Here is a 57,479-nt window from a genome sequence, read left to right as displayed (position 1 = left end):
CGTTTGCGCCGGAATTCAGCGTGACGCCGAACGGGTTGTACGGGTTCGTCACATCGACCGAGATGGTGTCGAGCAGGTTGCCGTTACCGGCGTCGGGGCCGATCACCACCGGCAGCGGCGCCGCCTGGTTGTCCGACGTGCGGCGGTTGTAGATCATCTTGGTGCTGAAATGGACGTTGTTGCCTAGGTCGCCGGTGAAGGTGATGAACGCGCCGATCCGCTCATTGGGCGTCAGCAGGTAGTTATAGGGCCGGAAGTTGAACCGGTCCGCGACGGTGAAATCCTTGAAGTCGCTGTTCGCGCCGGTGGGATTGGCAGGATCGAAGCGTGGCCGGGTCAGTGGGTTGCTCTTCAGCGTCAGATTCAGCGACTGGCCGTTCAGCGGATTGTTGAGGACGAAGCGGCCGTTGGGCGTGGTCGAGCTGCAGCTGGAGGTACACGCCGTCGCACCCGGATCGGGGAAGGCATAGTGCGCGCGGTCGCCGGCGAAGACGCTGCCCTGCTTGATGTAGTTCGCGCCCGCGACGAACGAGACGCGGTCATCGCGGTGACCCCAGCTCAGCTGGTAGTTCTGGGTGACGCCGTCGCCCTTGTCATAAGCACCCACCTGCGCGCTGCCGACGAACCCGTTCTGCCGCTTCTTGGTGATGATGTTGACGACCCCGGCGATCGCGTCGGACCCGTAGATGGTCGACGCGCCGTCGCGCAGCACCTCGATCCGCTCGACCATGGCGTCGGGAATCGCGTTGATGTCGACCGCACCGGGGACGCCGCTGGCGGAGGAGCCGTTGATGAAGCGCTGCCCGTCCAGCAGCACCAGCGTGCGGCGGCTGCCCAGGTAGCGCAGGTCGATCTCGGCCGAGCCCGCGCCGACGCCGCCGCCGTCGGGCGGGTTGCCGTTGTTACCGCTGCGGTTAAAACGGGAGTTCAGGCCGCCGGCACTGCCGGGCAGCCGCTGCAGCACGTCGGCCACCGAGGACAGGCCGGTACGCGCGATGTCGGCGGCATCGACCGTCGTCAGCGGCGCGGCCTGAGCCAGCGGATCGCGACGGATGCGCGAGCCGGTCACGACGATGTCGTCGCCCGGCGCATTTGCCTCGCCACCCTGCTCCGCGGGCGAGGCGGGCGTGTCGGCCGTCTGCGCGGTCGCCTGCGTCGCACAGGCAAGGCTCAGCAAGGCCACGCCGGCATGCAGTAGACGTCGACGTGCCGTGATCGATGAACGCATGGAATTCCCCTTTTCTAAGGTGCGTAAACGCACTGATTTTCCGCCTGCAGGTGCAGCGCCGCATCGTGGCGACGCCGTCAGTATGTTCCGGTAGTGACCTTCAGCAGCCGCGGCGCGGCGCCGAAATTGAAGCCGTAATCCGTCTCGTCCCCGTTCAGCCAACGGGTCGCGTGCCATTCGCCGGCACGATAGTCTCCCTCCTCCACGCGCAGTAGCTGGCCGTGCGAACCGTCGGCCGCGACCCGTTTCAGCTCGACCCGGGCATCGATCCCGCCGACCAGCCAGCTATTGGCCGCCAGCCGCACGACGAAGGCGCGGCCCGACTGTTTGGGCGAGTTCGCCAGGATCGCGGGCGTGTCGCCCCAGGGCGGCGGTCCGAACGCCAGCGCCGCCTGCCACCCCTCGCCCAGATCCAGCACCTGCTTGGCGCGACCCGGCGCCTCGGCCGCGGCGAACAGCCGCCGGTCGAACGCGGCCTGCGCGACGATGTCGCGGATCGGATCGAGCAGCGTGAAATTGGCGCGGTGCGCCGCGACCGCCGCTTCGCCCGCCGGCGTCATCGGATCGTCGTCGATCCCGAATACCGAAAAGCCGATGCCGCCGCGTGCCAGCACGTAGAACAGGTAAGGCGCGGTCTTCGCGTCGAACCCGGTTTCCGACACCCAGGACGGATTGTCGGGCCGCGCATAGCGGTCGAGTACGCGGGCATATTCGTCGGCATCGTCGGTGTAGATGTCGGTGCCGATGAAATCGACCGATGGCGACGCCGCGCGCCACAGGTCGAACATCGTCCACACCGCGCCGCCGCTGGGATAGTCGATCCCGGGATATTTCTTGTCCTTGTAGCGCAGCCAGGTGTTCACATAGACGGGCAGCGGGTTGACCGCCTTGCCCGCCGCGGCGATCGCCTCGATATAGCTGGCGGTCGTCCAAGCGCCGAACGCCTCCTCCGCATCGGGGCCGAACACCGTGCGCCAGTCGCCCGGCCGGCGGCCCAGCTTCGCGACGATCGCGGCGGGCACCGGCCCGGCAAAGGCCCGCTCCGCGGCCGCGCCGTGATCGCGGATTGATCCGATCGCGCCCGGCTCGTTTTCCACCTGCACCGCGATGACGGTGTGGCGATCGCCATCGACCTCCTTCAGATGGCGCATCAGCCGCAGATAGGCGTCCCGGTCCGCCTCCAGGTTGGCTGGCGCGTGCGGCGACATGACGTCGATCGGCTCGCCCCGCGCATCGATCATCCGGGGGAAGGTGGCGGTGTCGGCCTTCATCCAGGTCGGCACGTAATGCATCTGGCCGTTCTTCCAGGTGCCGAACCATAGCAGGATCAGCCGCTTGCCGCTGGCCCGCGCGCGCGCGATCAGCGCATCGACGTTGCGGGTGTCGAACCGGCCGCGGGCAGGCTCGAACTGCTCCCAATAGACCGGTGCCTCGATCGTGTTCGGCGCGAGCGCCTCCGCCGCCGGCCAGGCGCGGGGCAGGACGTCTGGCCAGGCACTGGAATTGTGCAGCTGCGCCGCCAGGATCAGGAACGGCTTGCCGTCCACGCGCATCATGTAGCGGCCGTCGTGCTGCTCCAGCCGGGGCATCTCCTCGGCCATCGCCGGGAGCGGCGCGCCGAGCAGCAGTGCGGCGAGCAACGCCACCCGCTTCATCGCGGCGCCGCCAGCATCTCGTCCTCGATCAGCGCGACCGGGATGATGCCCGGCCGGGTCATCGCCTGCAGCGCCTCGGCCGCATCGAACGGCCGGCCCTCTGCCTGCGCGCGGTCGGACAGGCGCGCCAGCAGATGGTCGAACTGCAGCTTGCCGGTGACGTAGCTGCTGCCATAGCCCGGCTGGCGCAGGTAGAGCAGCTGTTCGAAGCCGACCAAGTCGCTTTTCGCCTCGGCCCAGCCCCTTGGCGTCCAGCGTTCGTGAAAAGCCCCCGCCTCGGCCAGCGTCATCTGGTTGGCCTGGACGTGCAGCGACGCGAGTCCGCGGGCGGCGCGGTTGGCCAGCATGATCCACACCAGCTCGCGGCCGCGGGGCAGATCGTCGTACAGCCCGGCCTGCATCGCGATCTCCTCGACCGCGGTCGCGAAGCCTTCGGACCGTTCCATCCAGATGTTGAACAGCAGCGGGCCCTGTCGGATCGGGTCGGGATTGGGGTCGTGCTTCAGCCGCGCAAGGTCGATCCAGTGGTAGAAATGGCTGTACAGCGGCAACGGATCGCGTGCCGTCACCTGCGAGAAGAAGTTGCGCTGCGCGGGCGGCGTATAGGGCACCGTCTGCGCCGCGATCGCGGCATGGTTATACGGGCGATCGGGCACCATCCCGATCCGCACCAGGAAGTCCGAGAAGCGCCGCGCCCGCTCCACGGACAGCCGGCGATAGGCGGCGGGATCGTTGACCGGGTCCAGCGGTGGCAGGTCGCGGTTGCGCACCTCCTCCAGCCGCAGCGAGGCGTGTGCCCGGTCCAGCTCGCGCTGCAACAGCGTCTCCTGCGCCTGCCAGTCATAGGGCAGCAGATGGACGTTGCGCATCGCCCAGTCATAGTCCGCCTTGCCGACACCCGACGGCCCCGTCTTGCTCGGCGCTTCCGCGGCGACCCAGGCGGCAAAGGCGTCGGTCGCCGCGCGCGCGGCGCGCACCGCCGGGATCAGGGTGGCGCCCGATGCGCCGGCGAGGGTGCCGGTCTTCGTGCCCTCCAGCGTCCGCATCGCCAGCGTGCCCGCCTCCAGCTGGGCGAGGTTATCGCTCTGCTCGTGCAGCGCGCGACCGGCATAGGCCCACAGGTCGCGCGCGTTGCCGTCCTTCAGCGTCTGCCGCGCCTGGGCGAGCATCGGCGGCACCGTCCGCAACAGTGCGCCCAGCCGGCCGGCATCCGCGGGCGACAGGGGATAGTCGAAGCGGAACAGGTCGATGACGGGTGCATTCGGCCCTTCATGGCCGGGCACGTCGCTCTGCTCGGCCCAGATGTTCGCGTAGAAGCCGGGGTCTCGCGCCCATGGGCGGAGCACCCGCAGCTCGAACTCCATCCCGGCCATCTCCGCCGCGATCAGCTGCGCGTCGATCCGCTCGGCTTTGCTCCACCCGGTGCGATCGAGCGCGGCGAGCCGCTTCTGCCATCGCTTCAGGGCCGACAATCGCTGCCCGACAGCGGCGGGACCGTAATCCGGCACGGTCGCGTCAGGGGGAACGGCGAACTGGCGCCACTGGGCAAACAGCTGTGAAAGCGGCGAGGTCGAAGCGGCAACCACCTCAGAGCTGGCGATCGCGCCGGGAAGCGGCACCGATACGACGAGAGCAACGATGCCGAGCGTCCCCCGAAACTGCATGGCACGTCCCCCCTCGCCCCGCTTATACGGTATACATATGGGATGCTAACGTTTGTCAATCACTGGTTCGACAAACCAGCGACGCGGCATGCGCCGTGGAGGCAAACAGGCGAGCGCGCGGATCAGTCGGCCAAGACTCGCGGCAGCGAGCAAACTGAGCGCGGCGCGAGGCATCGTGCCCGTGGCAGAACGAACCCCGACGCTTGATCGGCCGTGCCGAAGGCGGCGTGAATACCAGGCGTCACGCCGTCGCGGGTCAGCGACCTTGGCAACCGGGGCAGCCTTCAGGAACGGGCCGCGCCAAGCGCCGGGTCGCTGACGACCTCAGCAATATCGGTATGTCACCGGAGCCTGCCGCCGCCGCATCGCCGCCGCGATCAGCGCAAACCCGCCGAACATAAGGATCCAGGTCGTGGGTTCCGGTACCGCTGCGACCGACACTCTGCTGGTGTAATTCAGAAGATCGATCCGATCGGTCACTGCAACGCCATAGTTCAGGCCGATTCCCGGTTGTACGCCATTGCTCCACAGGTTTACGGCGTACCCGTTGGCGATGGTGAACGTCACACCGTAGATATCGAACAACCCTCCGGAAAAGGGATAGTCTGTCGACGTCTGCGGCGATCCGTCCGGATAGAACAGGTTGTCGTAGGAGAGGCCCGGTGCAGGCGGAGCGCCGGGAACGTCGCTTTGTACGCCGTTCGCGATCAAGAGCCGGCTGAAGCTGTTTGGTGCGCGCTTGTTGCCCTCGTCAGGCGTGGCGAAGTTGACGGGTACAAGGCCGGTCACCGCCGCATTCGTTATGCTCAGACGGGCGTTCGAGAATGAGCCCGTTATGCCGGTAATCACATAGGATCCCACCGGGTCGACGGGGTTCGGCGAGGTGCCGGGAAGGGTGCCCGCGTTTGCGTTTACTTCATAGATGATGCTCAAATTACCCGACACGCCCGGGCCGCTGAGAGTGAAGTCGAAGACACTGGCCTGCGCCGTGATCGGGACCGCGAGCATGGCAAACGCTGCTGCTTGAAGGATCATTCTCATGATAGATCTCCCTCTCTGGTCGTCGCTCTTATCTTCTACAGTGCCTGATTATCCTAATCTGTGGAAGCGCAATAGCTGATGCTGCCGCCGCGCAGGATTGGTCGCCATCACGATGCTGTCCGTGGCGGCACGAAATAGCTTCGCGGCACCGAAGCCCGCTGCGACCGGCCGGCTTCTCGTCGCGTTGCCAAGCGCGAAATCGCGGGCTATGTTGCATTCGGATGCAAAAGGAGGACGAGGGTGCGCCATCTGAAACGGGGCTTGGCCCAGGACGCGCGGGTCGAGCATAACCGCACGGTGCGCGACACGGTGGAAGGCATTCTTGCCGATATCGAGGCGCGCGGCGACGATGCGGTGCGCGAGCTTTCGATCCGCTTCGATCGCTGGGACCGTGACAGCTATCGCCTGACCGATGCCGAGATCCAGGCCTGCATCGACCAGCTGAACCCGCAGGACCTGCGCGACATCGAGTTCGCGCAGACCCAGGTGCGCAACTTCGCGCAGATCCAGCGCGCCAGCATGACCGATGTCGAGGTGGAGACCTTGCCGGGCGTCGTGCTCGGCCACCGGAACATTCCGCTGAATGCCGCCGGCTGCTACGTTCCGGGCGGCAAGTATCCGCTGCTCGCCAGCGCGCACATGAGCGTCATCACCGCCAAGGTGGCTGGGGTGAAGCGGGTCGCGACGTGTGCGCCGCCGTTCAACGGCGCACCCGCCCCGGCGATCGTCGCGGCGCAGGCGATGGCGGGCGCCGACGAGATCTATTGCCTGGGTGGCATTCAGGCGGTGGCGGCGATTGGGCTGGGCACCCAGTCGATCGCGCCCGTCGACATCTTGGTCGGCCCGGGCAACGCGTTCGTCGCGGAGGCCAAGCGCCAGCTGTTCGGGCGCGTCGGCATCGACCTGTTCGCCGGCCCGACCGAGACGCTGGTGATCGCCGACGAGATCGGCGCGGACGGCGAACTCTGCGCCACCGACCTGCTCGGCCAGGCGGAACATGGCCCGGACAGCCCGGCGATCCTGCTGACCACCTCGGAGAAGCTGGCGCGCGACACGATGGCGGAGATCGACCGGCTGCTGACCATCCTGCCGACCGCCGACCATGCCCGCAAGGCGTGGGAGACGTACGGCGAGGTGATCGTCGCCGATTCCGACGAGGAGATGCTGCAGATCGCCGACGAGATCGCGTCGGAGCATGTTCAGGTCATGACCCGCGATCCCGATTATTTCCTCGCCAACATGACCAACTATGGCGCGCTGTTCCTGGGACCGCGCACCAACGTCGCTTACGGCGACAAGGTGATCGGGACCAACCACACGCTGCCGACCAAGAAGGCGGCGCGCTATACCGGCGGGCTGTGGGTCGGCAAGTTCCTGAAGACCTGTACCTATCAGCGGGTGACCAGCGATGCGGCCTCGGCGATGATCGGCGAATATTGCAGCCGGCTGTGCGCGCTCGAGGGGTTTGCCGGCCATGGCGAGCAGGCCAATGTCCGCGTGCGCCGCTATGGCGGGCGCAACGTGCCCTATGCCGGCCGCGCCGAGCCGGTGGTCGAACCGGCTTGACCCTCCCGCGCACACCCTCTTTCCGCCTCGACGGCCGGCGCGCGCTGGTGACCGGGGCAGGGCGCGGCATCGGCCTCGCCCTGGCCGCCGCGCTGGCGGAGGCGGGGGCCGAGGTCGTGCTCGCCGCGCGCTCGGAGGGCGAGATCGAGGCAGGCGCGGCGACGATCCGCGCGGATGGTGGCCGTGCGGCGGCGGCGGTACTCGACGTCGGCGACCCGGATGCGGTCGCCGCTTTCTTCGCCGGCTCCGCGCCGTTCGACATATTGGTCAACAATGCCGGCACCAATCGGCCCAAACCGATGCAGGACGTGACCGCCGCAGATTACGACGCGGTGCTCGACCTGAACGTCCGCGCCGCCTTCTTCGTGTCGCAGGCGTGCGTGCGGGCGATGCTGGCGGCGGGCATCGGCGGCTCGCTGATCCACATCGGTAGCCAGATGGGGCATGTCGGCGGGCCGAACCGCTCGCTCTACTGCGCGTCGAAATGGGCGCTGGAGGGGATGAGCAAGGCGTTCGCGCTTGATCTGGCGCCGCACGGTATCCGCTCCAACACCATCGCGCCGACCTTCATCGAGACACCGATGACCCGCCCCTTTTTCGAGGATGCCGCGTTCAAGGCGAGCGTGCTTGCCAAGATCAAGCTGGGCCGGCTGGGGCAGGTCGAGGACCTGATGGGCGCCGCCGTCTATCTCGCCTCCGACGCCGCGGCGATGGTGACGGGCACCAGCCTGATCGTCGATGGCGGCTGGACCGCCGATTGACCCCTTTGCAGAGAGACGCGCCATGACCGATCACATCCAGACCACCCATGTCGGCTCGCTCCCGCGCAGCGCCGAGGTGACCGAGCTGATTTTCGCGCACGAACGCGGCGAGCCGGTCGATGCCGCGCGGTTCGACGCGGTGCTGACCGAGGCGGTCGACGCCTGCGTCGCGCGGCAGGTCGCCTGCGGCATCGACCTGGTGTCCGACGGCGAGATGGCCAAGATCTCCTACGCCACCTACATCAAGGACCGCATCACCGGCTTCGACGGCGACAGCGAACGCACCCCGCCCGCCGACCTGGAGGCGTTTCCCTCCTTCCTGAAGCGGCAGGCGAGCAGTGGCGGGACGCCGACCTATCGCCGGCCCTGCTGCGTCGGTCCGATCGCGCCCAAGACGCTGGCGCCGCTGGACGAGGACCTGACCCGCTTCGATGCCGCGATCGCGGCGCATCGCCCGGCGGGCAGCTTCATGAACGCCGCCTCGCCCGGCGTGATCGCGCTGTTCCAGCCCGATCGCCACTACGGTTCGCAGGACGCGTATCTGGAGGCGCTGGCCGAGGCAATGCGCCCCGAGTACGAGGCGATCGTCGCCGCGGGCCATGTCCTGCAACTCGACAGCCCCGACCTGGGGCTGGGCCGGCACATGATGTACAAGGATCGCAGCGACGACGATTATCTGGTCCTGATCGCGCGCCATGTCGAGGTGCTGAACCACGCGCTGCGCAACGTACCGGCCGAGCGCGTCCGCATGCACGTCTGCTGGGGCAATTACGAAGGGCCGCACCACTGCGACATCGAGATGCGCACCATCCTGCCGGTGCTGATGACCGCCAAGCCGCAGGGTCTGCTGTTCGAAACCTCCAATCCACGCCATCAGCATGACTGGCAGGCGTTCCGCGATCTCGCCGCGCTGATCCCGGACGATCGCGTGCTGATCCCCGGCGTCATCGATTCCACCACCAACTTCGTCGAGCATCCCGAGGTCGTGGCGCAGCGGATCGAGCAGTTCGCCGCCATTGTCGGCCGCGAGCGGGTGATCGCCGGCACCGACTGCGGCTTCTCCACCTTCGCCGGCTTCGGCGCGGTCGATCCCGAGATCGTCTATGCCAAGCTCGCGACGCTGGCCGAGGGCGCGGCGCGCGCCAGCGAGCGGCTGTGGCGGGCGGCGTGAGCGGCGGGTTGAAGCAGCGGCTCGCCGCCGGCGAGACGATCGTCGGCACCTTCGTGAAGACGCCGTCGCCGATCGTGGTCGAGGTGCTGGCACTGACCGAACTCGACTGCCTGTGCCTCGATGCCGAGCATGCGCCGTTCGACCGGCTGGCGATCGACGGCTGCATCCTGGCGGCGCGGGCGGGGGGTACGGACGTGCTGGTCCGCATCCCGGCGGTGACCGCCGACAATGTGCTGAACGCGCTGGACTGCGGCGCGACCGGGATCGTCGCGCCGCATATCCGCTCAGGCGAAGAGGCGGCGGCACTGGTCGCGATGAGCCGTTATGGCCATGGCGGGCGAGGCTATGCCGGATCGTCGCGCGCGGCCGGGTACACGACGCGGACGATGGCGGCGCACCTCGCCGGCTCGGCAGAGCGAACGGTGGTCGTGGCGCAGATCGAGGATCCGGAGGCGATCGACGCGATCGACGCGATCGCTTCGGTGCCCGGCCTCGACGCGCTGTTCGTGGGCCGCGTCGACCTGACCGTCGCCTATGGTGCCGATACGCAGGATGACCCGCGCGTCGTCGCTGCGGTCGAGGCGGTGTGCGCGGCGGGGCAGCGCCACGGCGTACCGGTCGGTATGTTCCTGGCGCGTGCCGCCGACATCCCGCACTGGCGCGAGAAGGGGGCGACGCTGTTCCTGCTCGGCTCGGACCACGGCTTCATGCTGAGCGGCGCAGCGGCGCTGGTCGCGGCGGCGAAAGGCTAGACGCGGCGGCCCGGCAGCAGCGGGTCGGTATGCGTCTCGGGCAGCCATAGCCAGATCAGCGCGGCGGCGGTGAAGGCGGCAGCCGCCGTGCCCATCGTCACGCCCAGCCCGAACCGCGTCGCCAACGCGCCGGTGATGAGCGGTGCGAAGAACGACACCAGCCGCCCCCAGTTGAAGATCGACGCCGCGGTCGATTTCAGATGGGCGGGATAAAGCTCGGTCAGCCACGGGCCCCAGATGACGCTGGCCGACAGCATGAAGCCATAGGCGACGCCGATCGTGCCGAGCAGCACCGCGTCGGTTTCGACATGCAGGTAGAGCAGGATCGCCGCCGCCGCCGCCAAAAAGCCGAGTGCGTTGAAGCGCCGCCCGAACCGGTCGCCCGCCCAGCCCCAGACGAAACCGCCGACGATGTTGGCGCCGAACTGCCACGCGACCAGATGCCCCATCGCGGTCGGATCGAGCCCGCGCACGTCGCGCAGATAGGTCGACAGCCAGCCGCTATACGCCTGGTAACCGAAGAAATTCAGCCCGGTCAGCGCCGCCAGCAGCAGCGTGCGGGCGCGCACGCCGCTCGCGAACAGCTCCAGCACCGGCAGCCGCGCGGTCTTCTCGGTCACCCGCGCCCGTACATCCGCCGATTTCGGGATCAGGACGAAGGCGAGCCCCGCGAGCAGGATCGGCGGCAGTCCGCCGGCCAGTAGCAGCACACGCCAGTCGCCGTTCGCCCAGCCGCTCGCCAGCCCCAGCATGGTGATCGCGCTGGAGAAGATCGCGTTGATGAGGCTGGCCAGCCGCCCGCGCACCGTCGCGGAGAACAGCCCGACATAGATGCCGACGACGATCGGGAAGATGCCGCCCATGAATAGGCCCAGCACGACCCGCTGCGCCAGATAGGCCGGATAGCCGTTGACGAAGCTGCCCGCGATCAGCGTCGCGCCATAGCCGACCATGACCAGCGCCAGCATCGCGCGCCGGCCGAACCGGTCGGCCAGCTGCCCGATCACCACCGCGCCGACCAGCGCGCCGGCGCCTTGCGCGGAATAGCCGGAGCCGGCCTGGGTCAGCGTCAGCCCCAGCGTGTCGCGCATGAAGGGGCGCAGCACGTCGACGCTGTTCCACGCCCAGCTGTAGAAGAATTCCGCCACCATCAGAAAGGCGAAGGCGACCACCGCACGGGCGAAGGGCGGGCGCCCGGTCGCGTCCTCGTGCAGCGCCGACGGTTCGGCCAGCGTGTCGCGGGCGGCGTCCGCCACCGGGGGGATGGCGGACGACATCGACCTCAGTACCGCACGCCGACCCGCAGGCCATAGACGCGCGGCGGGCCATAGGATTGCTGGATGCGCTGGTTGTTGCCGACCGTCGAGCTGTAGAGCACCGCCTTCTTGGTCAGGTTGGTGCCGAACGCCTCGACATAGAGATTGGACGAGGCCGAGGTCCAGCGCAGGTTCGCGTCGAGCAGCGCATAGGCGTCCTGCTTGTCGATCCGGGTGTTATAGTCGGTCGAATAATAGGACGTCGAATACAGCACGTTCGCCGCCGGCGTGATCCGGGCGCCACCGGCCAGTTCCAGGTCGTAATAGACGCTGGCCGTGCCCTTGAACGTCGGCGACATCGGCACGTCCTTGCCCGCCAGATCGACGGTCAGCGCATTGCCGTTCGCCGCTGTGTAGAAGGGGTTGGGCCGGGTATAGGCGGTGAACTGCGCGTCCAGCAGCGCGCCGGTCAGGTCGACGTGCAGCCCCTCGAACGGCAGGGTGCGCAGCTCGACCTCCGCGCCGTAGCTGCGTGCCGCACCGGCACTGGCATAATAGGACAGGTTGGTCCGCTGATCGAGGATCGTGATCTGCAGATCCTTGTAGTCGTTGTAGAAGGCCGACAGGTTCAGGATCATGCGACCGCCCATCAGCGTGTTCTTGCTGCCGACTTCGTAAGCGGTGACCGTCTGCGGCGCATAGCTGAACGGGATGGCGGCGTTCGACGAGTTGTTGTTGATGCCGCCCGACGAGAAGCCGGTCGATACGGTGCCATAGAGCATCATCCGGCGGGTCGGCGTGAACTCGACGCCGCCCTTCCACGTCACCTTGTTGAAGCTCGGCTCGCCGGTCGCGCGCGCTGCGGTCTGGGTGTTGAAGTTGAACGTGCCGGCGGGCGCGGTGTAGTTGGTGATGAGATAGCCCTTGCTCTCGTCCGAGTAGCGGACGCCGCCGATGATCTTCAGCGTGTCGGGCACGATCGCCAGGCTGGCCTGGCCATAGGCGGCATAGGCCTTGGTATTGATGTCGGTCCGCGACTCCGTGCCGCGCGTCGTGCCGGTGGTGTAGACCTGCTGATAATATTCGGTGATCTTGTCGTGGAAGTAATAGCCCCCGACGATCCACTCGAACGGCGACGATCCGGCCGAGGCGAGCTGCACCTCCTGCGTGACCGAGGTAGTGTAGGTGTGCGCTGCCTGCAGCCCCGACGCGGCGAACCCGCCCGCGGTGCCGGTGGCCGGGAAGACGACGCTGGTCTGGTCGAGGTCGGCGCTGCGATAGGCCTGGAAATCGGTGTAGCCGGTGATCGAGCGCAGCGTCGCAAAGCCCAGGTCGAACGCGATCGAGCCGCTGCCATAGGCCTGCTTCAGCCGCTCGAACGGCTTGTAGTCCCACGAGTTGGTATAGGGATCGTCGGTCACCGACACGCCGATATCGACGCCGTTGACGAAGTTGGTGCCGTTGCGCGCGCTGGGATTGACCGCATAGGGCTGGCCGGTGATCGAGCGCAGCCCGGTCGCCGGATCGATCAGCGTGCCGCCGACGCGGTAGCCATAGGCGCCGCCGCCGGTGTTGTCCCGCTTCCAGTATCCGCCGCGCGCATCGATCTGGATCTGCGGCGTCAGCGTGATCGCGATCGCGCCGCGTACCGCGGTCTGATCCTCGTCGAGCAGGCGGAAACCGCTGGTCGAGCGGACATAGCCGTCATGCTCGCTGTGATAGGCGGCGACGCGCAACTGCACCGCGTCGCTGACCGGCACGTTCAGAAAGCCGTCGAACTGGCGCAGGTCGTAATTGCCGAGCGTGCCGTTCGCCCCCGCCTCGAACCGCTTAGACGGCGCGTTGGTGGTGACGCTCAGGTTGCCGCCAAAGGTGTTGCGGCCATAGAGCGTGCCCTGCGGCCCGCGCTGCACCTCGACCCGGGCGACATCGAACAGCGGAATGCTCTGCTGCTGGGTGCGGCTCTGGTAGATGCCATCGAGGTAGAAGCCGATGACGGGATCGCTTTGCGCGCTGACCAGCTGGGTACGGACGCCGCGGATCGCCGGGAACGAGTCCGACCCCTGCTGGCCCCAGGTCAGGCCGGGCGCCAGCAGCTGGAGCCGGCTGGCGTCGGTGATGCGGACGCGGTTCAGATCCTCGGCACTGACCGCGGTGACCGACAGGGGCACGTCCTGCAGCCGCTCGGTCCGGCGCTGCGCGGTGACGACGATGTCGCCAAGCCCGCCGGTGTCGCTCTCGGTCGGGGCGCTCGCCACCTTGTCGGCCGCGGCGGGGGACTGTTCGGCCGATCCTGCCGACGCATCGATCGGCGCCGTCTGCGCCATGGCAGGTGCCGCGAGCATCGCTGCCAGAATGGCCGTGGAAACGCCGACCGAAACCCGCTTGTTCATGCCCGACCCCTTATCGTTCGAGGCTGTTTCGCCCCTCAAACACCAAGAGCTATCGGCGGCCCGCCACACTGTCCAGCATTAATTGCATCCGAATGCACCTCACATGAGGCGAACTAGTAGGGAATTTTGGTTTTCCTGGAGAGGGATAACGGCACTCAAGGCGAACTTATTGGCGATGCGCCTGCGCGTGGACTGGTTGCGCAGTCGGATCAAAGGCGCGCCGACTGACCGGGGACGAAGGCGCCGACGAACGAGCGTCGTTCGGCGGGCAGGGTCGGGTCCTCGATCCGTTCCAGCAACATTTCCACCGCCGCGGCGGTCATCCGGCGGACCGGCTGGCGGATCGAGGTGACCTGATAGCTCATCCACCCGGCCGGTTCCGATCCGTCGAAGCCGACCACGGAGACATCCTCCGGCACCTTGAGCCCCAGATCGAAGCGGCAGCCGTCGATCGCCCCGATCGCCATTACGTCGCTGACGCAGACCACCGCGTCCGGCGGCGTCGCGGCGCCGGCCAGCGTCGCCACGGCCTCGCGCCCGCTGGCATAGCTGAAGTCGCCGCGGGTCACCGGCACGTCGTGGATGCCCGCTTCGGCCAGCCGGGCGAGCGTGGCCAGGCGACGCTCCTCACCCACGGCGCTGTCCTGCGGCCCGGCGACCACGGCGAAACGGCGATGCCCGGCCGCGAGCAGCCGGTCGACCAGGTCGCGTTCGCCCGCCGCCGAATCGCACCACACGCTGGGGGTCAGATGCTCGCCGGCCGTGCGGTTGTAGAGGACGATCGGAATGCCGTGCCGCCGGATGCCGGCGATCTGCTCGTCGTCCAGCCGGGCGGCCGAGATGATGCCGTCGACGTCGTGGCGCCACACCTGTTCCAGCAGCAGATCGATCTCGCTCTCGGCGGTCAGCGCGAAGAGCAGCACCCGAATGTCGCGATCGGTCAGCTGGCGACTCAGCTCTGCCAGCACCTCGGGATAATGGAGGTTGGTGAGGCGTGAGATGAATACCGCGACCAGGTTGGTCCGCCGGGTAATCAGCGCCTGGGCGAGCGCGTTGGGCCTGTAGCCCAGCTCGGTCGCCGCCTTCATCACCTTCTCGCGGGTGGCCGGCGCGATGCTACCGCCCGGCGCGAAGCAGCGGGACACCGCGGACTGGGACACCCCCGCCAGCTTCGCCACGTCGTAAGACGTCGCCCGCCGGACGCCGCCGAACGGGCGGGGCGCAGCGGCACCCTTGCCCGCGTCGCTCTTCTTGCCAGACTTCGCCACTTCGCCCCCGTGACATTTGCATTCGCATTCAATATGCGTCGGCCGACGCCACGTCGTGGCATCGCAAAGGAGGATTTGAATGACCGACGCGGCACCGAAGGGGTTCGAGCAGACCACCGCCTATGTCAAGGCGCCGGCCCGCGACTCGATCGGCGATCAGCAGGACGTCGCCGGGCTGGTCGAGAATATTCTCGCCGATGTCCGCGCCCGCGGCGACGCGGCGGTGCGCGATTACTCGGTGAAATTCGACCGCGCCGATGTCGATGTGTTCGAGGTATCCATGGCCGATCGCGAGGCCGCGGTCGCCGAGCTGGATCCGCAGACCCGCGCCGATACCGAGTTCGCGATCGACAATGTCCGCCGCTTCGCCGAGGCGCAGCTGGCCACCATCCTACCGCTGGAGGTCGAGCCGCTGCCCGGCCTGCATCTGGGCCACCGCGTCATCCCGATCGACCGGGTCGGCTGCTACGTGCCGGGCGGGCGCTTTCCGCTGCTCTCCGCGCCGATCATGACGATCGTGCCGGGCAAGGTCGCCGGCTGTCGTGAGGTCGTCGCCTGCCTGCCGCCCAACGCGCACCGCGCGATGATCGCCGGCTGTCATCTGTCGGGTGCCGACCGCATCTTTCGCATCGGCGGCGCGCAGGCGATCGCGGCGATGGCGTTCGGCACCGAGAGCGTGCCGCAGGTCAACAAGATCGTCGGCCCCGGCAACGCCTTCGTCAACGAGGCCAAGCGCCAGGTGTTCGGGCCGGTCGGCATCGACCAGCTGGCCGGTCCGTCGGAGATCTTCGTGCTGGCCGACGCCAGCGGCGACCCGCGCCTGATCGCGACCGATTTGCTGGCGCAGGCCGAGCATGACGTGCGCACCCGCGTCGGCCTCATCACCACCGACCGCGCCGTCGCCGAGCAGACCGCGGCCGAGGTGACGCGCCAGCTCGAGACGCTGGAAACCGCCGGCATCGCCGGGCAGAGCTGGGCCGATTACGGCGAGATCGTGCTGTGCGCGGACGAGGCGGCGATGATCGCCTATTCGGATCATGTCGCGGCCGAGCATCTCCAGGTCCATACCCGCGACGCGCACGGGCTGGCCGCCAGGCTGCGCAACTACGGCTCGCTGTTCATCGGCGAGAATGCGAGCGTGGTCTATTCCGACAAGACGGTCGGCACCAACCACACCCTGCCGACGATGGGCGCAGGCCGCTATACCGGCGGGCTGTGGGTCGGCAGCTATGTGAAGATCGCGACCCACCAGTGGCTCGACGACGAGGCGGTGCTGAAGGTCGGGCCGCCCGCCTCGCGCCAGAGCGCCAGCGAAGGGCTCGACGGGCACATGAAGGCAGCACAGGTCCGCGTCGACCGACTGCATCAGGCCGCTACCGCCTGAGGGAAGGGCAGGGGCGATCCGACCGGATCACCCCTGCCGCCTATCGGTCGGACGAGGTCACGAACGATGGGTCGATCTGCGCAGGCGTGGGGATCGCCTCGGTCGACCGGCCCGGCAGCGTCTCGCGCTGACTGAGCCAGATCACCGCCGCCAGCGTGAACGCCACCGCGGCCGACGCCATCGCGACCGTCAGGCCGTACTGCTCCGCCAGGAAGCCGGTAATCAGCGGCGCGAAGAAGCTGATGATCCGGCCCCAGTTGAAGATTGATGCCGCGGTCGAGCGCAGATGCGGCGGATAGAGTTCGGCCAGCCACGGGCCCCAGATCACGCTGGAACACAGCGTTGCGCCATAGATCAGGCCAACGACCCGGAACAGCATCGGGCTTCCCGGCATCGCCAGATAGGTCAGGATGGCAGCGGAGGCGATCAGGAAGCCGACCGCGTTGAACCGCCGCCCGAACCGATCGGCTGCCCAGCCCCAGACGAAGCCGCCCGCGATGTTGCCGGCGAACTGCCATGCCACCATCTCACCCGCGACCGCCGCCGACAGGCCGCGCGTCTCGGTCAGGTAGGTGGTCAGCCAGCCGCTATAGGCCTGGTATCCGAAGAAGTTCAGGCCGGTCATCGTTGCCAGCAACAGCGTCTGGCGGCGTACCGTCGGGTGGAACAGCTCGCGCACCGGCAGCTTCTCTCCGCGGACATGATGGCGGTCGACGCTCGACCCTGCCGGGATCAGCGCCAGCACGACGCCCGCCAGCAGCAGTGGCGGGATGCCGCCCAGCCACAGCAGAAGGTGCCAGTCGTGTCCGCCCAGCTGCCCCAGCGCCAGCCCGAGCGCGACGATCGAGAAGCTGAAACAGGCGTTCAGGGTGCCGGCTATGCGGCCGCGCACTTGCTCCTCGAACAGGTTGACATAGATGCTGACGCCGACCGGGAAGACGCCGCCGGTGAAGACGCCCAGCACGAAGCGCTGCGCCAGCAGCTGCGTGTAGCTGGTCACCAGCAGCCCCGCCAGCAGCGCCAGGCCGAAGCCGACGATGATCGTCGCCCAGACCCGCCGCCGCCCGAACCGGTCGGCGAGCTGGCCGATCAGCACCGCCCCGGTCAGCGCGCCCGCCCCTTGCGCGGAATAGGTCGAACCGGCCTGAACCAGGCTGAGCCCCAGCGCGCTGCGCTGGAACGGGCGCAGCACGTCGACGCTGTTCCATGCCCAGCCGTACAGGAACTCGCCGATCATCAGCGCGGCGAAGATCGCCAGCCGTCGCGAGCGCGTCAGTAGAGCGGCACTGCCCGATAGACCTGCGCTGTCGACATCCATGACCCTGCTCCTTTTCTGCGGTTAGATTGCATTCGCATGCGGATGTAAAGCTTCGGCTGGCCGGTTTTCCCGTCTGTATCGTCCAATGGTGGATCGCGCTCTGTGGCTCTCGAGACACAAAGTCGCGAGTTTCGCGGGATATGACGTAAGTTTCATACAGCCGTGACTTGTGAAAGCATGCATTCGCATGCAAACTTGCCGTCATTGAGATCGGGTGAACGCGCCCGGATCGTAGAGGGAGGTTGCAATGGTTGGCACGCAGTGGCTTCGAAACGCATCGGTTCTGGCGATCATGCTCACCGCTGCGGCGGGCGCGCCCGCGCTGGCGCAGGAGGCGCCGATCCCCGCCTCGGGCAACACCGACGCGACGCAGCAATCCTCGTCCTCGACCGACCAGACCGGCGACGTGTTGCCGGGCGACATCGTCGTGACCGCGCAGCGCCGGGCAGAGCGACTGCAGGACGTGCCGATCTCGATCACCGCGGCCAGCGGCGCCGATCTGCAGCGGCTCCACGCCGACAATGTCAGCCGGCTGGAATTCATCGCACCGGGCTTCACCTGGGGCAGTCAGGGGTCGGACTCGTTCCCCGCGATCCGCGGCGTGCGGACCAGCCTGGTCAGCGCGCAGAACGATCCGGTCATCGGCTTCTACATCGATGGCGTCTACCAGAGCCGCACCCAGCAGCAGAGCATTCCCCTGTTCGACATCGCCCGGGTCGAGGTGCAGCGCGGGCCGCAGGGTACGCTGTATGGCCGCAATACCTTTGGCGGCAACCTCAGCGTCGTCACCGCTTCGCCGACCAACCGCTACGAGGGCGGGCTGAACGTCGATTTCGGCAATTATAATTCGCAGCGGATCGACGGCTTCGTCAACGCGCCGCTGTCCGACACGCTCGCGCTGCGCGTCGCCGGCGTCTATCAGGACCATGACGGCTATGTCCGCAGCACGTCGGGCGTCGAGATGGTCGACCTGAAGGAATATGCCGGCCGCGCCTCGCTGCGCTGGACGCCCGACAGCCGGCTGGAGGTCGAGCTGCACGGCGGCTTCTGGCGCCGTGACGATGCCGGTGCGGGGTCGTACGGGTACAAGGTGGCGGGCACGCTCATCAACCCGCAGACCGGATACCAGTCGATCAACGGCGTGCCCTATGCCGTCAATCCGTCGGTCAAGAACGGCACGGTGCTGGTCAACGGCGTCGATATCGGTGTGGCGGTGACGCCGGGCGCCTATACCAACGACTGGGACTATCAGCCGTTCGAGCGCATCCGCGAGAATTACGTGTCGGGGACGGTCAGCTACGACCTGGGCGGGGCCACGGTCCGCTCGATCACCGGCTACACCTTCTTCCGCGCGCATCGCAGCGCCGACAACGACCAGAGCAGCGTGGTCTTCCAGGCGCCGGCCCTGGGCTTCGGTTCGGGCCAGCAGGAGCCGAACACCCGTGCCAAGACCTTTACCCAGGAACTCCAGCTGGTGTCGAACAGCACCACGCCGTTCCAGTGGATCGTCGGCGGCTATTATCTGAACGACGACATCTTCGAGACGTACCAGCAGAAGATCGATGCGCCGGGCTCGACCGTGCCCGGCTTCCGCGCCGATGCTGCACTGGTGACGAACGCCTATGCCGCCTATGCGCAGGGGACCTATGCGGTGATCCCCGACACGCTGCGCGTCATCGCCGGCATCCGCTACTCGCACGAGAAGAAGTCGTTCGACTTCGCCGACTTCGCCGACGGCATCCCCAACACCTACACCTTCACCACGCCGTACAGCGTGACGTCGGGCGCGCCGTCGTTCGACAGCGTCACTTGGCGGGCGGGCCTGCAATTCACGCCGACGCGCGCGACGATGGTCTATGCGACGGCGTCGACCGGCTTCGCCTCGGGCGGGGTCAACGACACCGGCGGCAGCACGGTGATCCCCAATTCCTACGCGCCGCAGAAGGTCGACGCGTACGAGGCGGGCATCAAGAACCAGTTCCTGAACGGCCGCGTGCAGACGGAGCTGGCGCTCTATTACAACCGCTATTCGAACCTGCAGATCAACGTCTACACGCCGCTCGTCTCATACTTCGGCAGCGCCGGTCGTGCGCGCAGCTATGGCGGCGAGGTGACGCTGCGGACGCTGCCGCTTCAGAACCTCCATGTCGACGCGACGCTGGCCTATCTCAATGCCGAGTACACCCGCTACATCAGCGGCAACAACTTCTACGGCGCGTCGAACGGGGCGGACCCGGTGTCGCTCGACCTTGCTGGCAAGCGGGTGCCGCAGTCGCCGCGGCTGAAGACCACGTTGGCGGTCTATTACGACATCGACCTGGGCAGCGCCGGCACGCTCGCCCCCTATGCCAACTGGCTGCATTCGAGCAGCTATTTCACCACCGACTATAACACGGTGCTGGATTACCAGCGCGCGTACGACAAGTTCGACGTGTCGCTGCGCTGGACCGAGGCGAAGGGCAAATTCTACGTCGAGGGTTATGGCAACAACGTCACCGACAAGGCGGTGCTGCTGAGTGCCGTAATCGGCCGGGCGCAGCGCGTGCAGGTGTCCTATGGCCCGCCCGCGACCTATGGCATCCGCGCCGGCGTGAAGTTCTGATCCGGGAGCCCGGCCGGTTATGCGACCGGCCGGGCTTGTCCGAGTTGCGGGATCGGTCGCGGGCCCGTGCCCGCCTCGATCGCGCGGCCGAGCGCGAACAGGGTCGGTTCGGCATGACTGCGGCCGAGCAGTTCGATCGACAGCGGCAGGCCGTTCTCTGCGCGCCCGGTCGGCACCACCAGCGCCGGCCAGCCGCTGCACGCCGCCAGTTCCGGCGCCCAGCCGCCTTTGGGATTGTCCATCGACACCGGCAGGACGACGGAGGGCGGATAGAGCAGGGCGTCGAACCGCTGCTCCGTCATCATCCGGTCGAGCGCCTCGCGCAGCCGGTCGTGCCGCTCGAGAATGGCGCTGCGCACCGCCGGATCGCGCGGACGCGCCCGGTTGCGCAGCACCCCGTCATAGTCCGGAAGGAACCGTCCGCCGTCGATCAGCGTGGTGAGCGAGGCTGGCGCCGTACCGGGCTGGAAATTATCGCGCAGATAGCGATCGAAGGCGGGGCCGAACTCCTCGTCGACGATATGCGCGCCGGCGGGGATCATGGCGTCGGGCAGGGCAGGAGCATCCACCACCCCGACCCCTGCCGCGCGTAACGCATCGGCCGCCGCCGCCATGCCGCGCGCGATGTCCGGCACCGCGCCCGCCAATTGTCGCAGCACACCCACCCGCATGCCGGCTACCGAGCGGAACCGTAGCGAGCGGCCAGGTGCGAGGATCGCGAACAGCAATGCCGCATCGTCGACGCAGGTCGTGATCGCACCGACCGTGTCGGTCGACGGCGCGAGCGGAGCGACGCCGGCGGTCGACACGACGCCCCAGGTCGGTCGCAGCCCGACCAGGCCATTATAGGCGGCCGGCACCCGGATCGATCCGCCGGTGTCGGTGCCGATCCCCGCCAGTGCGAAGCCCGCCGCCACCGCGACGGCGGTGCCGCCACTCGACCCGCCTGAGGTCACGTCTGGCGCGAACGGATTACGGGTGTCGCCGCCCAGCGAGCTGCGCGAGCGGATCTCGAACGAGAATTCGGACAGGTTGGTCTTGCCGACGATCACGCTGCCTGCCGCCGCCAGTGCTTTCACGATCGGCGCGGTCCGGCGCGGCATCGCCCCGGCGAGTGCGCGGCACCCCGAGGTGGTCGGGGTGCCGTGCAGGTCGATATTGTCCTTCAGGACGATCGGTACACCGTGCAGGGGTCCGTCCGCGCCGGCGGCGCGATCGCGGGCCTGCGCCGTATCACCCGCGTCTGGCAGTACGCGCAGCATCGCCGCCAGCGCGCCGTCATGCGCGGCGATCCGCGACAGGCACGCGTCCACCGCCGCCCCCGCGCTCGCCGCGCCCGCATCGCAGGCGGCAACGAACGACCGGATATCCGACATGGGCGGCGTCGCCGGATCAGCCCGCCGCGCGTTGCAGCGCGGCCAGCTTCACCTGTGCCAGCATCGACAGCTCGTCATAGACGGCCCATTCGTCGACGATCTTGCCGTCACGGACATGATAGTGGTTCACGCCCATGACGAACAGCGGATGCCCGGTCGGTGCGCCCAGCGGCCCATAACCCAGATGATGCCCGTCGAGTGTCCAGCGCACGGCATATTTGGTGCCGCCCTCTTCGCTCTCGACCGAGCAGATGTGCTGCGGCACGAAATAGCCATCGGGGATCAGGGCGACCAGCCGCATCGTCTGCTGCAACACTGCCGCGACCCCATAATATTCGCGCATCAGCGGGCCATGCCACTGGCAATTGGGCGCGTAGAGGTCGTGGATGCGGCCGAACATCCGCTTGTTGTAGATGTGGTGCAGGTCGCGCAGCAGCTGCGCCTCGCCGTCATTGTGCGCGATCGAGACGTCCGCCTCGGTCTCCGGCGGATACTGGCCGAGCAGGCGGCGGTTCTCGACCACCTCCATGATCGGCTCGCCCGCCTCGAACTTGCGCACCGCGATGTCCTGCGCATAGGCGTGCGGGTCGAGGCCCAGCTGGATCACCGGACCCATATTGTCGCGGACGATCCACTCCTTGTAGATCTTGTTCTCAACGATCATGCAGTCGGCGACGGTGCGGGTCAGGAAGGTGCGGCCGGTCGGCTTGCCGTACATGCCGTACTGGCTGTGGCGGCCCTGGCCGTGCGTCATGTGGCTGGTGTAGAAGCCTTCCTGGTCGTCGCCCCGCCAGATCACCTGCTGCGCCAGCCCGCGCCGATCGGGGAACTCGACCAGCCGCTGGATGGTGTCGCGGATATGCGTCTCGCGATCGTACATCGTGCCCATGGTCGTATAGGCGACGCAATTGTGCGTGTAGTGGCTGTAGATCAGCCCGACGTCGCGCTCGTCCCAGATGCGGTGGGTGCAGCGGACGATATAGTCGACGATGTCGGTATAGATCGGATCGAAGCCGCGCATCCCCTGCGCCCGCGCGCGATCGGTCGGCACCAGCTCGGTGAAGTCGCGGCGCTCGACCTGCAGGACGGTGCCGGTCTCTTCCGGCGGCGTGGTCTTGGTCATGTCGTCTCCTGTGCGGATCGGGGATGTCGAAGGTGTAGCGGCATGGTCGACCCGCGCCAGCCAGGCGGCGACATGCGCGGCGACCGCGTCGGGCGCCTCGAGCGGGGCGAAATGGCCGGCCCCGTCAATCAGGGCGAGTGTGGCATCGGGCAGGCCGTCGGCCAGCTCCCGCTGGAATGCCGGCGGGCAGAGCGCGTCCTCCGCGCCTGCCAGCACCAGTGCCGGCATGGCGAAACGGGCGAGTTGCTCGCGCTTGTCGGCACGGGCGACCGCCAGCCGCTCCTGCGCGGCATGGGCGGTAGCACCGACATCCTGCGCCATCGCGTCCAGCAGTCCGCGCAGGTCGCCGTCATCGGCCCGCGCCGATCCGACCGAGCGTGGCCAGGTGTCCGCGACTGCGGCAGCCGGCGGGCCGGGATGGGGCGGCGCGTCGGCGGCGCGCGCGCGCGCATTGCTGTCGAGCAGCGCCAGTCCCACGACTCGCTCCGGGGCGCGCAGCGCAAGCTCCAGCGCGACCAGCCCACCGAGCGAGAAGCCGAGCAGCGCGAATCGCGGTGGCGCCTGTTTCAGCAGCGCCTCTACCAATATCGCGGGATCATCGCCGTCGATCGCGAGCACCCGTGTGTCCCGGTGCGCGAGCCGGTCGAGCAGCGGCGCGAACAGCCGTGCATCGCACAGCGTACCCGGCAGCAGGACCAGCGGGACCGCGCCGATATCGCCCGGTGTTGCAGGAAGAGGCCGGATCGGGGAAGTCACTCAGCGTTTCGCCTGTCGCCTTGCATGCGGATCGCAGTTGGTCTAGCTGTTCTGCATTCGGATGCAAGAGTGTTTCCCGAGACCCGGAGATGGACGTGAACTGGACTGAGGAAGCCATGAAGGCGCGCCTGGTGCGCTACGCGGACCTGATACCGTGCCGCACCGCGTTCATCGACACCCGTACCCCGGGTTCGACGGAGAAGGAAAACTTCACCATCATCGGCGCCGGTGTGTCGGAAAGCGCGGACCAGCACGTCCACATCACCGAACGGCACGGCTTCAACATCGGCGCCGCGCGCCAGCCGTTCGGCTGCGTGAACTCGCAGCATAGCCATGACACCGCCGAAGTGTTCGTGGTCCATTCCGGCCACTGGCGCCTGCCGTTCGGACCGAACAAGGAAGACGGGTCAATCGACATCGGTCCGGGCGACGTCGCCTCGGTGCCGATTCATATGTTCCGCGGATTCGAAAAGCTGGACGAGGGCGTCGGATTCCTCTGGACGGTGCTGGGTGAGGATGATCCCGGCAAGGTGACCTGGGCGCCCGCGGTGTTCGAGGCGGCGGCCGACCATGGGCTGAAACTGGCCAAGGGCGGGCGGCTGATCGACACGTCGCAGGGCGAGTATACGCTGCAGGATGTCGAACTGGCCGAGACGACCGGCGCTGATGCCGCCGCCGAGCTGAAGACGCCGCCGATGGACAAGCTGCGCGAGTGCGTGGTGTCCGCCGACGCGATTGCCGGCAATCCGGGGTCGCCGCTGGCGGCCGAGGGCGTCTCCGAAGCGCCGGTCATCACCCCGGTCGCGACCGGCGACGGCTTCGCCGCGGGCCCGATCGCCGGCTGGTGGCCGCACGGTTTCAACCTGCGCCGCCTGACGCTGGCGACCGGCGCCTATGTGCCGCAGCACGCGCGACACGAGGTCGAGGTGATCTTCGTCCATGCCGGCACGCTGGAAGTCAGCTGGGACGGCGGCGCGATCACGATGGGCGCCGGCGACACGCTGAGCGTGCCGATCGGCCTGTCGCACGCGTTCCGCAACACCGCATCGGTCGATCTGGTCGCCTTCGTGGTCCGCGGCGGCGATGCGCCGGCGATGCCCACCTTCGCTCGCTGAGCGCCAGCCTGCCTGCTGTTACAATCCGACGCTGAGCTTCAGATAGCCCAACTAGCCGGGGACGTCGTAGGTGGTCGGGTCGAAATCGTTCAGGCTGCAGCTGAAGCAGGCGGGCGGGTCGGAGACGAACACGGTGTTCACGCCGATGGCGACGCCGATCCGCTTGCCCATCACCAGCGGCGTCAGGCGGAGCTGGACGTCGCCGTAGAAGCGGCTGGTCAGGCGGTTGTCGGCACCGTTCTCCACGGCACCGTCGATCCCGACCGGTAAACGACGCGCCCAGCGATCTCGACTGTCAGTCGAGCGCCGCGTTCCCATTGTACTTGGGGAATGCCTGGTCGGGGCTGCCGCACTCGGTGTTCTTGCGATCGATCACGACGAAGCCGTTCGACGCCGACAGCACGTATTTCAGCAGTCGCATGGCGTTCAGCGAGACGCCGAAGCTGCCGATCCCCCTCTCTGGCGAGCGGTAGTCGGCGGTCAGGTCGACCCTGGGGGTGCGGATGCTATCGAGATTTTGCAGCGTGCCATCAATCGCGTTGATGAAGCCGTTGGCGGTCCGAACCGCGAGCGGCGCGCTTTCCCCACCGCAGCTTGACGGCAAAAAGAAAGCGGCGGCGCCCACCGGGCACCGCCGCTTCTTTTAGTCTTCGCTCAAACGATCAGAAGCGCAGGCGGCCGCTGACGAAGAACGAACGGCCAAGCACGTCGTACAGCGTCGGGAAGGTGTTCGACTGCTCACCATTGCCGCCCTGCTGAGTCGAAGCCGACAGCGGCGGCGTCTTGTCGAACAGGTTGCTGACACCGATGTTGAACTGGAAGTTCTCGGTCGCATCGATCGTGGTGGTCAGGTCGAAGTAGTTGTACGCCTTGATCCGCTCCGAACCATAGGTGGTCGTGTCGTCATCGTCGCGCGCAGAGCCGATGTAGCGCCACTGCAGCGAGAAGGCGGCATCGCCGAGACCCAGGGTGGTACGCAGCGTGTGCTTCCACTTCGGCGTCGGAACGCCGCACTGCGCGCCGAAGCGACCGGTGCAGGTGATGACCGTGTCCTCACCGACGACCGGGGTCAGCTTCAGGTTCAGCAGGCGCGAGCCCGAGAAGCTGAAGCCCAGACGCGCATTGTCCGTGCCGAGCAGGGCGCCGAGCGGCTGGGTGTAGCCCGCCGTGACGTCGATGCCCGAGGTCTTGAGACCACCGGTGTTCTGCAGTGTCGACGCGAAACTGTCGATCTGGCCCGACGAGTTGCGCGTGATGAGCGAGCAGTAGGTGTCGTTGAACTTGCCGAAGCAGAGCGACCCGATCGTGTCGGTCGGAACCGACCCGATATAGCCGTCGATCTTGATGTTATAATAATCGACGGTGACCGAGAAGCGCGGCAGGAACGACGGCTGGAACACGCCGCCCAGGGTGTAGGTCCGTGCCTCTTCTTCGCGCAGGTTACGATTGCCGCCGGTGAAGGTCAGCGGATTGACGTCCGTACCCTGAATGCCGGCATTGCCGATCAGCGACACCGGTGCGCCGGCGGCGGTGAACTGAGCGCGGCAGATCGCGTTCAGCTGCGTGTTGGTCAGCGCAGTGGCGGTGCCGCACTGGTCGGCATTGCCGTTGAAGCTGACGGTGTTGCCCAGGAACAGCTCGTTGACGCTCGGGCCACGAATGGCCTTCTGATACTGACCACGGAAGGTCAGATCGCGGATCGGCGCGAGCTGGGCGCCGGCCGACCAGGTGAACACGTTGCCCGGGGCGTTCGAATAGTGCGACGCGCGGGCCGCGCCGTTCAGCTCGAGGCGGTGGACGATCGTGTTGCTGAGCAGCGGGACGCGGATTTCGCCGAAGAAGTCACGAACCGAGTAGCTACCCGAGGTCGGCTGGCCGGGGTTGAAACCGGCAACGTTGCCCGAGGAGAGATACTCGTCCGGCGTCACCGAGCCGGCCTCGTTGCGCCACTCGGTACCCACGGCGATACCGACGCCGCCGGCGCCGAAATCGACCAGGCTGGGGTTGGTGACGACGAAGCTGGCGACCTGGGTCGTGTACTCTTCGAGGTTGGTGGCGCCGATACCGATATAGTCGATCGCCGCCTGGCTCAGGTTGTTGAGGCCGAAGATGTTGATCGGAACGCAACCCGCCGCCCGCGCCGTGGCACTGGAGCATTGCAGGTTGCCTGCAGCGTCGAACGAGGTCTGGACACCCGCCAGGAACCGATCGATCGCGACGTTGCCGTCCTGCCGCTGCGAATTCTTCGTGCGGGCGTACATGTAGTAGCCGTCGTAGCTGAAGCCCGCGCCGATATCCCCCTTCATGCCGGTGACGACACGGAACGCGTTACGCTCGTCCTGGTTGACGCGGCCGCCCAGCTGAGTCGTGCGGTAGTTGAAGTTCGCACGGACATAGCCATCGCCGCGGGTCGCGGCCGGGGCACAGACCTGGTTCGGCGCGGTGCCGGTGCAGGTAACCTCGTTCTGGTCATAGGCGGTCAGCGCAGTGCGCAGCGCGCTCGACAGGAACGGCGATGCCGTCTGGATCGTGATCGGGCCTGTCGTGCCCGCACCAAACGGCGTGCCGTTGCTGATCGGGGTAGCGGCGAGCTGCGTATTGACGCGGTTGTTGGCGAACTGCGCCTCGAAATACGGCCGGAAGTGCTCGTTGATCTCATACTCGCCCATGGTCGAGATCAGGAAACGCTCCTGCGGGACCTGGAGGTAGTTGACCGGGTTGAAGTTGTAGCCGTCGGCCGCCGTGTAGCAGGTCGATGCGCCAGCAGGGGTGAACACCTGATAGATCGTGTTCGATGCCGCGCAGCCATTGTTCAGGCGGGCGTTCAGGCCCGGATTGAGGATCACGGACGTGGTGCTGCCACCGACCTGCGCGGTCTGGTTCTGAACCAGGATACGGCCCTGCGGAACCGAGCCCGAACCACCGGCAGCGAAAGGCGCCGAGCCGTCCTGGTTGTCGCTGAGCGCGTTGCGCGAGAAGTCACGCTGACCGGCGAAGGTCGGCTTGCGCTTCAGATAGTCGACGAACACGGTCACGTTGCCGCGATTGTCGTCGAAGTTGGCGCCGATCGTGCCGTTGACGTCCCAGATCTGGGCGTCGCCGCGCTCGGTGACGCGGTAGCTGCTGCCCATCTCGACGCCCGAGAAGTCGCGCTTCAGGACGAAGTTGACGACGCCGGCGATCGCGTCCGAACCGTAGACGGCCGACTGGCCGCCGGTCACGACGTCGACGCGGCTGATGAGCGACGACGGAACGGTGTTGAGGTCGACCACCTGGCTAACGTCGTAGGACATGTAGCGCCGGCCATCGACCAGCACGAGGGTGCGCTGCGAGCCGAGGCCGCGCAGGTTGACCGTGGCGACGCCGCCGCCCGGGTTGTTCGAGGTCGACGACGTGGTCGCGGTGACCTGCGGCAGGTCGTTCAGCACGTTCTCGATGTTGGCGGACGCCGCCTTGACGGCAATGTCCTGCGACGAGACGATCGCGATCGGGCTCGTAGCCTCGAGATCAGGACGCGCGATGCGCGAACCGGTAACGACGATCTCTCCGTCGTTGGCGGAGTTGCCGGCATCTTCCTGCGCGGCGGGAATAGCAGCGGCCGGCGGAGCCGCTTGCGCGAAGACGGGTGCGCTGAGGGTGGCCAGGCCGATGGCCAGCGTGGCAGCGCTGCACCGGAGCGCGCTATTCAATGGACGGCGATCAATCACTTAAAAGTCCCCTTTATTTCGAGGCATCTCGAACGAGACGCGACAGCCCGCTTACGCGATGTCTGTGCCTCCCAATCATCCGGGCGTATGCGAACGTACCCCGGTGTGATGGGGCAACGGTGTGATGAGCGGCGCAACTTCTGTAAAGCTGTCCCGATCATTCTTGCTATTATTGGGAGCTTTGTGTCGCAAAGGTGCAACACTGGCGGGCAGGTTGAAGCCGCATTCCCGAAGGTGTAGCGAGCATCCTTCGCAAGGATGGCCATCGATGAAATACCTGATACTAGTCATCGTGCCGGCCCTGATGCCGAGCGCCGGCATGGCCGCCGATCGGCCTGGCGGGCAGGCGCCGGTGTTGCGTGCGCTGGTCGAGTGCCGCGGCGTGGCCGATCCGCAGGCCCGGTTGGCATGTTATGACGACAAGGTCGCCGTGCTCGCGGACGCCGAGCAGGCCGGCAAGGTCGTGGTGGCGGACGAAGCGCAGATCCGCCAGTCGAAGAAGGCGCTGTTCGGCTTCGGCACAGTCCGACTGCCGATCCTGGGCAGCGACGATCGCGACACGCCCAAGCAGATCGAAGCCAAGCTGGTTTCGCTCCGGAATGTTGGGTACAAGAAGTGGGAGTTCACGCTCGATAACGGAATGCACTGGCGGCAGACCGACGATGTCGAGATCTTTCCCAAGGCGGGTCAGCCAGTCATCGTCAAGACTGCGGCGATGGGCAGTTATTTCCTGAAACTGCCGTCGGGGACGGTCCGGGTCGTCCGCACGCAATAGCCGGAGTCAGCCGACGAATTTACCCAGCACCTTGTTGGCACGGCGCAACAGATCGCGCTCCTCGTCGTCGAGATAAGGGTTCCAGGCGTCGATGATGAGAATGACGCGGGTGTGGTCGCTGTCGTTCCACGCCTCGTGCTCGATCGTGTCGTCGAAGGCCCAGGCTGTGCCTTCCTGCCAGGATCTGGTGTCCGATCCGACGCGGAAGCCGCAATGATCGGGCACGATCAGCGGGAGGTGCACCACCGCGCGGATGTTGGTGACCCCGTGATGGGGTGGGATGCGCGTATGAGGGCGCAGCGTCGAGAACATCACCGTCGGTCCGCGCGCCGGGATATCGAGCAGGGGCAGCCGGCGCAGGATGTCCATGGTGCCGGGACAGCGGGTCGCATTCTCCGCAACCTCCGCACCATCCCTCATCAGGAAGATCGCGCCCCAGTCCAGCGAGTTGTTCAGGGCCTGCCACTGGTTCACCGGGGTGCCGGGCGCGATGCGGACATAGGGGGTATTGCTGTCGCCCGCCCGCCCCAGCGCGAGTAGTTCGTCGCGGATGACCTGGGTGCCCGCTTCCAGCGTCTCGAACCATGGGAACAGCGCCCGGTCAAAATATTGGGGCGCGGGCAGGTAGGGGAAGTGAAGCCCGGCGGGTTTCGGCAGGTAGATGCGCCTCCGGCCGCCAAGCACTTCCAGTGCGTGATCGAAACGCGGCGAGGTCATCGGGGTGTCGGCCAGCTCCGCGCGGATCGCCTGTTCGATCCTGGCGTCGCGGGCGTCGACCAGCGCCTTGCCGTGTTCCAGCGCCTGTCGAAGGGCGGGTTGCAGCGTCTCGAGGGACGGTGCGGCATCGAGGAGCGAGCGATAGGCGGCGATCGCATCGTCGGCGCGATCATGGCGCTCGTGCCACTGCGCCTTGTGCAGGAGCGCCACGACAAAATAGGGATCGGCGACCAGCGCACGATCGAGCGCGGCAAGCTCTGCCGCGTCGTCGCCCAGCATGCGCAGCACGCCGGACAGGTTCAGCCAGATCGGCGATGCGCCGGGGTCGCGTGCGACGGCCCGCTCGAAATAGCCGCGTGCGGCCGTCAGATTGCGGGCGGACAGCGCCTGGTTGCCGAGCGCGTTCAACGCGCGCGGATGCTCTGGAGCGCGTGTCAGGATCTGCTGGTAGAACGCCGTGCTTTCGGCAGTGCGGCCGTTGCGGCTGGCCGTTTGCGCCTGATCGAACAGGGCTTCCAGCTCGGCGGTCATGTCGGTGGGAAAGGTCATGCCCGAGGATGTATCGACTGCTTCGCCGGTAGAGCGCAAGAGGGCCGCTCGGCCGATGATGGCTGCTGCCGGTGTTCAGCCGACCAGCGGTGCCACGATCGCCATCGTCAGTAGCGAGCGTTGGCCCGGCCCCGATGGCGGATGCCAGCGGCCCTGCATCCAGCCGGGCATCATCAGCAGCGTTCCAGCCGTAACCGGGATCGCGATATCCGGGGCATAGAGGCTGACGTCGCGACCGCGCTGCATGCGCAGGCGAAGATCGGGCATCTCCATCATCGGCGATGGCAGGCGCGGATCGGCCAGGATCATCCGCCCGTCGGCTCCCCCGTCCTCGACGATGTACAGCGCCTGCCAGAAGGCGTCGTAGATCGGGTCGATCGGCACGGCGTGGCGATCCTCGGCCGTGCGGGAGGTGACCGAAATCCGCCAGTCGATCGAGCGGCCGGCACGCGCGACATCCTCGGTCATCCGCGACGCCAGCGATCGGACATAGGTGACGAGAGGCGGGACGTCGACGGACGAGGCGAGCGATGATCCACGCCGGCCGATCGCCATGGCAAGGCTGGGAAGGCGGGCGGCCAACTCCGCCGGCCAGTCTATCACCAGCGGTGTGGCGAAGAGCGGCTCGACATGGATCGGTTGCGGGTCGCCCATCATGCCGGCCGTGCGACCAGGTTGATGGCGATCGACAGACGCGTGCCATCGCCGTCATAGGGCCTGACGGAATGGGGCAGGAAGGAGGGAAAGGCGATCAGCAGGCCGCTGAACGGACGAATCCAGGTTTCCTGTTCCTCGATGGTGCCGGTCGGCGTCCGGTGCCGCAGATCGGGCGTCCGCATCCGCAGGAACGGCATACGCGGATCGATGAAGACCAGTTCGCCGCCAAGCGATCGATCGCCCGATCCCCTGTATCCATCGTCCACATAATAGACGAAGGAGAGGTAGGACCCCGGATGCCAGTGGCTCTGGTTGGAATCGCCCTTGCGATTGATGTTGGCCCACATTTCAGGCTGCCACCGCACCGCGGCGGGGTTGCCGCGTGGGTCCGCCGTCACGCGGGCCGCCGCAGCGATGCACGCGTCGGCAAGGGTTCGCGCGCCGATCCCTCCCCACTCGATCATGTCGGCGGTCGATTGCCAGCCGCCGACGTTCGACTTGCTGACCCCCTGCGCGCGGCGGCGTTGAGCCTCGATCGCGCCGGCGAGTTGCGCGTTCAGGTCGGCCGCGTTCGGGACGCCGATCGTATAGACCGGGGTCGGGAACAGGGTGGCGAGGCGAGCACTGGTCAAGGCCCCACCCCCACCACCAGCAGCGGGTCGAGCTTGGCGCCGCTCCACTGCAGGCCCCAGTGAAGATGCGGCCCCGTCACACGGCCGGTGGCGCCGGACAGGGCGACGGGCTGGCCCTGACGGACATGGTCGCCGACGCGGACGTCGATGCGCGACAGATGGAGGAGCGCGGTCGATACGCCCATGCCGTGATCGATCATCAGGAGGTTGCCCTCGAGGGTGAACGGACGCTCGGCGGCGAGGATGACGACGCCGTCGGCGGGGGCGATCACGGGGGTGCCGGTGGGCACGGCGACGTCGGCGCCAGAGTGATAGCTGCCGGGCTGGCCTTGATAGACGCGCTGCGAGCCGAACCAGCCGGACTGGCGCCCGCGCGCGGGCCAGACGAAGCGCTGGCGCCAGCCGGTGGCGTCGGTCCGCATCGCGCGCGCGGCAACGATCTGCGCCAGCTCGCCGGGGCGCAGCGCGGCGAACTCCTCCGACGTGCGGCCGGCGCGGTAGGGGGCGTCGACACGCTCGATCTTCCAGTCGCGCGGGGCGACCGGCAGGCGGGTTTCCTGGCGCAGCGTCGTGCCGGGGCGGGTGGCGACAAGGACGGCGGCGGGCGGCGCGTCGCGGTCGAAGCCGATGACGAAGGCGCCGTCAGGGGCGACCGGCACCGGGCGGCCGTCGAGGGTCAGGGTGGCGCCGGGGGTGACCTGACCGTGGAGCAGGCCGCCTTGGATGGCGGGACCTTCGATCCGGACGACGGGGGCGGCGGGTGGCTGCGCGATGGGCGCAGGGGCAGGTGCTGCCGGAAGCGCGGGCTCGCGCGCCGGCGGGGCGACGCAGCCCGCAAGCAGCAGCGCGCCGGCCAGCGCGGCCCTCATCGCGGCGCCAGCGCCTCGCTGGCGAGCTGGGCGGTGGCGTAGGGGCGCTGGCCGACCACGTCCCAGTAGCGCAGCTCGTCGAGCGGGATGCGCGCGTTGGAGGCGGCGCACACGACATGGTCGCCCGGCGCCAGCACGCGGAAGCCGTTCGCCATATAGTGGAGGCGCGCGGGGCGATCGGTGTTGGACATCAGCATGGCATCGGATTCCGGTTACGGGTCACAGGAGCGTCGGCTGCTCGGTCCTGGCGACATAGGTCCTGGGCGACGGCCGCTCAACCTTTGCGTCGATCGCGCCGTCGCGGAAGTGGAGCGTCACCGCGCCGGCGGCACGCGCCTCGTCGACGGTGGCGAGGGTTTCGCCCCCCACCCGGGCGGTAACGCGGGCATAGCCGCGTTCCAGCACCCGGTCGGGATTGAGCGAGACGGTGAGGCGCCAGGTGGCGTCGAGCCGGCCGCGCGCCGCCTCCAGCTGGCGCGACAGCACCGCCGGGCGGAGCGCCCCGGCGGCATGGGCGAGTGTTCCGCGCGCGGTGGTGACGCGGGCGGACAGCGCGCGGTCGAGCCGCTGGCCGGCATCGTCGGCGCGTTGGCGCTGCGGGCCGAGCAGCGCGTCGCGCTTGGGCAGCAGGCGGGCGAACGCGTCCAGCCGCTCGCGCCCGCGCTCGACGTAGCGGTTTGCGCAGCGCGCGGTGCGGGCGGCGTGGCTGGCGACGGTGTGGCGCAGTTCGGCGAGGACCGGCACCGCGATCTCGGCGGCGGCGGTGGGCGTGGGGGCACGGCGGTCGGCGGCATGGTCGCACAGCGTCGTATCGGTTTCGTGCCCGACCGCGGAGACGATCGGGATCGAGCAGGCGGCGACCGCGCGGACCACCACTTCCTCGTTGAAGGCCCAGAGATCCTCGATCGAGCCGCCGCCGCGCGCGACGATGACGAGATCGGGGCGGGGAACGGGGCCGCCCGGCTGAATCGCGTCGAAGCCGCGGACGGCGGCGGCGACCTCCTCGGCGGCGCCCTGGCCCTGGACCTTGACCGGCCAGACCAGGACGTGGGTCGGGCAGCGATCCTCCAGTCGGTGCAGGATGTCGCGGATCACCGCGCCGGTCGGCGAGGTGACGACGCCGATGACGCGGGGCAGATAGGGTAGCGGGCGCTTGCGCTGCGGATCGAACAGCCCTTCGCCGGCGAGCTTGGCCTTCAATTTCTCGAACAGCGCCATCAGCGCGCCGGCGCCGGCCAGCTCCATCCGCTCGATGACGATCTGGTATTTGGAGCGGCCGGGATAGGTGGTCAGGCGACCGGTCGCGACCACCTCCACCCCGTCCTGCGGCTGGAAGGGGAGGGCGGCGGCGGCGCCCTTCCACATGACCCCGTCGATGATTGCGGCATCGTCCTTCAGGCAGAGGTAGACATGGCCGGAAGTGGCACGCTTGTAGCCCGAAATCTCGCCGCGCAGGCGGACATGGCCGAACTCGCCCTCCACCATCCGCTTCAGTCGCGACGACAGTTCGCCGACCGACAGCGCGAGCGCGTTGTCGCCGGGGACCTCCTCCGCTACCAGCCGCGAGGTTTCTGAAAAGGGGTCTGGCATGAACGTCCTGTTGATCGGCTCCGGAGGCCGCGAGCACGCCTTGGCGTGGAAGCTGGCGCAGTCGCCGACCCTCGATACGCTCTTCGCCGCGCCCGGCAACCCCGGCATCGCGCAGCATGCGACGGTGGTGGCGCTGGACGCGACGGATCACGCGGGCGTCGCGGCCTTCTGTGCGGAGCGCAACGTGCGGCTGGTGGTGATCGGGCCGGAGGCGCCGCTGGTCGACGGGTTGGGCGATTCGCTGCGGATGGCGGGGGTGGCGGTGTTCGGCCCCTCGGCGGCGGCGGCGCAGCTGGAGGGGTCGAAGGGCTTCACCAAGGATCTGTGTGCGCGCGCCGGCATCCCGACCGCGGGCTATCTGCGCGTCACCGACCGCGACACGGCGGCGGCGGCGTTGGCTGGAACATTCGGGCTGCCGGTCGTCGTCAAGGCGGATGGCCTCGCAGCGGGCAAGGGCGTGACCGTGGCGATGACCCGCGAGGAGGCGCTGACGGCGGTCGACGACCTGTTCGCGGTCCCCGGCGCCTCGGCGGTGATCGAGGAATATATGGACGGCGAGGAGGCGAGCCTGTTCGTCCTGACCGACGGCGTCCATCTGGTGCCGTTCGGATCGGCGCAGGACCACAAGCGGGTGGGCGACGGCGATACCGGTCCCAACACCGGCGGCATGGGTGCGTACAGTCCGGCGCGGGTGCTGACCCCGGAATTGGAGCGCCAAGCGATCGACACGATCGTGCGGCCGACCGTGGCGGCGCTGCGCGAGGAGGGGATGCCGTTCGTCGGCGTGCTCTATGCCGGGCTGATGCTGACTGCGCAGGGGCCGAAGCTGATCGAGTATAACGCCCGCTTCGGCGACCCCGAGGCGCAGGTGCTGATGATGCGATACCGGGGCGACCTGGCGCAGCTGATGCTGGCGGTGGCCGAGGGACGGCTGGCGGGCGAGGCGGCGCCGGCCTTCTCGCCCGACCCGGCGCTGACCGTGGTGGTGGCGGCGCGGGGCTATCCGGGAACGCCGGCGGCGGGCGGGCGGATCGCCGGGGTCGATGCAGCCGAGGCGGCGGGGACGACCGTGTTCCAGGCGGGCACGCGCGCGGACGGTGATGGCTTGGTGGCGAGCGGCGGGCGGGTATTGGCGGTGACCGCCACGGCCGCGACCGTAGCGGCGGCGCAGGCGGCGGCATATCGCGGGGTCGACGCGCTCGACTTCCCCGACGGTTTCTGCCGGCGCGACATAGGCTGGCGCGAGATCGCGCGCGAACAGGTGCAATGATCCCGCTCGCGCGTTAGGGTGGGCGTATGAACGACACCACCGCCCCCGCCCCCGGTTCCAGCCTGCTGCCCGACGGCATCGGCGCGATCACCGCGGTCCATTTCGTGCTGATGGCGATCGTTGCGATCGCTGCGGTGGCTATCATCGTCGCCGGCATCCGCCGCAAGCGGATCCGCGCCCGGGCCGAGCAGCAGGTCGAGGCACGCGCCGAGGAGGCGGGCGTCGCGTCGCCCGCCGTCGAGCCGGAGCCCGAACCGGCCGCTCCCGCTGCGGTCGAGCCGGAGCCGGAGCCGCAGCCAGTCGTCGCGGAGCCGCCGCTGGCCGACGAGCCGATCGCTGCCGCCGCGCCGATGGAGGCGACGCCGGCCTCGGTCGCGGCGGATATTCCGGTCGCCACCGCCGCCGTCGCGCCGGTGTCGGCGGCGCCCGTCGCGGAATCGGGCCATTCGGCGGAGGGGCCGGCCGACGGGCCGGTGACGCAGCTGAAGGGGCTCGGCCCCAAGCTGGCCGATCGGTTGGCGGGACTGGGCATCACCACGGTGGGGCAGCTCGCGGCGTTGAGCGACGACGAGGCGGCAGTGCTCGACGCGCAGTTGGGGCCGTTCGCCGGACGCATCGCGCGCGATCGCTGGATCGAGCAGTCGCGCTTCCTGGCGGCGGGCGACCGAGCCGGGTTCGAGGCGGTGTTCGGGCGGCTCTGAGTCTTGGCCGGTCCTCTCCCCTCCCTCGTCCAGGGAAGGGGAGCAGGTGTTCACCGCGCAGTGTCGGCGGATTGGCGGGCGAGCGCTTCCTCGTTCAGGCGGCGGGTGATGACGACGTCTTCTGCAAGGGCGCGGCGGAGGGCCTCTCCGGTAAGGTGCGGGGCTTCCTGCGCGCCGATGCGCGGCGGCGGCGCTGGCTTGCGGCGACCAACGGGTGGCGGTGGCGCTGGCGTCGGTTGCGGCGGCTTTGGTTGCGATACGGCGGTCACCAGCGCGGGGAGCGGGGGCGGGACGATCACTCTCGGCGCGGGCGGCGGCGGTGGTGCCGTGCGGGGTGCCGGCGTGCCGACCAGCACGCCCGTCGCGACCAGCGCGGCGGCAGCGGCGACCCAGGCCGGCGCGCTGCCGCGACGGGCGGTGGCGAGCCGCGGCGCGGCCGCGCGGCCGAAGATGCGCTCCATGTCCCGGGCGACGGCATCGGGGTTGGTCATCGGAATAAAGTGCCTCCTGCCATGCAGTTACGTGCGAACATCGGTCATGGATGACATCGCGTGACGGGTCGCGTGCTCGGGCTGATGCTGCTGCTCGTCGTCGCGGGCTGGGGCGTGGGGCAGGTGGTGCGGTGGGCGATGCCGGTCGGGCGCGACGTGTCCGGCGACGTGGCGGCCCGGGCGGTGCTGGCCGACACGGGCGAGCCGCGGGAGGTGGCGCGCGATGCCGACCTGACCATGGTGGTGTTCACCGACTATCGCTGCCCGGCCTGCCGCGCCTCGGCACCGGCGCTGGAGGCGGCGGTCGCGGCTGACGGGCGGGTTACCGTGGCGTACCGCGACTGGCCGATCTTCGGTGACGCTTCGGTCGCAGCGGCGCGGGTGGCACTGGCGGTCGAGCCGGCGCGTTACGGGGCGCTGCACCGGCTGCTGATGCGCGAGCGCCGGCCGCTGACGCCGGACGTGCTGTTCGATCTGGTGGCGCGGGTGGGCGACGATCCGGCGCGGGTGCGGGCAGTAATCGCAAGGAACAGCGCGGCGATCGACGCGCGCCTCGCCGCGAATGCGCGGGCGGCGGCGGCGCTGGGGCTGCCGGGAACGCCGGCCTGGCTGATCGGCGGAGTGCTGGTGGTGGGCGCGCTGGACGAGGCGGGCTTCGCGCGTGCCTTTGCCTCAGCGCGCCGGCATGCGCGCCTGAAATAGCCGCCCGCCCTCGACCAGCAGCACGATCGCGAGCGCACTGACACCGATCGCGAGATAGCCGATCGCCAGCGGCCAGGTGCTGCCGTCATAGGCCTGGCCGATCGCCGAGCCGACCAGCACCGCGACGGTCGAGGTGATGAAGCCCTGCACCGACGAGGCGACGCCAGCGACATGGCCGACCGGCTCCATCGCCATCGCACCGAAGTTGGAGCCGCACAGGCCGATGCAGGTCATGCTGAGTGCCTGGAAGACCATGTAGCTCCACAGGTTTTCCACACCCGCGCCGATCACGCCGAGATGGACGACCGATAGCCCGATCAGCGCGAACAGCCCGGTCTGCGAGATCAGGCGCGTGCCCAGCCGCTCGACCAGCCGGCTGTTGAGATAAGAGGCACAACCCATCGAGAAGGCGCAGGCGGCGAACAGCAGGGTGAACCGCTCGCCCGCGCCGAACTCGTCGACGAAGATCTGCTGCGCCGACGAGACGAAGGCGATGATCCCGCCAAAGGTCAGCGACGCGGCAAAGGCATAGCCGACCGAGTAGCGGTTGGTCAGGGTCAGCCGGTAGGACTGGCGCAGCGACCGAAGCGAGATCGGCGCACGCCGCGCCGCCGGCAGCGTTTCCGGCAGGCGGACCAGCGACCAGGCGAGTACCACCGCCGCAAAGCCGCCCAATGCGTAGAAGATGAAGCGCCACGGCCCGATCGCCAGCAGCAGCTGGCCGATGCTGGGCGCGAGGATCGGCACGATGAAGAAGATCATCTGCGCCAGCGACATGACCCGCGCCATCTGCCGTCCGGCATAGCTGTCGCGCACCATCGCCACCGCCAGTACGCGGGTCGATGCCGACATCACCCCCTGGAGCACGCGCGCGCCGAGCAGCGCGGCGAAGGTCGCCGAACTCGCCGCGAATATGCTGGCCGCGACGAAGCCCGCCAGGGTGACGAGCAGCACGGGCTTGCGCCCGTAGCGATCGGCGAGGGGGCCATAGATCAGCTGGCCGATGCCGAAGCCGAAGACATAGGCGGTGACGATCCACTGGCGCGCATTGTCGGACGCGATGGCCAGCTCGTGCCCGATCGCCGGCAGAGCGGGGAGCATCAGGTCGACGCCCAGCGCGTTCACCGCCATGATCGCGGCGATGAAGGCGACGAACTCGCGCCGGCCGACGCCAGGGTGCGGGGTGGGGGTGGCGGTCATCATCGCCCGGTAACGAAAGTTGCGACGGAAAAGAACCTTTCGCCTGAAATCCTCGCCTTTCAGGGGAGGATTTGACGGCCGGGTTGCGGATTGCCATGCCGGGCTGGACACGATGGAGGTGAGGATGGCTGACGCGACGGGTCTGGAGCTGCGCTCCACGGTGGGCGAGGACGGCACGCTGACGTTGAGCCTGGAGGAGGTGACGCTGGGCGCACCGGGACCGGACGAGGTGATCGTGCGGGTCGAGGCGGCGCCGATCAATCCCTCCGACCTGGGGCTGCTGCTCGGTCCGGCCGACGTCTCGACGATGGCGGTGTCCGGCGATGCGGTGCGGCCGGTCGCGACCTTCGCGGTGCCGCAGGGGCGGATGGGGTCGCTGCGCGCACGGGTCGGCCAGTCGCTGCCGGTCGGCAACGAGGGTGCGGGCACGGTGATCGACGCCGGCGAGAACGGCCGCGACCTGATCGGGCGCAAGGTCGGGATGATGGGCGGCGGCATGTACGCGCAGCTCCGCAAGCTGCCCTTGCGCGACGTGGTGCCGCTGCCCGACGGGGCGAGCGTCGCGGACGGGGCGGCGATGTTCGTCAACCCGTTGACCGCGCTCGCCTTTGTCGAGACGATGCGGATGGAGGGGCACAAGGCGATCGTCCACACCGCCGCCGCGTCGAACCTGGGGCAGATGCTCCAGCGCATCTGCCTGGCCGATGGCGTGCCGCTGGTGAACATCGTCCGATCTGCGGCGCAGGCGAAGATCCTGACCGATATCGGCGCGACCCATGTGCTCGACAGCAGCGCGCCCGATTTCCGGAAAGCACTGGTCGAGGCGATCGCGGCAACGGGGGCGACCATCGCGTTCGACGCGATCGGTGGCGGAACGCTCGGCAGCGACATCGTGCAGGCGATGGAGCAGGCCGCCAGCCGATCGGCGGCGGCGTACAGCCGCTACGGCTCGGACACCTTCAAGCAGCTCTATATCTATGGCGCGCTCGACCTGTCGCCGACGACGATCAACCGGCTGGCGTTCGGGTTCCAGTGGAGCGTCAGCGGCTTCCTGCTGACCCCGTTCCTGCAGCGCGCCCCGCGCGAGACGGTGAAGGCGATGCGCGCGCGCGTGGTGGCCGAACTGACGACCACCTTCGCCAGCCGTTACACCGCGACGATCGGGCTGGCCGAGGCGCTGAACCCCGATGTGCTGCGGGCGTATGAGAGGAAGGCGACGGGGGAGAAGTATCTGATCGACCCGACACGGTAGGGCCGCTCCTCATGTCCGTAATCCCGCTTTCGCGGGAATGACGGGTAAGGGGCGGGCCGTCACCCGAACTGGTGCTTGACCTTCACGAACGGCACGATGTGGCGGTTGCGCTGGCGCAGCTCCAGCAGTGACGGCTCCTCGGTGCGCCGGTCGGGGAGGTAGAAGGTGCGGCGGCGAAAGGCGGGAGCGCCGCTGGCATTGTCTAGCCCGATGGTGATCGTCGAGCGCGACGTCGGCCGATATTCGGCGAAGACGGTCACGTAGGGCGCACGGCTGTAGCTGCGGTCGATCTCGTTCAGGCGATAGAAGGCGGTCGGCAGCGCCGCCTCCAGATCGACGCCCCAGGCGAAGCGGCGGCTGTCCTGGCGCAGGCTGGCGGTGGCCAGCAGCGGCGAGGTGCCCGAGAAGGGCCGCCCGCGCCCGGTATAGGGATCGTCGACCCGCGTGCCGACATAGGAGACATAGATGGTCGCCCGCCCGCCCTTTACCCCGATCGGCGTCAGCGGCGCGTCGATCCGGCCGCGCAGCAGGTACAGCTCGCCATCACCCAGGTTGCCCGGCGCGTCGAACCCCTCGGGCGTCGGTACGCGGTCCTGCACCAGCTGGATGCGGTTGTATCCCGCCTCCAGCCGGACGAGGCCATCGCCCAGGATCGGCCGTTCGACGAAGGCCAGCGTCTCCCACGCGCGCTGCGGCTGGAGGTTGGCGTTGCCGCCGTTGACGCGCTCGTTGGTCAGCTCGGCGACGCTGATGAAATCCTCGAACTGAAGCTGGGCGACGGTGCGCTTGACCGACGCCTGGGCATGCCACTTGCCGCCCGGCCGCCAGTCGAGCGTGACCCGCGGTTTCAGGAACGTCAGCACCCGGCGCGCCGCGGCATCGCCCGACACGGTGAGGCGCGATGCCTCATAGGTCACGCCCATGTCGACGCGCAGGCGTGTGGAGAGCAGACGCCCCACATTGACGAAGGTCTCACCGCGATACTCGCGCACCGTCGCCTGATCGACCGGGAGGTCGATGCGGGTGCGGCCGCCGCCCTCGGCGATCTCGAACAGGTTGACGTCGCTGCGCAGCACGTTGAGCGCGCCCTCGACGCCCAGCTCGACGCTCCACCCGGCGAGGTCGGAGCGGTTCCAGACGGTGCGGATCACCGTCTCGTCGCGGTGATCGTCCACCGACTGGGCGAAGCCGCCGACGACGTCGCTCTCGACACGCAGCAGCGACAGGTCGCGGTCGTCGCGCGCCTTGCGGGTGACGAGGCCAATCAGCTTCAGCCCGCCACCCAGGAACGGGCGGGTATAGTCGCCGCCCAGCTCGTACCCGGTCAGTTTGTAGCGCTGGGTCAGGCGGTCGTCGCGGACGGGGCCGGTGGCGGGGGTGACGGTGTTGCTCTGCGTCAGTGCCGTGCGATCGAGCGACAGGCGGCCGTTCAGGTGGGCGGTGTCGTTGGTACCGCCGTTGAACTCGTAGGCGCCCGATACATAACCCTCCGGCTCGACCAGGCGATTGATCTTGCGGCGGTATTCGGTCTGCTGCCCAGCAGGCAGGGTGGTGATGCGGTCGAACCCTTCCTCGGTGGTGCGCTCGTTGACGACGCCGAGCGCCAGGTTCAGGCTCGACCGGCCGCGACGGATCAGCGTGGAGGCGGTGCCGGCCGGATAGAGATGGCCGGTATAGTCGCGCATCACGCTGCCCTCGACCGTGCCGGCGACGCCGCCGGTGTCGGTCAGGACGAGGTTCAGGACCTGTGGCCGGCCGGCGAACTCCGCTCCGAACAGGTCGCCGCGGCCGACCTCCACGCGCAGCACGCGGTTGGCGGGGATGCGCTGGAGGATGGTCGCGGGCGTGTCGGACTTCGCCGAGGGGCGCTGGCCGTTGATGACGAAGTTGCCCGCGGCCTGGCCGAAGCCGCGTACCTCCTGATCGGCGACGTCGAGCTGGAAGCCGGGGGTGCGGCGCACGATCTCGAGCGCGGTGGCGGGCGAGAAGGCGCGGAAGAAGGCGGCGTCATAGACCAGTCGCCCGTCGCTCGCTCCGGTCGCGCCTGGCGGGGGCGCCGTGGCGGCGGGCTGGGCGGCGGGCGCGATCGCCTCGCCGGACGGGGCGGTCACCGTGTCGGCGGTCTCGGGCGAGGGGGTGGGTCGGTCGCTGCGTGTGGTCGCCGGATCGGCGGCGGGCGCGGGGATCGGCTCGGCCGGTGGGGCACCCGCCACCTGCGCCAGCATCGCCAGACACCCCACCACCCCCATCACGCCCGCTCCCCCAGTGTTCTAGCGTGACAATACAGCCTCCGGTTGCGATTACAAGTGTAGTCTATCCAGGGCGATGCCGGCCAGATTGTGCGAGCGGCGTACCGCGCGGATGCGGAGCGGCGGTCCGGCACCGAGCAGCCGGCAGAGCCGCTCCAGATGGTCGCGATGCGGCGGCGGCGTGCGGACGCGGCCGTTCGCCTGCGCGACGATGGCGGCGGCGTCCCCGATCAGCACCGCATCGGCGAGTCGCTCCATCCGCGCCAGTTCGGCGGCATGGAGCAGCGCCAGCCACTCGGCGGTCATGCTGGTGCCCGGACCGAGATCGGTGAGGATCGTCGCCCGGCCGCGCAGCACGACGGCGATCTCCATGCCCGCGGGGCGCAGGCCGCCGTCGAAGAAGATCTTGGTGCGTGCGGGCATGGCCCCGTCCGGCTGGCGAGAGGATCGGGCGATGGTGGGTCCGCCGGGGCTCGAACCCGGGACCTCTCGATTAAAAGTCGCTTGCTCTACCGACTGAGCTACGGACCCATCGCCCGGGGCGGACCTAGGTGGATGGCCGGCGGCGGTCAACCTGGGTCAGCAACTGCCGGATGGTGCGGCCGCTGACCGGATCGCGCCAGCACGGCACGATGCGCGCGAGCGGGGCGAGGACGAAGCGGCGGTCGCGAAAGGCGAGATGCGGGACAGCGAGGGTTCGACTGCGCCAGCGACCGCCGGACCAGAGGACGATGTCGAGATCGATCGGCCGCGCGCCCCAGCGGCGGCCGGGGCGACGGCCGAGGCTGCGCTCGATCGCCTTCAGCCGGGCGAGCAGGACGGGGGGCGGTTCGGCGCTGCGGATCAGCGCGGCGGCGTTGGCGAACCGGCGGATCGAAGGGCCGAGCGGCGGGGTCGCGATGACCGGCGACACCGCTTCCACCCCGCCGATCATGGCCAGCGCCGCGCGAAGGGTGGCGGCGGGGCTGCCGTGGCGGGTGCGGCGGTTGCCGCCCAGTGCGACGGCGTAGAGATACGGCGCGCTCAGACGTCGGCGACCAACCGGCCGTACAGCTCCGGCCGGCGGTCGCGGAAGAAGCCGAAGGCGGCACGGTGGCGGCGGATGCGGGCAAGGTCGAGCGTGGCGGTGATGACGCCCTCTTCCTCGCGGTCCAGCTCGGCGAGAATGTCACCGCGCTCGTCGGTGATGAAGCTGGTGCCGTAGAAATGCTGGCCATGTTCGGTGCCGATGCGGTTGGCGGCGACCACCGGCACGACGTTGGATACCGCATGGCCGACCATCGCGCGCCGCCACAGGCGCGCGGTATCGAGGCTGGTGTCGTGCGGCTCGCTGCCGATCGCAGTGGGGTAGAAGAGCAGTTCGGCGCCCATCAGCATCAGCGCGCGCGCGGTTTCGGGATACCATTGGTCCCAGCAGACGCCGACGCCCAGTGTCCAGCCCGGCGCGGTCGGCGGCGCCGGCCAAACCTTGAACCCGGTATTGCCGGGGCGGAAATAGAATTTCTCCTCGTAACCGGGGCCGTCCGGAATGTGGCTCTTGCGATAGACGCCCTGCACTTCGCCGTCGGGACCGATCATCGCCAGGCTGTTATAGTAATGCGGCCCGTCGGCCTCGAAGAAGCTGGTCGGGATGGTGACCTTCAGCGCCTCGGCCAGCGCCTGCATGGCGAGCACCGCCTTGTGCTCGCCGACCGGTGCGGCGTTGGCGAACAGGCCCTCATCCTCGACCCGGCAGAAATACTCGCCCTCGAACAGTTCGGGCGGCAGGATCACCTGCGCGCCGCGCGCCGCCGCCTCACGCACCAGGCGCGACACGTTGGCGATGTTGCGGTCGATGTCGGCGGAAAAGCCGAGCTGGAGCGCGGCGACGGTGATCTCGGTCATGCGCGCGCATTTAGGGCGGGGGGGAAGGGGGGGCAATGGCGCTTTGGGGGCCGGTATAGGAGTGATGCGCGCGAAGGCGCAAAGGTGTCTGGGGCGCGGCAGCGCAACCGACCAATCACCTCGCTACCGATGGCAAGCTGCCGCTGCTCCGGACGCCACCTCTTCGCGTCTTTGCGCCTTCGCGCGAAAATGCGTGCGTTGAACCCGCCGCCGCTCTCCGCCATCACTGGCGTTCGTCTAGTGAGAGGGACACGCGCATGATCCGTCCAGCGGCCATATTGGCCAGCCTGTTGCTGCCGTCCATGGTGTCGGCGCAGGCGGCGCCGCGCCCGGTCGCGGTCACCGTGCAGGCGAACCGCCCGGTCGGCGCGCTGCCGCCGGTGTGGCGCTTCTTCGGGGCGGACGAGCCGAATTACGCGACGATGAAGGACGGCCGCAAGCTGCTGGTCGAACTGGGCAAGCTGCGTAGCGGCGACGTGTTCTTCCGCGCGCACAACCTGCTGAACACCGGCGACGGCACGGCGGCGTTCAAATGGGGCAGCACCAACGTCTATACCGAGACGAAGGACGGCAAGCCGGTCTATGACTGGACGACGGTCGACCGGATCATCGACACCTATCTGGCGCGGGGCGTGCGGCCGTACCTGCAGATCGGTTTCATGCCAGAGGCGATGTCGACCGCGCCTGCCGGCACGCCGTACCAGCACAGCTGGCGGCCGGGGTTCGATTACAAATACATCGTCTCGGGATGGGCCTATCCGCCCAGGAGCTACGACAAGTGGCGCGAGCTGGTCTATGAATGGACCCGCCACAATGTCGAACGCTATGGTCGTGCCGAGGTCGAGCGCTGGTATTTCGAGGTGTGGAACGAGCCCAACGGCTATTACTGGAAGGCACCGCGCGAGGAATTCTTCAAGCTGCACGACTATGCCGTCGACGGGGTGCGCCGCGCGCTGCCGACCGCGCGGGTCGGCGGCCCCGATACGGCGGGCGCGGGCGGCGCGTTCATGGACGATTTCCTGGCGCATGTGACGATCGGCACCAACTTCGCTACCGGCAAGGTGGGAACGCCAACCGACTTCCTCGCCTTCCACGCCAAGGGGCAGCCGAGCTTCGTCGACGGACACGTCCGAATGGGGATCGCGACCCATCTGAAGGAGGTCGATCGCGGCTTCGTGAAGGTGACGTCCACCCCCGCGCTCGCCGCCCTGCCGGTGGTGATCGGCGAGAGCGATCCGGAAGGGTGCGCAGCGTGCCCCGGCCCGGAGAATGCGTATCGCAACGGCACCATGTATTCGAGCTACACCGCGGCCAGCTTCGCGCGGATCTGGGAGCTGGCGGCGCGGCGGCGGGTCAATCTGGACGGCGTCCTGTCCTGGTCGTTCGAGTTCGAGAACCAGCCCTGGTTCGCAGGATACCGCCAGCTGGCGTCGAACGGCGTAGCGCTGCCGGTGCTGAACGTGTTCCGGCTGTTCGCGCAACTGGGGCCGGAGCGGCTGGCGGCGACCAGCGACGCGCAGCTGCCGCTCGACACGGTGGTGGCAGAGGGGGTGCGCGGCGCGGCCGACATCGGCACGATCGCGACGCGGACAGCCGACGGGCGGACCGCGATCCTGGTGTGGCACTATCACGACGACGATGTCGCGGGGCCGGCCGCGGCGATCCGGCTGACGGTGAGCGGGCTGCGCGGCAAGGCGCCGGCAAGCGCGACGATCTGGCGGGTCGACGGCACGCACGGCAACGCCTTTGCCGCGTGGCAGGCGATGGGATCGCCGCTGAACCCCGACGAGACCCGCTATGCCGCGCTGGAGCAGGCTGCCACGATGCGGCCGGAACCGGTCGCGCTGACCGCAGGCAAGGGCGGAACCATCGCCGCCTTCGCGTTGCCGAGGCAGGGGGTGGCGCTGGTGGTGCTGGACGCGCGGTGACGCTGAGCCTGTCGATCGGCGAGGCGCGGCGAGTGGCGCTCGCCGCGCAGGGTTTCGGCGCGCGCCTGCCCGAGCGGGCGGGGGCGCCGCAGCTGCGGCGGGTGCTCGACCGGCTGGGGCTGTTCCAGATCGACAGCGTCAACGTGCTGACGCGGGCGCATTATCTGCCCGCCTTTGCGCGGCTGGGTGGGTACGACAGGGCGCTGCTGGAGCGCGATGCCTGGGGGCCGCTTCGCCAACGGCGTTCGTTCGAATATTGGGCGCACGAGGCGTCGCTGCTGCCGCTCGACCTCCATCCGCTGCTGCGCTGGCGGATGGCGCGGGCAGAGCGCGGCGAGATCGGCTATCAGGCGCTGCAACGCTTCGCGACCGAACGGCGTGACGAGGCGGAGGCGGCGCTGGCGCGGATCGCCACGGACGGACCGATGACCGCGGCCGATTTCGAGAACGGGTCGAGCCGCAGTGGCTGGTGGCAGTGGAGCCATACCAAGCATGCCTTGGAATGGCTGTTCTGGTCGGGGCAGATCACCACCGCGACCAGGCGCGGCAGCTTCGCGCGGGTGTACGACCTGCCCGAGCGGGTGTTGCCCCGTGCGGTGCTCGACCTGCCGACTCCGGACGCGGCGACGGCGCAGCGTGCCCTGATCGCCCGCAGCGCCCGCGCGCTGGGGGTCGCCACCGCCGCCGACCTGCGCGACTATTACCGGCTGAAGCCGGCCGAGGCCGACCATGCGATCGCCGCCGAGGCGGAGGCGGGGACGCTGGTGCCGGTGCGGGTCGAGGGGTGGAGCCAGAAGGCGTGGCTGCACCGCGACGCGGCGACCCCGCGCCGGGTACGGATCGCGGCGCTGCTCGCGCCGTTCGACCCTCTGGTGTGGGAGCGGGGGCGGACCGAGCGGCTGTTCGGCTTTCGCTATCGCATCGAGATCTATGTGCCGCAGCCGCTGCGCACGCACGGTTATTACGTGCTGCCGTTCCTGCTGGACGAGGCGCTGGTCGCGCGGGTCGACCTGAAGGCGGACCGGCAGGCGGGCGTGCTGCGCGCGCAGCGGGTGACGCTGGAGCCGGATGCCCCGGCGGAGGCGATGGAGCGGCTGGGCGTGGAACTGGAGCGGATGGCCGCCTGGCTGGGGTTGGGGGCGGTGGAGGTCGGCGCGGTCGTGTGACCGCCTTCTCCCCTCCCCTTCAGGCGAGGGGCTTGGGGGTGGGGCGGTTCCGCACGCGCGGCGCTGGGGGAGAGGCCCCACCCCAACCCCTCCCCTGAAGGGGAGGGGCTTTGCATTATGCAGTTGGCGGTCGATTCGTTTCACGCAGGGCGGTAGGGCACAAAGCATGACGGATCGCGCCTTGCCCCTTCGATTCCTCACTGCCTGTATCGCGCTGCTGATCGCCGTTACCGGCGCCGCCGTGTTCGCGCAGACCGCCGATCCGGTCCAGGACGCGGCCAACCGGCTGGCGAGCGCGTCGGCGGAGGTCCGCGCGGTCGAGCGGGCGGCGGATGTCGCGACGACGCGCGAGGAGCGGGCGGCGCTGACCGACCGTTTGAGTGCCGCGCGCGCGGCGGCGGACGATGTCGGGGCGACGCTCGACGCGCAGATGGCGCTAGTCGAGGCCAAGGTTACCGAGATCGGGCCGGCGACGCCGGGGATCGTCGACGCGCCCGACATTGCCCAGCAGCGCCGGCTGCTCGCCCAGCGGCGGGCGACGATCGACAGCGGCATCCGCCGCGGCAAACTGCTGATCGTCGAGGCGCAGCAGCTGGCCGACCAGATCGCCGCCGACCAGACCGCCGAACTGGGGCGTAGTTGGGCAACGCGCAACCGGTCGCCGCTGACCCCGCATTTCTGGACCGAATTGATCGTCGCCACGCCGCGCGACGTGGTGCGCGCGGTTCATTTCACGCAGCAGATGATGGATGATGTCGGCGGCGGACTGGCCGGCGGGCGGCTGTGGCTGGCGATCCTGGGCGCGGTCGTCGCGGTCGCGCTCGGCTGGCCCGGGCGGATCGCGCTGCGCGAGGCGGGGCGGCGCTACGCGATCGGCGCGGCGCCCGGGCACCGCATCCGGCGTACCGGCTATGCGATGTGGCGGCTGGTCACCGGCACCGCGCTGCCGACGCTCGCCGCACTCGCGCTGGTGCAGGGGCTGCGCTGGTCGGGGCTGACGGCGGCGGCGGCCGAGCCGATCCTGACCGCGTTCGTCTTCGCGGTGGGCATGGGCGGGTTCATCGGCGCGCTGGGGGCAGCGCTCCTGATGCGCAGCCAGGGATCGTGGCGATTGTTGCCGATCGGCGACACGGTGGCGCGCGCGCTGCTGCCCTGGGCGTGGGTGCTGGCGGTGCTGACCGGGCTCGACATCCTGCTGTCGGCGGTGGTCGAGACGATGCGGTTGAGCGCCACCGCGATCGCGGCGACCGACGCGGTGCTGGCAGCGGTCCGCCTGCTGGCAATCGGTGGGCTGCTGTTCACGCTGGGCCGGCTGCGCAGCCGCGCGCGGGCCGCGGAGGAAGAGGCGGGCGCGGCGCCCGACGCCGCCGACCCGGCGGTGACCAGCGCGGGCGCCAAGCGCGCGGGCGTCGGCATCGTCACGCTGGTTGCCTGGCTGGTCACGCTGGCGAGCGCGGCGGCTTTGCTGATCGGATACACGACGTTCAGCCTGTTCCTGACCCGGATCGTGATCGAGTGGCTGGCGATCGTGGTCGGCACCTTCTACCTGCTGCTCGCCTTCGTCGACGATGTGGTGACGACCGTGTTCTCGGCGAACAGCCGCACGGGGCATGTGCTGGCGCGCGGGGTCGGCATCCGGCCCGGTGCGATCGACCAGTTCGGGGTGCTGCTGTCGGGCGTGCTGCGGCTGGGGCTGGCGCTGGTCGCGATCGTGATGCTGCTGACCCCGTTTGGATCGGGCGTCGACAGCACGGTCGAGCGGTTCGCCACCGTTGCGGGCGGGATCACCATCGGCGACGTCAGCATCGCGCCCGGCGCGATCCTGCGCGCGGTGGCGGTGCTGATCGTCGGGCTGGCGCTGGCGCGGCTGTTCCTGCGCTGGCTGAACGAGCGCTATCTGCCGACGACCAGCCTGGACCTGAGCGGGCGCAACAGCTTCGCGCTGATCGCCCGCTATGTCGCGGTGCTGCTGGCGACCCTGTGGGGGCTGGCGTCGCTGGGCATCGGCATGGAGCGGATCGCGCTGCTGCTGTCCGCCCTGTCGGTCGGCATCGGCTTCGGTTTGCAGGCGATCACGCAGAATTTCGTGTCGGGGCTGATCCTGCTCGCCGAGCGGCCGGTGAAGATCGGTGACCTCGTCCGCATCGGCACCGAGGAGGGCGACGTGAAGCGGATCAGCGTGCGCGCGACCGAGATCGAGCTGGCCGACCACTCGACGCTGATCGTCCCCAATTCGGAACTCATCACCAAGACGGTGCTGAACAAGACGATGTCGAACGCGCTCGGCCGGTTGCAGATCCAGTTCTCGGTCCCGCTGGGCGTCGAGCCGCAGCGGGTGCGGACGATCGTGCTCGACGCCTTTGCCGCGGAACCGGCGATCCTCGCCGATCCGGCGCCGGTCGCGTTCATCGACACGATCGCGGACGGGCGCATCCTGTTCAACTGCTTCGCCCATACCGCCAGCCCGCGCGCCGCCTATCCGACGCGCAGCGCCGCGCTGATCGCGATCCTGCAGCGGCTGGCCGAGGAGGATATCGACGTCGGCACCGTGCCGCAGCAGCTGCAACTGCTGCCGGCCGAGCATCGGCCCGACTGATGGGGGAGCCGCCGCCGGTGACGCCCGACGGCCGCTATATCGTGGTGCGCGGGCGGTTGTGGCGGCGGGCGAACCCGCATCTGGACGCGGCGGAGCGACAGGCGCAGGTCGACGCGCTGATGGCCGCCCGCCGCGCGGTACGCACCGCCGCCGACCCGGAGGCGATGGCGGCGGCACGGGCGGCGGTGAACGCCGCCAAAGTCGCGCTGGGTGAGCGCGGGCCGGTGTGGTGGGACGGCGACGAGGACCTGAACCGCCACATGGCGCGGAACACCCGCTATGCCGACTGGTACGCCGCGCTTCAGGCGTCCTCGAGCAGCGCCGACAGATAGGGGTGCGCCCGGACGCGGGCGGCATTGCGCGCGCCGATCGCGGTGTCGTTCACCAGCCGCCCGCCGGCGACGGTGCGATACTGGGCGACCAGCGCGTCGATCCGGCGAAAGCTGGCGCCGGCCGCGGCGGCGCGGGTGTAGAAGTCCCAGTCGTTGCAATTGTGGAAGCTGGGGTCGAAGCCCGTGACCCGCTCCACCACCGACCGCCGCGCGATCGACCAGGAGGGGCCGATCACCCCGCCGTGCGCCAGCGCGACGCGGATGTCGTCGCCCCACCAGCCGCACTCGGCCGGGCCGGGCGGGCCGCCATCCTCGACGCGGGCGAAATGGCCACAGACGATGTCGGCGTCGTCGGTCGCGGCGAGCAGCGCCTGCGCGGCCCCCGGCAGCCAGACATCGTCGCTGTCGAGGAACGCGATCCAGGGCGCGCGACAGAGCGCGGCGCCGACGTTGCGCGCGTTCGACGCGCCGCCGTTGCGCGGCAGGATGGCGGCGGTGAAGCGGCCGGGATGCGCCGCTTCCAGCGCCACGATCGCGGCGGCGCTGCCATCGGTCGAGCCGTCGTCGACGACGATCACGCGGACGGGGGCGGGATCCTGTGCCAGCACGCTCGCCACCGCGTCGGCGACGACGTGCGCGCGGTTGAAACAGGGAATGACGACGTCATAGGACGGCAGGGGCAGGGCCCCTGCGAAGAGTTCGGCGATGCTGTGCATACCCCGCTATGTGCGGTGCAGCATCAACGATCAAGACTGATCCTTGCGCCGGCGTAGAAGAAGCGGCCGAGCGGCGAGATCGGCACGTTGGTCTGGAAGCCGATATCGGGTCGCTGGTCGCCCAGATTGTTGACCCCGGCATAAAGGGCGAACCGCTCCGACGCGCGGACCTGCACCTGCACGTCGTGCTGCCACAGTTCCTTGAAGCGGAAATAGCGCGGGTCGACGGCGGTAGGATTGTCGTCGGTGGTCTGGCGATCGAACCGGCGCACGCCGTTCTGCCAGCGCAGGTTATAGCTGACCGTCACCGCGTCGATGCTCCAGGTCGGCGAAAAGGTGAGGCTGTATTTCGGCCGGAACGGCTGGTCGACATTGTCGATCACCGCCGCGCCCGGCGTCGCGACCTGTTCCAGCCGGTGGAGATAGCCGCCGACCAGCCGCAGGTCGAAGCGGCCGGCGCCGGCGGTGGTGACGACGTAGCTGGCGTTCAGCTCCAGCCCGGCGGTGCGGAAGGCAGCGACGTTTTCCGGCTGGACGACGAAGCTGCTGACATAGCCGGTGCCCGCCTGCCGTGTAATCAGCGCACAGAAGACGTTGTCGGTGGTCGGCTGGTCGACGCACGAGGCGGCGATGTCGCTGGCGGTGGCTAGGCTGATCGCGTCGCGAATGCGGATGTCGTACCAGTCCAGCCCGACCTGCAGCCCCGGCACGAAGCGCGGGCGCAGCACGGTGCCGACTGTCCAGGTCCGCGCGGTCTCCTCGCGCAGGTTCGCATTGCCCTGCTGGAAACCGGGTCGATAGGTGATGGCGAAGGGATCGGTGGCGGCGCTGAAGCTGGCCGCGTTGCCCCCGGCGGCGGCGATCAGCGCCTGGCAGTTGGCGACGCGGTACTGGCTGCCGTTGCCGCGATTGGCGAGGTAGCAGGGATCGTCGACCGAATCGCCCGACCCGGTGCGCGGGCGATAGAACTCGCCGAGATTGGGCGCACGGACCGAGCGGCCATAGGAGCCGCGAAAGCTGATGTCCGCGACCGGCGCCCAGATGCCGTTGAACTGATACGCCTGGGTCGCGCCGACGGTGGAGTAATCGGACCAGCGCCCGGCCGCCCCGAACGACAGCAGGTGGGCAAAGGGCAGGTCCTTCAGCAGGGGGACGTTCAGCTCGCCGAACCCTTCCCACACGTCGAACTTCGCGCGCGCCGCGGTGGGCACGATATATTCGTCGTAACCATAGAAGATGCCGTCGACCAGTTCCTGCGCGGGGCGGAAGCGGCTCTTCTCAACGCGGTACTCGGCGCCCACCGCGAACTGGACCGGGCCGCCGGGCAGGGTGAAGAACTGGCCGAAATCGCCGGTCAGCGAGGCGTTGGCGACGTGCTGCTCGATCCGCGCGGTGCTGACCGGATCGTAGAGGAAATAGCCGAACGACGCCGGGTCGATGGTGTTCTGGCCGAACGGGTTGACCGGCAGGCACCCCGCCGCGCGCGCCGCTGCCGAGCGGCAGACGATCTGGCCCGTCGCGGGATTGCGCACCGCGTCGAGCGCCTGGGCGAACTCGGTGCCGAGCCGGTCGTTCAGCTTGGTCGCGCGCAGGTCGGTGCGGCCATAGGTATAGGAAACGTCGTAGCTGGCATGGTCGGTGATCGCGCCGGTCACGTCCGCCACCCCGCGCCACGTCCGCCGGCGATCGTCCTCGCCGCGGCGGGGCAGGTCGAAATTGTTGCGGCTGAGGTCGACCCCGGTCTGCCCGGCGGCGACCGCGGCGTTCAGGATCGACTGCGGGATGTAGGGATTGTCGAGCGGCGTCGACTGGTAGAAGGGGCCGCCCGGATAGGTGCCGGTATAGCTGGCGAGCGTGCGGATGCGGGTCTGGACGAACTTGCCCTCCAGGCTGACCTTGAACGCGTCCGACGCGTCGAAGTGCGACAGCAGGTTGACCGCGTGCCGCTCGGTCTGCGGCAGGATGTCGCCGATATAGCCGGCGACCGGCGTGTCGTCGCCGCCCAGCGTGTAGGGCGTGTTCACCAGCGACGGGCCGGCGGTGTAGATCGCCCCGTCGCCGCGATAGCGGACGCCCCCGATGTCGGTATAGCCATAGGTCGAGCTGTCGCGGTAGCGGATGTCGCGGGCCGGCCCCTGCTGGTAACTGCCCGCGCGGGTCGGGTCGTAATCGTTCAGCGCGACGAAGTTGATGCGGTTGGCGCTGCGCAGATAGTCGCGATCGTCGTTGGCCAGCGGATCCTCGGCCGAATATTCGTACGCCGCGGTCAGATTGGCGCGGCCGCCGGCGAAGTTGCGCCCGACGATTACCGACGCGAAGCGGTTGCCGGCGTCGCCCCGGTCGGAGATGCCGGCCTGCGCGCGCGCCGCCAGCCCGTCGAAATCGCGACGCAGGATGAAGTTGACCACACCCGACACGCCGTCCGCGCCATAGACGGCAGAGGCAGCGCCGGTCAGCACGTCGACCCGTTCGATCAGGTCGGTGGGAATGGTGTTGATGTCGACCGCAGCCGTATCCGGCTGGCTGGCGACGTGGCGGCGCCCGTTGACCAGTACCAGCGTGCGGTTGGTGCCGAGCCCGCGCAGGTCGAGCAGGTTGAGCCCGACCTGCCCGACCGCGCCGTCCGCCTGCGCGTTGCCGGCGCTGCGCGTGCTGTCGACCGAGTTGCTCAGCGCGGGCACGCGCTGGAGGAAATTGGTGACGTTGGTGTTGCCCGACTCGCGGATCTTCGCCGCGTCGAACGAGACGATCGGGTTGGGCGCCTCGTAATCCGGGCGGCGGATGCGCGATCCGGTGACGACGATGTCGGCACCCTCTTCGGGCGCGGCGGCGGGAGCGGGCGCGGGGTCCGCCTGTTGAGCGGCGGCGGGCACCGCGGGGACGAGAAAGGCGGCGCCCGCCAGCAATGCGGCGCGCGTGATCGTGGAAAACGGCATCCCTGTTCACCCCTTTTGCCGCCGGTGCGTGCCGACGGTGATTTTTGTAAGTTTTTGTGAAATCCCGCGCCGGTCAAATGGTTGCACTGCTGGCTTCTGCATTCGCGACCTGCCAAGACAGGCCATGGGACAGGCAGCTAGCCCGCCCGACCAGGGGCTGACGCGGCGCGGGCTGCTGGCGGGATCGGCTGCGCTCCTGGCCTCGGCATGCGCGCCGCGGCGCAACCCGGCAGCGCTTCGGCTGTGGGCGATGAGTTACGAGGGCGATTACTCGCCGCACCTGATGCCGCCCTTCACCCGCGCCACCGGCATCGACGTCGAAGTGCAGTCGCTGCCCTGGACCGCCTCTCACGAAAAACTGCTGACCGCCTTTGCCGGCGACGCGATGCCCGACGTCATGATGCTGCCTGCGGGCTGGGTCGGCGAGTTCGCGATGGTCGGCGCGATCGCACCGGTTTGCGACCCTGCTCTGGTGACTGGGCTGTTCCCCGGCCTGACCGAGGCGACGCGTTACGGCGGCCGGGACCATGCCGTGCCCTGGTCCGTCGCCCCGCAGGCGCAATTCTATCGCCGCGACCTGCTGGCGGCGGCGGGATATGACGGGCCGCCACTCGACTGGGCGGGGTGGCGGCACATGGGGCGTGAACTGAAGCGGCGGCGGCCGGGGGAATGGGTGTTCCTGATGCCGCTCAACTGGTGGGATGCTCTGTTCACCTTCGCCGGGCAGGCCGGGGCAAAGCTGCTGCGTGACCGCAACACGCGCGGCGACTTCGCCTCGCCGGAGTTCGCCGCGGCGCTCGATTTCTACGCCTCGCTCTATGCCGACCGGCTGGCGCCGCCGATGCTGTCGACCGAGTTGCAGGATCCGTTCGCGGCGTTCGCGCAAGGCGCGTTCGCCATCTATCCGCGCTCGCCGGCAATGCTGCTCGACCTGCGCCGCCGCGCGGCCGAGATCGCACCCGATCGCTGGGGCGTCGCGCGGATGCCGGGGCCGCGCGGGCCGGCACCGGCCGGCGGGATCAGCGCGACGCTGGCGGTGGCGGCCACGTCGCCAAGGGCGCACGAGGCATGGACGCTGGTCCGCTACATGACCGGCGTGGGCGCCGAGCTGGAGTTCCAGCGGCTGATCGGCAGCCTGCCCGCGCGCCAGTCGGCCTGGGCGGCGCCGCAGATGCAGGCTCCGGTGCTGCGGCCGTTCCGCAGCCAGATGACCGAGCTGGTCACCGAGCCGAACGTGATCGAGTGGGAGCGTATCCGCATCGAGGTGCAGCTGGTCGCCGAGCGGCTGGTGCGCGGCGACCTGACCTCGGCGCAGGCCATGGCGACGATGAACACGCGCGCCGACGCGATCCTGGCCAAGCGACGCGCGCTGGTCGATGCGGGGCGGATCGCGTGACGGATCTGATCGCGTGACCCGGCAGGAGCGCACCGCCTGGACGTTCACCGCGCCGGTGCTGGCCATCATCGCCTTCGTCCTGATCCTGCCGACGCTGCTCGCACTGGCGCTGAGCGTCACCGACTACAGCGTCTATGCTTTGGCCGACTGGGCGAACCTGCGCTTCATCGGGCTTGGCAATTTCACCACGCTGCTGACGACGCCTTTGTTCTGGCGGGCGCTGGGCAACACCGCACTCTTTTCCGTGGTGGGCGTGCCGATGGCGATCGGCGCATCGCTGCTGGCGGCGCTGCTGCTGAACGACGCCACCGTGCGGTGGAAGCCGCTGTGGCGGGTGGCGCTGTTCGCGCCCTATGTCACCAGCGTCGTGGCGACGGCGACGGTGTGGCAGTTCCTGCTCAACACCCGCTACGGCCTGCTCAACTACGGCCTGTCGCTGGTCGGCATCGGCCCGGTCGACTGGCTGGGCGATCCGCGCGCATCGATCCCGGCGATCCTGATCTTCGTGACCTGGAAGATCTTCGGCTATAACATGATCGTGTTCACCGCCGCGCTGTCGGCGGTGCCGCAGGACCTGATGGAGGCGGCGCGGCTGGACGGCGCGTCGCGGCTCGGCCGGTTCCGCCACGTCACCCTGCCGGCGATCGGGCCGACGCTGCTGCTCGCCGCCGTCATGAGCGTGGCGGGGTTCCTGCAGCTGTTCGCCGAACCCTATGTGATGACGCAGGGCGGGCCGGCGCAGAGCACGGTGACCGTTCTCTATTTCATGTTCGACGAGGGGTTCAAATGGTGGAACCTGGGACAGGCGAGCGCGGTGGCGCTGATCCTGTTCGTGCTCATCCTGGCCGTCACTCTCGTCCAGGCGCGGATCGGCAGGCGGTACGAATGGCTGTGACCGTCCCGCGCGCGCGCATCCGCGCCATCCTCGCCAACGCTGCGGTGGCGGCGGTGACGCTGCTGACGCTGCTGCCGCTCGCCTGGATGGTGACGGTGTCGTTCATGCCGCGCGGCGAGGCGAACCACTTCCCGCCGCCCTTCTGGCCGAGCCGCTGGTCGTGGGAGAATTATCACGAGCTGCTGGTCCGCCGGCTGATCGACGGCGCGTGGTTCGATTACCGCATGGTGCCGGCCCTGTGGAACAGCTTGGGGATCGCCGCGCTGTCGACGCTGTTCGGGCTGCTGCTGACGGTGCCGGCCGGCTATGCCTTCGCCAAATTGCGCTTCACGGGGCGGGAGCGGCTGCTGCGGCTGCTGATCGTCAGCCTGATCGTGCCGGGGCAGGTGGCGATGCTGCCGCTGTTCCTGATCTTCAAGGAGCTGGGGCTGGTCAACAGCTATGCCGGGGTGATCCTGCCGAGTCTGGCCGGCATCTTCGCGATCCTGTTCGTGCGGCAGGCGACGCTCGGCATCCCCGACGAGATGCTCGACGCGGCGCGGTTGGACGGGGCAAGCGAAGCGCGCATCTTCGGCTCGATCGTGCTGCCGCTGCTCGCGCCGATCGTCGTCACGCTGGCGCTATTCATGTTCCTGGGCAGCTGGAACGATTTCCTGTGGCCGCTCATCATCCTGTCGGACCAGCACCGCTACACCCTGCCCGTGGCGGTCGCCGCGATCGGGCGCGAGCATGCCGCGGACGGCGAGCTGATGATGGCCGCCGCGGTGGTGACGACGCTGCCGGTGCTCGCGCTGTTCCTGGCGCTCCAGCGCTTCTACATGAACGGGCTGCTCGGCGGCAGCGTCAAGGGTTGATGGCCGCATCCGCGTGAGCGGATCACAAACCCAGCGAGCGACCCTCGATGTCGAAGACGTGGACGCGTTCGGGTGCGATCGAGAAGCACAGCTCCTCGCCCAGCGTGACGCGCCGATCGCTCGGCAGCTGCGCGACCACCGTCTGCGCGCGCCCGGGTACGCCGAGATGCGCGAAGGAGAGGGGGCCGAGCCGCTCGAACAGTTCGACCGGTCCGCGAAACGGGCCGTTCGGGTCGACCTCCAGATGCTCTGGCCGGACGCCAAGCGTCACCGCCGCACCGACCACCGCCGGGACCGGCGCGCACACCTCGGTGCCGTCGTCCAGCCGCAGCGTCGCGCCGCGCAGGTCGGTGTCGACGACGGTCGCGGGCATCAGGTTCATCCCCGGCGAGCCGATCGCGCGCGCCACCGCCAGCGTCGCGGGCCGGTCGTAGAGGTCGATCGGCGCGCCGACCTGCTCTACCCGGCCCGCGCTCATCACGACGATGCGGTTGGCGAGCGTCATCGCCTCCAGCTGATCGTGGGTGACGTAGATCATCGTCGCGCCCAGCTGGCCGTGGAGGCGCGCGAACTCGTGGCGCATCCGCACGCGCAACTCGGCATCCAGGTTCGATAGCGGTTCGTCGAGCAGCAGCACCTGCGGCTCGCGCACGACCGCGCGGGCGATCGACACGCGCTGCCGCTGCCCGCCCGACAAGGCGCGCGGCCGTCGCCCGAGCAGCGGCGTCAGGTCCAGCGACGCCGCCACCGCCGCGACCCGCGCCGCGACCTCCGCCCGGGGGCGGCCGGCGACCTTCAGCGGAAAGCCGATATTCTCGGCAACGGTCAGGTGCGGGTAGAGCGCATAGGATTGGAACACCATCGCCAGCCCGCGATCGGCCGGCGCCGCGTTGGTTACGTCGCGCCCGCCGATGGCGACGCGCCCCGCGCTCGGCACCTCCAGCCCTGCGATCAGGCGCAGCAGCGTCGACTTGCCGCAGCCCGAC

At 69.0% G+C, this 57,479-nt stretch carries 47 protein-coding genes and 1 tRNA gene (2 of these 48 running past the window's edge); 19 read left to right on the top strand and 29 right to left on the bottom strand.

Annotated features, from left to right (window positions below; translation table 11 throughout):
• The 4 genes from Q5H91_RS07125 to Q5H91_RS07110 all read right to left on the bottom strand — a co-directional run.
• On the bottom strand, positions 1-1,183 hold the beginning of the coding sequence (locus Q5H91_RS07125) for a TonB-dependent receptor domain-containing protein (protein ID WP_305172624.1). Its footprint begins 1,661 nt before the window's first position; only the first 1,183 of its 2,844 coding nucleotides appear in the window; the start codon lies at positions 1,181-1,183; its stop codon lies off the left edge, out of view.
• Between the two features lie 122 nt (positions 1,184-1,305).
• Positions 1,306-2,883 (bottom strand): DUF5597 domain-containing protein, encoded by a 1,578-nt coding sequence (locus Q5H91_RS07120; protein ID WP_305172622.1) that lies wholly within the window; start codon positions 2,881-2,883, stop codon positions 1,306-1,308.
• Positions 2,880-4,547 carry a DUF885 family protein gene (locus Q5H91_RS07115; RefSeq protein WP_305172620.1) on the bottom strand — a complete coding sequence of 556 codons (1,668 nt, stop codon included), beginning with the start codon at positions 4,545-4,547 and terminating at the stop codon, positions 2,880-2,882. The genes Q5H91_RS07120 and Q5H91_RS07115 overlap by 4 nt, the downstream gene beginning before the upstream one ends.
• Before the next feature lie 324 nt (positions 4,548-4,871).
• Positions 4,872-5,588, bottom strand: coding sequence for a PEPxxWA-CTERM sorting domain-containing protein (locus Q5H91_RS07110; RefSeq protein WP_305172619.1), 717 nt, complete (start codon positions 5,586-5,588; stop codon positions 4,872-4,874).
• Between the two features lie 240 nt (positions 5,589-5,828).
• Here Q5H91_RS07110 and hisD (Q5H91_RS07105) point away from each other — a divergent pair, with 240 nt between their 5' ends.
• The 4 genes from hisD (Q5H91_RS07105) to Q5H91_RS07090 are packed head-to-tail and all read left to right on the top strand — an operon-like array spanning position 5,829 to position 9,838.
• The gene (gene hisD, locus Q5H91_RS07105) at positions 5,829-7,154 is read left to right on the top strand and encodes a histidinol dehydrogenase (RefSeq protein ID WP_305172617.1); all 1,326 of its coding nucleotides are present in this window, start codon (positions 5,829-5,831) and stop codon (positions 7,152-7,154) included.
• Positions 7,151-7,915 (top strand): SDR family NAD(P)-dependent oxidoreductase, encoded by a 765-nt coding sequence (locus Q5H91_RS07100; RefSeq protein ID WP_305172615.1) that lies wholly within the window; start codon positions 7,151-7,153, stop codon positions 7,913-7,915. The genes hisD (Q5H91_RS07105) and Q5H91_RS07100 overlap by 4 nt, the downstream gene beginning before the upstream one ends.
• Positions 7,916-7,937: 22 nt before the next feature.
• Complete coding sequence (locus Q5H91_RS07095; RefSeq protein WP_305172613.1) at positions 7,938-9,086, top strand: cobalamin-independent methionine synthase II family protein; 1,149 nt, start codon at positions 7,938-7,940, stop codon at positions 9,084-9,086.
• Positions 9,083-9,838, top strand: coding sequence for an HpcH/HpaI aldolase family protein (locus Q5H91_RS07090; RefSeq protein ID WP_305172611.1), 756 nt, complete (start codon positions 9,083-9,085; stop codon positions 9,836-9,838). Before Q5H91_RS07095 ends, Q5H91_RS07090 begins: the two co-directional genes overlap by 4 nt.
• On the opposite strand, the gene Q5H91_RS07085 is transcribed toward Q5H91_RS07090, so the two are convergent.
• The 3 genes from Q5H91_RS07085 to Q5H91_RS07075 all read right to left on the bottom strand — a co-directional run bounded on the left by Q5H91_RS07085 (position 9,835) and on the right by Q5H91_RS07075 (position 14,755).
• The gene (locus Q5H91_RS07085) at positions 9,835-11,115 is read right to left on the bottom strand and encodes an MFS transporter (RefSeq protein WP_305172609.1); all 1,281 of its coding nucleotides are present in this window, start codon (positions 11,113-11,115) and stop codon (positions 9,835-9,837) included. The two genes, Q5H91_RS07090 and Q5H91_RS07085, sit on opposite strands and share 4 nt — an antisense overlap.
• 5 nt (positions 11,116-11,120) lie before the next feature.
• Positions 11,121-13,487, bottom strand: a complete 2,367-nt coding sequence (locus Q5H91_RS07080) for a TonB-dependent receptor (protein WP_305172607.1) — start codon at positions 13,485-13,487, stop codon at positions 11,121-11,123.
• A 209-nt stretch (positions 13,488-13,696) separates the two neighbouring features.
• Positions 13,697-14,755, bottom strand: coding sequence for a LacI family DNA-binding transcriptional regulator (locus Q5H91_RS07075; RefSeq protein WP_305172605.1), 1,059 nt, complete (start codon positions 14,753-14,755; stop codon positions 13,697-13,699).
• 79 nt (positions 14,756-14,834) lie between these two features.
• Between Q5H91_RS07075 and hisD (Q5H91_RS07070) the strand changes: the two genes are divergently transcribed.
• Positions 14,835-16,139, top strand: a complete 1,305-nt coding sequence (hisD, locus tag Q5H91_RS07070) for a histidinol dehydrogenase (protein WP_305172603.1) — start codon at positions 14,835-14,837, stop codon at positions 16,137-16,139.
• 40 nt (positions 16,140-16,179) lie between these two features.
• Here the strand turns inward: hisD (Q5H91_RS07070) and Q5H91_RS07065 are convergent, their stop codons facing one another.
• Entirely contained in the window at positions 16,180-17,457 is a 1,278-nt protein-coding gene (locus Q5H91_RS07065; protein ID WP_305172600.1) for an MFS transporter, read from the bottom strand.
• A 247-nt stretch (positions 17,458-17,704) separates the two neighbouring features.
• Between Q5H91_RS07065 and Q5H91_RS07060 the strand changes: the two genes are divergently transcribed.
• Positions 17,705-20,059, top strand: coding sequence for a TonB-dependent receptor (locus Q5H91_RS07060; protein WP_305172599.1), 2,355 nt, complete (start codon positions 17,705-17,707; stop codon positions 20,057-20,059).
• 17 nt (positions 20,060-20,076) lie between these two features.
• Here the strand turns inward: Q5H91_RS07060 and Q5H91_RS07055 are convergent, their stop codons facing one another.
• Both Q5H91_RS07055 and Q5H91_RS07050 read right to left on the bottom strand, forming a co-directional pair.
• Positions 20,077-21,435 carry an amidase gene (locus tag Q5H91_RS07055; protein WP_305172598.1) on the bottom strand — a complete coding sequence of 453 codons (1,359 nt, stop codon included), beginning with the start codon at positions 21,433-21,435 and terminating at the stop codon, positions 20,077-20,079.
• Between the two features lie 16 nt (positions 21,436-21,451).
• Complete coding sequence (locus tag Q5H91_RS07050) at positions 21,452-23,314, bottom strand: alpha/beta fold hydrolase (protein ID WP_305172596.1); 1,863 nt, start codon at positions 23,312-23,314, stop codon at positions 21,452-21,454.
• Positions 23,315-23,409: 95 nt separating this feature from the next.
• On the opposite strand from Q5H91_RS07050, the gene Q5H91_RS07045 reads away from it, so the two are divergent.
• Complete coding sequence (locus Q5H91_RS07045) at positions 23,410-24,429, top strand: cupin domain-containing protein (protein WP_305172595.1); 1,020 nt, start codon at positions 23,410-23,412, stop codon at positions 24,427-24,429.
• A gap of 51 nt (positions 24,430-24,480) precedes the next feature.
• Here Q5H91_RS07045 and Q5H91_RS07040 read toward each other — a convergent pair whose 3' ends face one another.
• From Q5H91_RS07040 to Q5H91_RS07030, 3 genes are read right to left on the bottom strand one after another with little or no spacing between them, the layout of a single operon-like run.
• Positions 24,481-24,675 (bottom strand): hypothetical protein, encoded by a 195-nt coding sequence (locus tag Q5H91_RS07040; RefSeq protein WP_305172593.1) that lies wholly within the window; start codon positions 24,673-24,675, stop codon positions 24,481-24,483.
• A gap of 49 nt (positions 24,676-24,724) precedes the next feature.
• Positions 24,725-25,054, bottom strand: coding sequence for a hypothetical protein (locus tag Q5H91_RS07035; RefSeq protein ID WP_305172592.1), 330 nt, complete (start codon positions 25,052-25,054; stop codon positions 24,725-24,727).
• A gap of 37 nt (positions 25,055-25,091) precedes the next feature.
• Positions 25,092-28,118, bottom strand: coding sequence for a TonB-dependent receptor domain-containing protein (locus Q5H91_RS07030; RefSeq protein ID WP_305172591.1), 3,027 nt, complete (start codon positions 28,116-28,118; stop codon positions 25,092-25,094).
• A 310-nt stretch (positions 28,119-28,428) separates the two neighbouring features.
• Here Q5H91_RS07030 and Q5H91_RS07025 point away from each other — a divergent pair, with 310 nt between their 5' ends.
• Positions 28,429-28,911 carry a hypothetical protein gene (locus Q5H91_RS07025; RefSeq protein ID WP_305172590.1) on the top strand — a complete coding sequence of 161 codons (483 nt, stop codon included), beginning with the start codon at positions 28,429-28,431 and terminating at the stop codon, positions 28,909-28,911.
• Between the two features lie 6 nt (positions 28,912-28,917).
• Here the strand turns inward: Q5H91_RS07025 and Q5H91_RS07020 are convergent, their stop codons facing one another.
• The 6 genes from Q5H91_RS07020 to xseA all read right to left on the bottom strand — a co-directional run bounded on the left by Q5H91_RS07020 (position 28,918) and on the right by xseA (position 33,925).
• Complete coding sequence (locus Q5H91_RS07020; protein WP_305172589.1) at positions 28,918-30,177, bottom strand: aspartyl/asparaginyl beta-hydroxylase domain-containing protein; 1,260 nt, start codon at positions 30,175-30,177, stop codon at positions 28,918-28,920.
• 75 nt (positions 30,178-30,252) lie between these two features.
• A complete protein-coding gene (locus Q5H91_RS07015) occupies positions 30,253-30,831 on the bottom strand; it encodes a hypothetical protein (RefSeq protein WP_305172588.1) in 579 nt (192 codons plus the stop codon).
• Positions 30,831-31,466, bottom strand: coding sequence for a TIGR02466 family protein (locus Q5H91_RS07010; protein WP_305172587.1), 636 nt, complete (start codon positions 31,464-31,466; stop codon positions 30,831-30,833). The genes Q5H91_RS07015 and Q5H91_RS07010 overlap by 1 nt, the downstream gene beginning before the upstream one ends.
• Complete coding sequence (locus Q5H91_RS07005) at positions 31,463-32,335, bottom strand: M23 family metallopeptidase (RefSeq protein ID WP_305172586.1); 873 nt, start codon at positions 32,333-32,335, stop codon at positions 31,463-31,465. The genes Q5H91_RS07010 and Q5H91_RS07005 overlap by 4 nt, the downstream gene beginning before the upstream one ends.
• On the bottom strand, positions 32,332-32,532 hold the full coding sequence (locus tag Q5H91_RS07000) for a DUF2093 domain-containing protein (RefSeq protein WP_305172585.1): 201 nt from the start codon (positions 32,530-32,532) through the stop codon (positions 32,332-32,334). Before Q5H91_RS07000 ends, Q5H91_RS07005 begins: the two co-directional genes overlap by 4 nt.
• Before the next feature lie 22 nt (positions 32,533-32,554).
• On the bottom strand, positions 32,555-33,925 hold the full coding sequence (gene xseA, locus Q5H91_RS06995; RefSeq protein WP_305172584.1) for an exodeoxyribonuclease VII large subunit: 1,371 nt from the start codon (positions 33,923-33,925) through the stop codon (positions 32,555-32,557).
• Here xseA and purD point away from each other — a divergent pair.
• Together purD and Q5H91_RS06985 are read left to right on the top strand one after the other, a co-directional pair.
• Positions 33,924-35,195, top strand: coding sequence for a phosphoribosylamine--glycine ligase (purD, locus tag Q5H91_RS06990; RefSeq protein WP_305172583.1), 1,272 nt, complete (start codon positions 33,924-33,926; stop codon positions 35,193-35,195). The genes xseA and purD overlap by 2 nt on opposite strands.
• A gap of 26 nt (positions 35,196-35,221) precedes the next feature.
• Entirely contained in the window at positions 35,222-35,896 is a 675-nt protein-coding gene (locus Q5H91_RS06985) for a helix-hairpin-helix domain-containing protein (protein WP_305172582.1), read from the top strand.
• A gap of 50 nt (positions 35,897-35,946) precedes the next feature.
• Here the strand turns inward: Q5H91_RS06985 and Q5H91_RS06980 are convergent, their stop codons facing one another.
• A complete protein-coding gene (locus Q5H91_RS06980; RefSeq protein ID WP_305172581.1) occupies positions 35,947-36,387 on the bottom strand; it encodes a hypothetical protein in 441 nt (146 codons plus the stop codon).
• A 60-nt stretch (positions 36,388-36,447) separates the two neighbouring features.
• Here Q5H91_RS06980 and Q5H91_RS06975 point away from each other — a divergent pair, with 60 nt between their 5' ends.
• Positions 36,448-37,089 carry a DsbA family protein gene (locus Q5H91_RS06975; protein ID WP_305172580.1) on the top strand — a complete coding sequence of 214 codons (642 nt, stop codon included), beginning with the start codon at positions 36,448-36,450 and terminating at the stop codon, positions 37,087-37,089.
• On the opposite strand, the gene Q5H91_RS06970 is transcribed toward Q5H91_RS06975, so the two are convergent.
• Positions 37,060-38,289, bottom strand: coding sequence for a multidrug effflux MFS transporter (locus Q5H91_RS06970; protein WP_305172579.1), 1,230 nt, complete (start codon positions 38,287-38,289; stop codon positions 37,060-37,062). The two genes, Q5H91_RS06975 and Q5H91_RS06970, sit on opposite strands and share 30 nt — an antisense overlap.
• Before the next feature lie 124 nt (positions 38,290-38,413).
• On the opposite strand from Q5H91_RS06970, the gene Q5H91_RS06965 reads away from it, so the two are divergent.
• The gene (locus tag Q5H91_RS06965; RefSeq protein WP_305172578.1) at positions 38,414-39,541 is read left to right on the top strand and encodes a zinc-binding dehydrogenase; all 1,128 of its coding nucleotides are present in this window, start codon (positions 38,414-38,416) and stop codon (positions 39,539-39,541) included.
• 59 nt (positions 39,542-39,600) lie between these two features.
• Here the strand turns inward: Q5H91_RS06965 and Q5H91_RS06960 are convergent, their stop codons facing one another.
• The 5 genes from Q5H91_RS06960 to aguB form a co-directional block, all read right to left on the bottom strand.
• The gene (locus tag Q5H91_RS06960; RefSeq protein ID WP_305172576.1) at positions 39,601-41,793 is read right to left on the bottom strand and encodes a TonB-dependent receptor; all 2,193 of its coding nucleotides are present in this window, start codon (positions 41,791-41,793) and stop codon (positions 39,601-39,603) included.
• A 48-nt stretch (positions 41,794-41,841) separates the two neighbouring features.
• Positions 41,842-42,213, bottom strand: a complete 372-nt coding sequence (locus Q5H91_RS06955; RefSeq protein ID WP_305172574.1) for a division/cell wall cluster transcriptional repressor MraZ — start codon at positions 42,211-42,213, stop codon at positions 41,842-41,844.
• Positions 42,214-42,245: 32 nt separating this feature from the next.
• A tRNA-Lys gene (locus Q5H91_RS06950) sits at positions 42,246-42,321 on the bottom strand.
• 16 nt (positions 42,322-42,337) lie between these two features.
• On the bottom strand, positions 42,338-42,817 hold the full coding sequence (gene folK / locus Q5H91_RS06945) for a 2-amino-4-hydroxy-6-hydroxymethyldihydropteridine diphosphokinase (protein ID WP_370655244.1): 480 nt from the start codon (positions 42,815-42,817) through the stop codon (positions 42,338-42,340).
• Positions 42,814-43,674, bottom strand: coding sequence for an N-carbamoylputrescine amidase (aguB, locus tag Q5H91_RS06940; protein WP_305172573.1), 861 nt, complete (start codon positions 43,672-43,674; stop codon positions 42,814-42,816). The genes folK and aguB overlap by 4 nt, the downstream gene beginning before the upstream one ends.
• A gap of 257 nt (positions 43,675-43,931) precedes the next feature.
• Here aguB and Q5H91_RS06935 point away from each other — a divergent pair, with 257 nt between their 5' ends.
• The 4 genes from Q5H91_RS06935 to Q5H91_RS06920 all read left to right on the top strand — a co-directional run bounded on the left by Q5H91_RS06935 (position 43,932) and on the right by Q5H91_RS06920 (position 49,696).
• Positions 43,932-45,602 carry a GH39 family glycosyl hydrolase gene (locus Q5H91_RS06935; protein WP_305172572.1) on the top strand — a complete coding sequence of 557 codons (1,671 nt, stop codon included), beginning with the start codon at positions 43,932-43,934 and terminating at the stop codon, positions 45,600-45,602.
• Positions 45,599-46,768, top strand: a complete 1,170-nt coding sequence (locus tag Q5H91_RS06930) for a winged helix-turn-helix domain-containing protein (protein WP_305172571.1) — start codon at positions 45,599-45,601, stop codon at positions 46,766-46,768. Before Q5H91_RS06935 ends, Q5H91_RS06930 begins: the two co-directional genes overlap by 4 nt.
• Positions 46,769-46,949: 181 nt before the next feature.
• The gene (locus tag Q5H91_RS06925; protein WP_305172570.1) at positions 46,950-49,364 is read left to right on the top strand and encodes a DUF3772 domain-containing protein; all 2,415 of its coding nucleotides are present in this window, start codon (positions 46,950-46,952) and stop codon (positions 49,362-49,364) included.
• A complete protein-coding gene (locus Q5H91_RS06920; protein ID WP_305172569.1) occupies positions 49,364-49,696 on the top strand; it encodes a hypothetical protein in 333 nt (110 codons plus the stop codon). The genes Q5H91_RS06925 and Q5H91_RS06920 overlap by 1 nt, the downstream gene beginning before the upstream one ends.
• On the opposite strand, the gene Q5H91_RS06915 is transcribed toward Q5H91_RS06920, so the two are convergent.
• Together Q5H91_RS06915 and Q5H91_RS06910 are read right to left on the bottom strand one after the other, a co-directional pair.
• Positions 49,666-50,412 carry a glycosyltransferase family 2 protein gene (locus Q5H91_RS06915; protein WP_305172568.1) on the bottom strand — a complete coding sequence of 249 codons (747 nt, stop codon included), beginning with the start codon at positions 50,410-50,412 and terminating at the stop codon, positions 49,666-49,668. The two genes, Q5H91_RS06920 and Q5H91_RS06915, sit on opposite strands and share 31 nt — an antisense overlap.
• A 23-nt stretch (positions 50,413-50,435) precedes the next feature.
• The gene (locus Q5H91_RS06910) at positions 50,436-53,348 is read right to left on the bottom strand and encodes a TonB-dependent receptor plug domain-containing protein (protein ID WP_305172567.1); all 2,913 of its coding nucleotides are present in this window, start codon (positions 53,346-53,348) and stop codon (positions 50,436-50,438) included.
• A gap of 124 nt (positions 53,349-53,472) precedes the next feature.
• On the opposite strand from Q5H91_RS06910, the gene Q5H91_RS06905 reads away from it, so the two are divergent.
• Genes Q5H91_RS06905 through Q5H91_RS06895 form a run of 3 tightly spaced genes read left to right on the top strand, consistent with a single transcriptional unit; the run spans position 53,473 to position 56,493 of the window.
• The gene (locus Q5H91_RS06905; protein WP_305172566.1) at positions 53,473-54,744 is read left to right on the top strand and encodes an extracellular solute-binding protein; all 1,272 of its coding nucleotides are present in this window, start codon (positions 53,473-53,475) and stop codon (positions 54,742-54,744) included.
• Between the two features lie 13 nt (positions 54,745-54,757).
• Entirely contained in the window at positions 54,758-55,639 is an 882-nt protein-coding gene (locus Q5H91_RS06900; RefSeq protein ID WP_305172565.1) for a carbohydrate ABC transporter permease, read from the top strand.
• The gene (locus Q5H91_RS06895; protein WP_305172564.1) at positions 55,630-56,493 is read left to right on the top strand and encodes a carbohydrate ABC transporter permease; all 864 of its coding nucleotides are present in this window, start codon (positions 55,630-55,632) and stop codon (positions 56,491-56,493) included. The genes Q5H91_RS06900 and Q5H91_RS06895 overlap by 10 nt, the downstream gene beginning before the upstream one ends.
• A gap of 22 nt (positions 56,494-56,515) precedes the next feature.
• Here Q5H91_RS06895 and Q5H91_RS06890 read toward each other — a convergent pair whose 3' ends face one another.
• Positions 56,516-57,479: the 3' portion of an ABC transporter ATP-binding protein gene (locus Q5H91_RS06890; RefSeq protein ID WP_305172562.1), read on the bottom strand. 134 nt of this gene lie beyond the right edge of the window; the window shows 964 of its 1,098 coding nt (coding positions 135-1,098); its start codon lies off the right edge, out of view — the gene reads right to left on this strand; it ends in the stop codon at positions 56,516-56,518.

The sequence above is a fragment of the Sphingomonas aurea genome (genome assembly GCF_030678875.1).
Classification (GTDB): Bacteria; Pseudomonadota; Alphaproteobacteria; order Sphingomonadales; family Sphingomonadaceae; genus Sphingomonas; species Sphingomonas aurea.
Note: the sequence above shows the minus strand (reverse complement) of the source record. Positions and strands in the feature narration are given on the sequence as shown.

Coding starts and splice junctions, on each gene's coding strand:
- Q5H91_RS07060 (WP_305172599.1), top strand. CDS start 17,705: ATGGTTGGCACGCAGTGGCTTCGAAACGCATCGGTTCTGGCGATCATG.
- Q5H91_RS07110 (WP_305172619.1), bottom strand. CDS start 5,588: ATGAGAATGATCCTTCAAGCAGCAGCGTTTGCCATGCTCGCGGTCCCG.
- Q5H91_RS07065 (WP_305172600.1), bottom strand. CDS start 17,457: ATGGATGTCGACAGCGCAGGTCTATCGGGCAGTGCCGCTCTACTGACG.
- Q5H91_RS06895 (WP_305172564.1), top strand. CDS start 55,630: ATGGCTGTGACCGTCCCGCGCGCGCGCATCCGCGCCATCCTCGCCAAC.
- Q5H91_RS06920 (WP_305172569.1), top strand. CDS start 49,364: ATGGGGGAGCCGCCGCCGGTGACGCCCGACGGCCGCTATATCGTGGTG.
- Q5H91_RS07085 (WP_305172609.1), bottom strand. CDS start 11,115: ATGTCGTCCGCCATCCCCCCGGTGGCGGACGCCGCCCGCGACACGCTG.
- Q5H91_RS07015 (WP_305172588.1), bottom strand. CDS start 30,831: ATGGGCGACCCGCAACCGATCCATGTCGAGCCGCTCTTCGCCACACCG.
- Q5H91_RS07095 (WP_305172613.1), top strand. CDS start 7,938: ATGACCGATCACATCCAGACCACCCATGTCGGCTCGCTCCCGCGCAGC.
- Q5H91_RS07020 (WP_305172589.1), bottom strand. CDS start 30,177: ATGACCTTTCCCACCGACATGACCGCCGAGCTGGAAGCCCTGTTCGAT.
- Q5H91_RS06915 (WP_305172568.1), bottom strand. CDS start 50,412: ATGCACAGCATCGCCGAACTCTTCGCAGGGGCCCTGCCCCTGCCGTCC.
- Q5H91_RS07080 (WP_305172607.1), bottom strand. CDS start 13,487: ATGAACAAGCGGGTTTCGGTCGGCGTTTCCACGGCCATTCTGGCAGCG.
- aguB (WP_305172573.1), bottom strand. CDS start 43,674: ATGACCGAGATCACCGTCGCCGCGCTCCAGCTCGGCTTTTCCGCCGAC.
- Q5H91_RS07055 (WP_305172598.1), bottom strand. CDS start 21,435: ATGTCGGATATCCGGTCGTTCGTTGCCGCCTGCGATGCGGGCGCGGCG.
- Q5H91_RS06980 (WP_305172581.1), bottom strand. CDS start 36,387: ATGACCAACCCCGATGCCGTCGCCCGGGACATGGAGCGCATCTTCGGC.
- Q5H91_RS07005 (WP_305172586.1), bottom strand. CDS start 32,335: ATGAGGGCCGCGCTGGCCGGCGCGCTGCTGCTTGCGGGCTGCGTCGCC.
- Q5H91_RS06965 (WP_305172578.1), top strand. CDS start 38,414: ATGGCTGACGCGACGGGTCTGGAGCTGCGCTCCACGGTGGGCGAGGAC.
- Q5H91_RS06985 (WP_305172582.1), top strand. CDS start 35,222: ATGAACGACACCACCGCCCCCGCCCCCGGTTCCAGCCTGCTGCCCGAC.
- xseA (WP_305172584.1), bottom strand. CDS start 33,925: ATGCCAGACCCCTTTTCAGAAACCTCGCGGCTGGTAGCGGAGGAGGTC.
- Q5H91_RS06910 (WP_305172567.1), bottom strand. CDS start 53,348: ATGCCGTTTTCCACGATCACGCGCGCCGCATTGCTGGCGGGCGCCGCC.
- Q5H91_RS06955 (WP_305172574.1), bottom strand. CDS start 42,213: ATGCCCGCACGCACCAAGATCTTCTTCGACGGCGGCCTGCGCCCCGCG.
- Q5H91_RS07120 (WP_305172622.1), bottom strand. CDS start 2,883: ATGAAGCGGGTGGCGTTGCTCGCCGCACTGCTGCTCGGCGCGCCGCTC.
- Q5H91_RS06905 (WP_305172566.1), top strand. CDS start 53,473: ATGGGACAGGCAGCTAGCCCGCCCGACCAGGGGCTGACGCGGCGCGGG.
- Q5H91_RS07000 (WP_305172585.1), bottom strand. CDS start 32,532: ATGCTGATGTCCAACACCGATCGCCCCGCGCGCCTCCACTATATGGCG.
- hisD (WP_305172603.1), top strand. CDS start 14,835: ATGACCGACGCGGCACCGAAGGGGTTCGAGCAGACCACCGCCTATGTC.
- Q5H91_RS07115 (WP_305172620.1), bottom strand. CDS start 4,547: ATGCAGTTTCGGGGGACGCTCGGCATCGTTGCTCTCGTCGTATCGGTG.
- purD (WP_305172583.1), top strand. CDS start 33,924: ATGAACGTCCTGTTGATCGGCTCCGGAGGCCGCGAGCACGCCTTGGCG.
- Q5H91_RS06935 (WP_305172572.1), top strand. CDS start 43,932: ATGATCCGTCCAGCGGCCATATTGGCCAGCCTGTTGCTGCCGTCCATG.
- Q5H91_RS06970 (WP_305172579.1), bottom strand. CDS start 38,289: ATGACCGCCACCCCCACCCCGCACCCTGGCGTCGGCCGGCGCGAGTTC.